This is a genomic window from Haloarcula sp. Atlit-47R, assembly GCF_003665985.1.
Classification (GTDB): Archaea; Halobacteriota; Halobacteria; order Halobacteriales; family Haloarculaceae; genus Haloarcula; species Haloarcula taiwanensis.
This window is the reverse complement of sequence record NZ_QPLQ01000001.1, coordinates 109,982-166,116: the sequence shown is the minus strand read 5'-3', so window position 1 is coordinate 166,116 and position 56,135 is coordinate 109,982. Positions and strand designations below refer to the sequence as shown.

The 56,135-nt window shown below is 63.3% G+C and carries 56 protein-coding genes and 2 tRNA genes (2 of these 58 running past the window's edge); 21 read left to right on the top strand and 37 right to left on the bottom strand.

What is annotated here, in order from left to right:
* The 3 genes from DVK00_RS00875 to DVK00_RS00870 form a co-directional block, all read left to right on the top strand.
* Positions 1-1,454 carry the 3' portion of a hypothetical protein gene (locus tag DVK00_RS00875; RefSeq protein ID WP_233560743.1) on the top strand. 7 nt of this gene lie to the left of the window's left edge, so the window shows 1,454 of its 1,461 coding nt (coding positions 8-1,461); its start codon lies off the left edge, out of view; its stop codon occupies positions 1,452-1,454.
* Between the two features lie 210 nt (positions 1,455-1,664).
* Entirely contained in the window at positions 1,665-1,799 is a 135-nt protein-coding gene (locus tag DVK00_RS22170; protein WP_023843340.1) for a hypothetical protein, read from the top strand.
* Between the two features lie 233 nt (positions 1,800-2,032).
* Positions 2,033-4,144: a glycoside hydrolase family 32 protein gene (locus DVK00_RS00870; protein WP_101350506.1), complete on the top strand. Its 2,112-nt coding sequence runs from the start codon at positions 2,033-2,035 to the stop codon at positions 4,142-4,144.
* A 30-nt stretch (positions 4,145-4,174) separates the two neighbouring features.
* Here DVK00_RS00870 and DVK00_RS00865 read toward each other — a convergent pair whose 3' ends face one another.
* Together DVK00_RS00865 and DVK00_RS00860 are read right to left on the bottom strand one after the other, a co-directional pair.
* Complete coding sequence (locus DVK00_RS00865; protein ID WP_121577101.1) at positions 4,175-5,506, bottom strand: glycoside hydrolase family 68 protein; 1,332 nt, start codon at positions 5,504-5,506, stop codon at positions 4,175-4,177.
* A gap of 144 nt (positions 5,507-5,650) precedes the next feature.
* A complete protein-coding gene (locus tag DVK00_RS00860; protein WP_232794466.1) occupies positions 5,651-5,878 on the bottom strand; it encodes a hypothetical protein in 228 nt (75 codons plus the stop codon).
* Positions 5,879-6,029: 151 nt separating this feature from the next.
* Here DVK00_RS00860 and DVK00_RS00855 point away from each other — a divergent pair, with 151 nt between their 5' ends.
* Complete coding sequence (locus DVK00_RS00855; RefSeq protein ID WP_053968971.1) at positions 6,030-7,076, top strand: phytoene/squalene synthase family protein; 1,047 nt, start codon at positions 6,030-6,032, stop codon at positions 7,074-7,076.
* A gap of 74 nt (positions 7,077-7,150) precedes the next feature.
* Here the strand turns inward: DVK00_RS00855 and DVK00_RS00850 are convergent, their stop codons facing one another.
* On the bottom strand, positions 7,151-7,609 hold the full coding sequence (locus tag DVK00_RS00850) for a DUF6653 family protein (protein WP_121535109.1): 459 nt from the start codon (positions 7,607-7,609) through the stop codon (positions 7,151-7,153).
* Positions 7,610-7,716: 107 nt separating this feature from the next.
* Here DVK00_RS00850 and DVK00_RS00845 point away from each other — a divergent pair, with 107 nt between their 5' ends.
* From DVK00_RS00845 to DVK00_RS00830, 4 genes are all read left to right on the top strand, one after another.
* Positions 7,717-8,958: a hypothetical protein gene (locus DVK00_RS00845; RefSeq protein ID WP_101350503.1), complete on the top strand. Its 1,242-nt coding sequence runs from the start codon at positions 7,717-7,719 to the stop codon at positions 8,956-8,958.
* A gap of 53 nt (positions 8,959-9,011) precedes the next feature.
* Positions 9,012-9,389, top strand: coding sequence for a hypothetical protein (locus DVK00_RS00840; protein ID WP_121577100.1), 378 nt, complete (start codon positions 9,012-9,014; stop codon positions 9,387-9,389).
* Between the two features lie 53 nt (positions 9,390-9,442).
* Positions 9,443-9,790, top strand: coding sequence for a TRAM domain-containing protein (locus DVK00_RS00835; RefSeq protein ID WP_101350501.1), 348 nt, complete (start codon positions 9,443-9,445; stop codon positions 9,788-9,790).
* Between the two features lie 103 nt (positions 9,791-9,893).
* The gene (locus tag DVK00_RS00830) at positions 9,894-10,508 is read left to right on the top strand and encodes a TetR/AcrR family transcriptional regulator (protein WP_101350500.1); all 615 of its coding nucleotides are present in this window, start codon (positions 9,894-9,896) and stop codon (positions 10,506-10,508) included.
* A 20-nt stretch (positions 10,509-10,528) separates the two neighbouring features.
* On the opposite strand, the gene DVK00_RS00825 is transcribed toward DVK00_RS00830, so the two are convergent.
* The 5 genes from DVK00_RS00825 to DVK00_RS00805 form a co-directional block, all read right to left on the bottom strand.
* The gene (locus tag DVK00_RS00825; RefSeq protein ID WP_101350499.1) at positions 10,529-10,942 is read right to left on the bottom strand and encodes a DoxX family protein; all 414 of its coding nucleotides are present in this window, start codon (positions 10,940-10,942) and stop codon (positions 10,529-10,531) included.
* Positions 10,943-11,036: 94 nt separating this feature from the next.
* Entirely contained in the window at positions 11,037-11,597 is a 561-nt protein-coding gene (locus DVK00_RS00820) for an NAD(P)/FAD-dependent oxidoreductase (protein WP_101350498.1), read from the bottom strand.
* Between the two features lie 109 nt (positions 11,598-11,706).
* A complete protein-coding gene (locus DVK00_RS00815) occupies positions 11,707-12,456 on the bottom strand; it encodes a pirin family protein (protein ID WP_121577099.1) in 750 nt (249 codons plus the stop codon).
* 182 nt (positions 12,457-12,638) lie between these two features.
* A tRNA-Val gene (locus tag DVK00_RS00810) sits at positions 12,639-12,713 on the bottom strand.
* Between the two features lie 48 nt (positions 12,714-12,761).
* Positions 12,762-13,031, bottom strand: a complete 270-nt coding sequence (locus DVK00_RS00805) for a hypothetical protein (protein ID WP_101350496.1) — start codon at positions 13,029-13,031, stop codon at positions 12,762-12,764.
* A gap of 148 nt (positions 13,032-13,179) precedes the next feature.
* On the opposite strand from DVK00_RS00805, the gene DVK00_RS00800 reads away from it, so the two are divergent.
* Positions 13,180-14,127: an MBL fold metallo-hydrolase gene (locus tag DVK00_RS00800; RefSeq protein WP_121577098.1), complete on the top strand. Its 948-nt coding sequence runs from the start codon at positions 13,180-13,182 to the stop codon at positions 14,125-14,127.
* Positions 14,128-14,147: 20 nt separating this feature from the next.
* Here the strand turns inward: DVK00_RS00800 and DVK00_RS00795 are convergent, their stop codons facing one another.
* The 14 genes from DVK00_RS00795 to DVK00_RS00730 form a co-directional block, all read right to left on the bottom strand.
* Positions 14,148-15,698 (bottom strand): NADH-quinone oxidoreductase subunit N, encoded by a 1,551-nt coding sequence (locus tag DVK00_RS00795; protein WP_101350494.1) that lies wholly within the window; start codon positions 15,696-15,698, stop codon positions 14,148-14,150.
* Positions 15,699-17,234, bottom strand: coding sequence for a NuoM family protein (locus DVK00_RS00790; protein ID WP_121577097.1), 1,536 nt, complete (start codon positions 17,232-17,234; stop codon positions 15,699-15,701).
* The gene (nuoL, locus tag DVK00_RS00785) at positions 17,235-19,331 is read right to left on the bottom strand and encodes an NADH-quinone oxidoreductase subunit L (RefSeq protein ID WP_121577096.1); all 2,097 of its coding nucleotides are present in this window, start codon (positions 19,329-19,331) and stop codon (positions 17,235-17,237) included.
* A 3-nt stretch (positions 19,332-19,334) separates the two neighbouring features.
* A complete protein-coding gene (nuoK, locus tag DVK00_RS00780) occupies positions 19,335-19,637 on the bottom strand; it encodes an NADH-quinone oxidoreductase subunit NuoK (protein WP_053968985.1) in 303 nt (100 codons plus the stop codon).
* The gene (locus DVK00_RS00775; RefSeq protein ID WP_101350491.1) at positions 19,634-20,032 is read right to left on the bottom strand and encodes a proton-conducting membrane transporter; all 399 of its coding nucleotides are present in this window, start codon (positions 20,030-20,032) and stop codon (positions 19,634-19,636) included. The genes nuoK and DVK00_RS00775 overlap by 4 nt, the downstream gene beginning before the upstream one ends.
* Positions 20,029-20,298, bottom strand: coding sequence for an NADH-quinone oxidoreductase subunit J (locus DVK00_RS00770; RefSeq protein WP_053968987.1), 270 nt, complete (start codon positions 20,296-20,298; stop codon positions 20,029-20,031). Before DVK00_RS00770 ends, DVK00_RS00775 begins: the two co-directional genes overlap by 4 nt.
* A gap of 281 nt (positions 20,299-20,579) precedes the next feature.
* Complete coding sequence (locus DVK00_RS00765) at positions 20,580-21,041, bottom strand: NADH-quinone oxidoreductase subunit I (RefSeq protein ID WP_004518194.1); 462 nt, start codon at positions 21,039-21,041, stop codon at positions 20,580-20,582.
* A gap of 46 nt (positions 21,042-21,087) precedes the next feature.
* Complete coding sequence (locus tag DVK00_RS00760; RefSeq protein WP_101350490.1) at positions 21,088-22,128, bottom strand: complex I subunit 1 family protein; 1,041 nt, start codon at positions 22,126-22,128, stop codon at positions 21,088-21,090.
* Complete coding sequence (locus DVK00_RS00755) at positions 22,128-23,810, bottom strand: NADH-quinone oxidoreductase subunit D (protein WP_101350489.1); 1,683 nt, start codon at positions 23,808-23,810, stop codon at positions 22,128-22,130. The genes DVK00_RS00760 and DVK00_RS00755 overlap by 1 nt, the downstream gene beginning before the upstream one ends.
* Before the next feature lie 6 nt (positions 23,811-23,816).
* On the bottom strand, positions 23,817-24,509 hold the full coding sequence (locus tag DVK00_RS00750) for an NADH-quinone oxidoreductase subunit B (RefSeq protein ID WP_004957101.1): 693 nt from the start codon (positions 24,507-24,509) through the stop codon (positions 23,817-23,819).
* Complete coding sequence (locus tag DVK00_RS00745) at positions 24,502-24,915, bottom strand: NADH-quinone oxidoreductase subunit A (RefSeq protein WP_101350488.1); 414 nt, start codon at positions 24,913-24,915, stop codon at positions 24,502-24,504. Before DVK00_RS00745 ends, DVK00_RS00750 begins: the two co-directional genes overlap by 8 nt.
* Before the next feature lie 153 nt (positions 24,916-25,068).
* Positions 25,069-25,719: an AIR carboxylase family protein gene (locus DVK00_RS00740; protein ID WP_101350487.1), complete on the bottom strand. Its 651-nt coding sequence runs from the start codon at positions 25,717-25,719 to the stop codon at positions 25,069-25,071.
* Between the two features lie 46 nt (positions 25,720-25,765).
* Entirely contained in the window at positions 25,766-26,188 is a 423-nt protein-coding gene (locus DVK00_RS00735) for a hypothetical protein (protein ID WP_101350486.1), read from the bottom strand.
* Positions 26,189-26,190: 2 nt separating this feature from the next.
* On the bottom strand, positions 26,191-27,813 hold the full coding sequence (locus DVK00_RS00730; RefSeq protein ID WP_121535105.1) for a uracil-xanthine permease family protein: 1,623 nt from the start codon (positions 27,811-27,813) through the stop codon (positions 26,191-26,193).
* Between the two features lie 124 nt (positions 27,814-27,937).
* Here DVK00_RS00730 and DVK00_RS00725 point away from each other — a divergent pair, with 124 nt between their 5' ends.
* Both DVK00_RS00725 and DVK00_RS00720 read left to right on the top strand, forming a co-directional pair.
* Positions 27,938-29,209 carry a HEAT repeat domain-containing protein gene (locus tag DVK00_RS00725; RefSeq protein ID WP_101350484.1) on the top strand — a complete coding sequence of 424 codons (1,272 nt, stop codon included), beginning with the start codon at positions 27,938-27,940 and terminating at the stop codon, positions 29,207-29,209.
* Positions 29,210-29,251: 42 nt separating this feature from the next.
* Complete coding sequence (locus tag DVK00_RS00720; RefSeq protein WP_121577095.1) at positions 29,252-30,874, top strand: phospholipase D-like domain-containing protein; 1,623 nt, start codon at positions 29,252-29,254, stop codon at positions 30,872-30,874.
* Between the two features lie 15 nt (positions 30,875-30,889).
* Here the strand turns inward: DVK00_RS00720 and DVK00_RS00715 are convergent, their stop codons facing one another.
* Complete coding sequence (locus tag DVK00_RS00715) at positions 30,890-32,803, bottom strand: DHH family phosphoesterase (protein WP_101350482.1); 1,914 nt, start codon at positions 32,801-32,803, stop codon at positions 30,890-30,892.
* A 94-nt stretch (positions 32,804-32,897) separates the two neighbouring features.
* On the opposite strand from DVK00_RS00715, the gene DVK00_RS00710 reads away from it, so the two are divergent.
* Both DVK00_RS00710 and DVK00_RS00705 read left to right on the top strand, forming a co-directional pair.
* Positions 32,898-33,395: a Mov34/MPN/PAD-1 family protein gene (locus DVK00_RS00710; protein WP_101350481.1), complete on the top strand. Its 498-nt coding sequence runs from the start codon at positions 32,898-32,900 to the stop codon at positions 33,393-33,395.
* Positions 33,392-33,823 carry an adenylyltransferase/cytidyltransferase family protein gene (locus DVK00_RS00705; RefSeq protein WP_101350480.1) on the top strand — a complete coding sequence of 144 codons (432 nt, stop codon included), beginning with the start codon at positions 33,392-33,394 and terminating at the stop codon, positions 33,821-33,823. The genes DVK00_RS00710 and DVK00_RS00705 overlap by 4 nt, the downstream gene beginning before the upstream one ends.
* Here DVK00_RS00705 and DVK00_RS00700 read toward each other — a convergent pair whose 3' ends face one another.
* Positions 33,824-34,249 (bottom strand): hypothetical protein, encoded by a 426-nt coding sequence (locus DVK00_RS00700; protein WP_101350479.1) that lies wholly within the window; start codon positions 34,247-34,249, stop codon positions 33,824-33,826.
* Between the two features lie 219 nt (positions 34,250-34,468).
* Here DVK00_RS00700 and DVK00_RS00695 point away from each other — a divergent pair, with 219 nt between their 5' ends.
* Complete coding sequence (locus DVK00_RS00695; RefSeq protein WP_101350478.1) at positions 34,469-34,735, top strand: ATP synthase subunit C; 267 nt, start codon at positions 34,469-34,471, stop codon at positions 34,733-34,735.
* A gap of 77 nt (positions 34,736-34,812) precedes the next feature.
* Here DVK00_RS00695 and DVK00_RS00690 read toward each other — a convergent pair whose 3' ends face one another.
* Positions 34,813-35,973: a pyridoxal phosphate-dependent aminotransferase gene (locus DVK00_RS00690; protein WP_121535102.1), complete on the bottom strand. Its 1,161-nt coding sequence runs from the start codon at positions 35,971-35,973 to the stop codon at positions 34,813-34,815.
* A complete protein-coding gene (gene ribH, locus DVK00_RS00685) occupies positions 35,970-36,383 on the bottom strand; it encodes a 6,7-dimethyl-8-ribityllumazine synthase (RefSeq protein ID WP_101350476.1) in 414 nt (137 codons plus the stop codon). Before ribH ends, DVK00_RS00690 begins: the two co-directional genes overlap by 4 nt.
* A gap of 134 nt (positions 36,384-36,517) precedes the next feature.
* Here ribH and DVK00_RS00680 point away from each other — a divergent pair, with 134 nt between their 5' ends.
* From DVK00_RS00680 to DVK00_RS22420, 3 genes are all read left to right on the top strand, one after another.
* Positions 36,518-38,491, top strand: a complete 1,974-nt coding sequence (locus DVK00_RS00680) for a flippase activity-associated protein Agl23 (protein WP_121577094.1) — start codon at positions 36,518-36,520, stop codon at positions 38,489-38,491.
* A 25-nt stretch (positions 38,492-38,516) separates the two neighbouring features.
* Positions 38,517-39,662 (top strand): 5-(carboxyamino)imidazole ribonucleotide synthase, encoded by a 1,146-nt coding sequence (locus DVK00_RS00675; protein ID WP_101350474.1) that lies wholly within the window; start codon positions 38,517-38,519, stop codon positions 39,660-39,662.
* 221 nt (positions 39,663-39,883) lie between these two features.
* Entirely contained in the window at positions 39,884-40,171 is a 288-nt protein-coding gene (locus tag DVK00_RS22420; RefSeq protein WP_394337657.1) for a plastocyanin/azurin family copper-binding protein, read from the top strand.
* Between the two features lie 186 nt (positions 40,172-40,357).
* Here the strand turns inward: DVK00_RS22420 and DVK00_RS00665 are convergent, their stop codons facing one another.
* From DVK00_RS00665 to DVK00_RS00650, 4 genes are read right to left on the bottom strand one after another with little or no spacing between them, the layout of a single operon-like run.
* Positions 40,358-40,999: a 30S ribosomal protein S3ae gene (locus DVK00_RS00665; RefSeq protein WP_053969003.1), complete on the bottom strand. Its 642-nt coding sequence runs from the start codon at positions 40,997-40,999 to the stop codon at positions 40,358-40,360.
* Positions 40,992-41,222, bottom strand: a complete 231-nt coding sequence (locus DVK00_RS00660) for a KEOPS complex subunit Pcc1 (protein WP_004518217.1) — start codon at positions 41,220-41,222, stop codon at positions 40,992-40,994. The genes DVK00_RS00665 and DVK00_RS00660 overlap by 8 nt, the downstream gene beginning before the upstream one ends.
* Positions 41,219-42,340 carry a hypothetical protein gene (locus DVK00_RS00655; protein WP_121577093.1) on the bottom strand — a complete coding sequence of 374 codons (1,122 nt, stop codon included), beginning with the start codon at positions 42,338-42,340 and terminating at the stop codon, positions 41,219-41,221. Before DVK00_RS00655 ends, DVK00_RS00660 begins: the two co-directional genes overlap by 4 nt.
* Positions 42,341-42,811 carry a 30S ribosomal protein S15 gene (locus tag DVK00_RS00650; protein WP_004957060.1) on the bottom strand — a complete coding sequence of 157 codons (471 nt, stop codon included), beginning with the start codon at positions 42,809-42,811 and terminating at the stop codon, positions 42,341-42,343. It lies immediately after the preceding gene.
* A 292-nt stretch (positions 42,812-43,103) separates the two neighbouring features.
* Between DVK00_RS00650 and DVK00_RS00645 the strand changes: the two genes are divergently transcribed.
* Together DVK00_RS00645 and DVK00_RS00640 are read left to right on the top strand one after the other, a co-directional pair.
* Positions 43,104-44,822, top strand: a complete 1,719-nt coding sequence (locus DVK00_RS00645) for a hypothetical protein (RefSeq protein ID WP_232794465.1) — start codon at positions 43,104-43,106, stop codon at positions 44,820-44,822.
* A gap of 147 nt (positions 44,823-44,969) precedes the next feature.
* Positions 44,970-46,694 carry a polymer-forming cytoskeletal protein gene (locus DVK00_RS00640; RefSeq protein ID WP_121577092.1) on the top strand — a complete coding sequence of 575 codons (1,725 nt, stop codon included), beginning with the start codon at positions 44,970-44,972 and terminating at the stop codon, positions 46,692-46,694.
* An 8-nt stretch (positions 46,695-46,702) separates the two neighbouring features.
* On the opposite strand, the gene DVK00_RS00635 is transcribed toward DVK00_RS00640, so the two are convergent.
* From DVK00_RS00635 to DVK00_RS00615, 5 genes are read right to left on the bottom strand one after another with little or no spacing between them, the layout of a single operon-like run.
* Entirely contained in the window at positions 46,703-47,443 is a 741-nt protein-coding gene (locus DVK00_RS00635; RefSeq protein ID WP_101350469.1) for a hypothetical protein, read from the bottom strand.
* Positions 47,436-47,879 (bottom strand): hypothetical protein, encoded by a 444-nt coding sequence (locus tag DVK00_RS00630; RefSeq protein WP_121577091.1) that lies wholly within the window; start codon positions 47,877-47,879, stop codon positions 47,436-47,438. The genes DVK00_RS00635 and DVK00_RS00630 overlap by 8 nt, the downstream gene beginning before the upstream one ends.
* Positions 47,869-48,852: a hypothetical protein gene (locus tag DVK00_RS00625; protein WP_101350467.1), complete on the bottom strand. Its 984-nt coding sequence runs from the start codon at positions 48,850-48,852 to the stop codon at positions 47,869-47,871. The genes DVK00_RS00630 and DVK00_RS00625 overlap by 11 nt, the downstream gene beginning before the upstream one ends.
* Positions 48,840-49,427 (bottom strand): hypothetical protein, encoded by a 588-nt coding sequence (locus DVK00_RS00620; protein WP_101350466.1) that lies wholly within the window; start codon positions 49,425-49,427, stop codon positions 48,840-48,842. Before DVK00_RS00620 ends, DVK00_RS00625 begins: the two co-directional genes overlap by 13 nt.
* A gap of 1 nt (position 49,428) precedes the next feature.
* Entirely contained in the window at positions 49,429-50,034 is a 606-nt protein-coding gene (locus DVK00_RS00615; protein WP_101350465.1) for a hypothetical protein, read from the bottom strand.
* Positions 50,035-50,244: 210 nt separating this feature from the next.
* Between DVK00_RS00615 and DVK00_RS00610 the strand changes: the two genes are divergently transcribed.
* Both DVK00_RS00610 and DVK00_RS00605 read left to right on the top strand, forming a co-directional pair.
* Positions 50,245-50,316, top strand: a tRNA-Ala gene (locus tag DVK00_RS00610).
* A gap of 518 nt (positions 50,317-50,834) precedes the next feature.
* Positions 50,835-54,638 (top strand): CARDB domain-containing protein, encoded by a 3,804-nt coding sequence (locus tag DVK00_RS00605; RefSeq protein ID WP_121577090.1) that lies wholly within the window; start codon positions 50,835-50,837, stop codon positions 54,636-54,638.
* A gap of 183 nt (positions 54,639-54,821) precedes the next feature.
* Here DVK00_RS00605 and rpl12p read toward each other — a convergent pair whose 3' ends face one another.
* Together rpl12p and DVK00_RS00595 are read right to left on the bottom strand one after the other, a co-directional pair.
* A complete protein-coding gene (gene rpl12p / locus DVK00_RS00600; protein WP_121577089.1) occupies positions 54,822-55,169 on the bottom strand; it encodes a 50S ribosomal protein P1 in 348 nt (115 codons plus the stop codon).
* Positions 55,170-55,186: 17 nt separating this feature from the next.
* On the bottom strand, positions 55,187-56,135 hold the 3' portion of the coding sequence (locus DVK00_RS00595) for a 50S ribosomal protein L10 (RefSeq protein WP_121513069.1). 101 nt of this gene lie beyond the right edge of the window; only the last 949 of its 1,050 coding nucleotides appear in the window; the start codon falls outside the window, past its right edge; it ends in the stop codon at positions 55,187-55,189.

Genomic DNA, 56,135 nt, shown 5'->3' with positions numbered 1-56,135 from the left:
ATCCACCTGATATCCTCACCCGCACCGGTCCGGGCGGGCTCTTCTCGACCGGCTATCTCCACGACGAGCCAGCACTGGCAGCCGTCGACGACGACGAGACCCCACGGTTCGCTCTCACCAGCCGCAAACACGGCGTCGAACTCGGTACGTCGAAGTCTGGCGAGACGGTGCAGCCGGGCAGCAACTACCGCATGATCGGCGTCGTGACGGACAGGCGACTCATCGTGCTAGTGGGAAACGACGACGGCGACAGGCGGTTCGCCGTCCCACACGTCGATATCGATCAGGTCGCGGGAGACCACTCGCTGGGCCACGGTCAGATCACGCTCCGGCGGTGTGGTGGGACGGAGTGGCGGGTTCACTGTGGCAAACAGGGAATCGTCGACCTGACCGCGTATCTTTCCCATGCGTCACAGGCGTGGGTTCGCGTCGAGAATATCTTGGACGAGGTCAAGCGGATGCTCGTGAGAGCAACAGAACAGCGCGATCAAGGGGACTACGAGCAGGCACTGGCGACGGTGCTGGAAGCCGGGGACCGCCTTGACGTGGCCGGTGAAACGGCCACGGAGTTCGGGCCGTCCGACGATGCGAACGCGCTCGAAGACCGCGTTACCACGGTGCGAGAACGCCACACTGCGACACTCGCGGAGGTCCGTCGCAGCCGCGCTCGACGGGCAGTCGACACCGGTGAGCAGCGCTGGCGAGGGCGCGAATTCGAGGCGGCGTACGACGCCTACGAGGTGGCGCGAGCGGAGTATGACGAGATTCTCTCACTTCCGACCGAGGGCGTTCCAGAACTTGCCGACATCCGTGCCGAGCGTGACCGACTCGAAACGGTCATCGATGACCTCGAACAGTCGCCGCTGCGCACTGCGGCTGCAGCCGACAACGAGGCTGTCGCGGCGCAGGACCCCGCTGTTGCCGCCAAACACTGGGCCGAGGCGCTCGAAGCCTACCGAAACGTCCTCGAGCTCGACTGGGGGGCGGATGAACGCCGGTTCGCTGGCGACCCTGAGCGGGTCCGGGACCGACTGGGGACCGTCGCGGAGCACCTCGTCACCGCGCGACGGGCGGTTGCGACGGACGCGATGGAGGCAGGGGACTGGTACGCCGACGCCAGCCAGCCCGACGCCGCGTTAGCGGAGTACAAGACGGCAAAAGCGGCGTTCGAAACTGCCCTCGCAGACGCCAGAGACTGTTATCCGGACGCCATCGACCACCTGGAAGCGGAACTCGATGCCGTGGAACAGCGGCTTTCGAGGGCGAAAGTCAGACTCGATGGCGACCCCGTCGACGTGGACGACCGCTTCGTCGGGACTGAGACGACGCCGGACCCGGACATAACGACCGCTGACGAGCGCTCGCTGTCGCCGACTGACACGACCGACCGCTCGGATATCGAGGACGGTAGCACCGACCCGAAAATCGACCCTACGGGACACGGCGGGTCGTAGTCCCAGCCAGCCACGCGCTCTCAGCTACCCGTCGATTGTCTGTTCGCTCTGGAGAACTGTGTCGCGGTGGCGCTGTCGACACAGACGGGAGCTTCTGATCCGATCCATGTGAGGAGATAGCACAATTCAGCCGTGTCAGGCCGTCTCCCGCCCGGGCCGACCATGTGCAGGAGAAAATTTATATCCCATAGTAGAATATATACAATTATAATGGATTGCACCAACTGTGGCACGCGGATGTCATACAACGATCAGACGACAAAGCTCACCGAGTTCGTCTGTCCCAGTTGTCATGAGACCGTCATCGACTGGAAGGCCGAGGCCCGCAACGCTCGCGTCCACTGACCGGCTCTGCTCGCTTTTTCATCGATAGTCCGCTGTCAGCTACTGCTCTGGCTGTTAGCCCTCCCTGACTGTCTCTGTACACTGTCGCTGAGCGGGGTGAGGCTACGCTGTAGGCAGCCAGTGGGCTGCCGGATGGGTGCTGCCCACAGCAACGCCGCAATACACAATATCGTGCACATTCACTCAAAAACGATTGCCGAATGTTTTTATATTTCAGGCAGGGATAACGGGCAATGGCAGATTCGCCACGCATCGGCTGTCTCTACGCCGACACCTGTACGGACGAGCAGGCGTCGGCCTACGACTGGTGTCAGGAGACACTCGACGATGCCGAGCGGTGCGCACTCTCCTCTGTCGAACCCACCGAGTACGATGTCCTCTGGTGGCACCGGGACGAACTGTTCGACGGGCGAGCCCTTGCGGACGCGCCAGCGCTAGCCGCGTACGTCCGCGACGGCGGCTCGCTCCTGCTGACGCTGAGCGCGCTCTCGGCCGTCGAACCACTGGGATTCGAGGCGGTTGCGCCAGATGCGACCGGCTGGGAGGAGATCCCCGAGCCGACCGGCCACCTCTGGCAGGCCCTGTATGCCGACCACCCGATCCACGCGGACTACGACACCCTGCGCGTCCACACCCGCGGCCCGGGCGTGACGATTCCGTACGCGCGATACGAGTCCATCGCGCCACAGTCCGGGGACGTCCTCGCCAGCACGGTCCGGGGCGACACCGACGTGGTCAAACAGATGGCGGCCATCTCTTGGGAGCCCGGCGACGGGCAGGTGCTCGGGGTGGGCTCTTCGGTGGCGTTCGCCCAGCCGACCCACGACGTGTGTCGGGGCAACCGCGAGACGCTCATCGAGAACGCGCTGAGATTTCTGGCGACCGACGACCGGCATCCGCTGACTGGCCGTCCGAAGGATGCCGACACGTTTGGGCAGTTACGCAAGCGCCTCGACGACGACCCGTGCCGGCCGTCCTATCACGTCACCCCGCCCGCGAACTGGCTCAACGACCCGAACGGCCTCATCCACTGGAACGGTCGCTACCACCTGTTCTACCAGTACAACCCCGTCGGCCCGTTCCACAACACCATCCACTGGGGCCACGCGGTCAGCGACGACCTCGTCCACTGGGAGGACCGTCCGGTCGCGCTCACGCCCTCGCCCGACGGGCCTGACCGGGACGGCTGCTGGTCGGGCTGTGCGGTCGACGACGGCGGCGTCCCGACCGTGCTGTACACCGGCGGTCGGGACAAGCGCCAGCTCCCCTGTATCGCCACCGCCGCGGACGACGACCTCACGGCCTGGGACAAGGACCCGGACAACCCCATCATCGAGGAGCTGCCGGCCGAGCCGGAGGTGCTCCGCACCGAGCACTGGGAAGGGGAGTTCCGGGACCACTGCGTCTGGCGCGAGGACGGGACCTGGTATCAGCTCATCGGGGCCGGCATGGAGGGCGGCGGCGGCGCGGCCCTGCTGTACGAGTCCGCTGACCTCCGGGACTGGGAGTATCAGGGCCCGATCCTCACCGGCGACCGCGACACCGCCGGCACCGTCTGGGAGTGCCCGGAACTGCTGGATTTCGGCGACCGCCAGCTCCTGCACATCTCGAACTACGAGGACGTGGTGTACTTCCTGGGCACCTACGCGGACGGCGAGTTCGAGGTCGACCGCCGGGACAAGCTCGACCACGGCGACTTCTACGCCCCGCAGTCGATGTGGACCGACGACGGCCGCATCCTGACCTGGGGGTGGCTCCCCGAGGCCCGGGACGTGAGCGGGCAGTGGGACGCCGGCTGGTCGGGCGCGATGTCGCTGCCCCGTGAGCTGTCCCTAGCCGACGACGGCGGCCTCTGCCAGCGGCCGGCCCCGGAACTCACCGAGCTACGGGGCGAGCACACCGGCTACGACGTGGTGCGGCTCGGCGACGATGATAGCAAGGAGTTGCCGGTCGAGAGCCGGTCGTTCGAGCTTCGCGCCACGGTCCGTCTGGAGGACGCCGAAGCCGTCGAGCTGTCCGTCCTCGAATCGCCGGACGGCGAGGAGCGGACGCCAATCCGGTACACCTACGAGAGCGAGATCGCCGTCGACCGGTCGGCCTCGAGCACCGACCCTCAAGCGACCGGCGACACACAGTCGATGCGAGTCCAGCCCTACGACGCGCCGCTGTCGCTGCGCGTCTTCGTCGACGGCTCTGTCGTCGAGGTGTTCGCCAACGAACGGCACTGCCTGACCAGCCGCGTGTACCCGACCCGCGAGGACGCGACCGGTATCTCGCTGTCTGCCGAGGGCGGGCGCGCGACCGTCGCGTCGCTGGACGTCTGGGAACTGGACTCTGTCTGGTAAGCGGTATCCGCGAAAACGCCGCTGTGTCGGTTACTCTGACCCCGTCCGCGCGCCGTAGCTCCCGGTGCCGGCGTCGGCCCGTTGCCCGCGCCGAATCAGTTCCCGGTCTGTCGGCGGCAGTCCCTCGCCGTCCAGCGGGATGTGCCAGTGCCCGAGCGTTCCGATGATGCGCGTTCGGCTCCCCTCGACATCGAGCCGGAGCGTCGGGCCGAGCGAGCCGCCGAACCGGCGCATCTGCTCGGATTCGGACAGATGGGCGATTTCGTCCAGCGTCTCGCCGTCGAAGTCGTAGTAGTTGAAGAAGCTCTGGACAAGCACCTCGCCGTCGTGGGGAAACGCCATCCACGAGTAGGACTGGAACGGCGCGTTTTCGGGGTTCGTGGCGACGAGCCCCGACTCGTTCAGCGGGACGTACTCGCCCCGTAGCTCCTCAGCGACGAAGCCGTACAGCGCGTCGAACCCTTCGAGGCCCGGCGCGAAGGTGTGGAGGTGGCTGGAGACGAACAGGTAGTACAGGCCGTCCCGATACACGATGTGTGGCCGTTCGAGTTCCTGATTGACGCCCACAGCGTCCAGCAGTGGGTCTTCAAGCTCCCACGCCAGCGGGTCGCCGGTCGGCGAGCGAGCGATGCCCACGCTTCCGTTGAACTCCTGTAACGCGTCGTCGCCACCACAGATGTCGCTCCGCTCCAGAACCGGCGTGTTCGCCTCGAACAGGAGCCACGTCTCGCCCGTCTCCGGGTCCTCGAAGAACCACGGGTCGCGGAAGGTGTATATCATCCCGCGGGACTGGTCTTCGCGCTCGTAGCGTTCGCCGTCGGGCTGTAGCAGTTCGTGGTGGGTCCACGGACCCGAGAGTTCGAACCCGTCTGTCGTGTCGATGCTGCCGCCACCTGCACCGACAATACGCTGGGTGTATGTCAGGTCTTCGGCCCTCTCCTCGCCGGCCGCAGTGTAGAACAGATAGACGCTGCCGTCGTCGTCATACAGGGCGGACCCGGCCCACTGGCGCTGCCCCAGTGCGTCCTCGAACACCGGGCCAGCGTTGTGCCAGTTGCGACCGTCGTCAGAGTAGAAACAGCGGATGGTCGCCACGTCGTGGCGCTTGCCGGGTAGCAAGTCGGACGGAGCCGTCAGGGAAAAACAGACCCGGTAGCCGTCGACTGTCGCCAGCGTGCCGTCGCGGTTGCGGAGGAACCAGGTGTCCCAGATATGAACCTCGGGAATCTGTTCGGTTTCCGGCGGATAGACGATGGGGGCAACGGTGTCGTCGGTGCGCGCGATCCGACTCGCCTGCTCGCGTGTCCACCCGGCGCGTCCCCTCGTTCCGGGACGGCTCTCGCCGAGTGCCTCGTTTGTCATACCTCACGTTGGGCCGACCACGGCTATAAATGTTGTCAGGCGGGTACCACGGGTGTTGTATGAGAATTTTCCAATACGTGTGTTTCCGGGAGCAGACATGGCGAAAAAAACTGCTAGTGTGTAGTCAGGGAGCCGAACAGCACGTCACTCGCTTGAGTCCTCACTCCCGCTAACGCCCTCTGGGCCGGTGATATCGAGCGGCCGGACCCACTCGTACCAGATGAAGACGACGCCGAGGCCGTACCCCAGCGCCCAGACAGCGCTCCCGACCCAGGGGTAGCCAAGTGTGCTGAAGCCCCAGTTTGCGAGTCCCGGGAGGATGATCGCAGCAACGACCGTCAGCACCAACACTGCTGTATCCCGATTGTTCACGGTCGCAGCCCCCACGTTGCTGTGCCGTTCATACGTCGAGTTAGGCTCGGACACTCCTGAGTCTGTCGGAACACCGACCCGTGACCGGGTCGAGACTGACACCGTAGCCGTCCCATTTTTATCATCGTATGCCCTACCCCGGATGTCGGGAATGTCTCAGAACCACACAGACCGGTCGTCTTCGGAAGACATCGAGTGGTGCTACGATGCCGTCCATCGTGTGTCGCGGACGTTTAGTCTCACAATTTCGGAACTCAACGAACCGATGGCCCGGGACATCTGTCTGGGCTACCTCCTCTGTCGTGTGGCTGACACTATCGAGGACGCCGGTCATCTCCCTCCAGCGGTACAGACTGAACTCCTGCAGACGTACAGCCGCTCGCTCGAACCATCGAGCGGGACGACCGTGTCGTCGTTCCACGACGCTGTCGAAGAGTGGATCCCCACGACGACGAACGCCGACTGGGAAGTCGTCGAGAACGCGGGCCGCATCGTCGACGTGTTTCACACGCTCGACGACCACTCCACGCGGACGATCCGCGGGCCGGTCCGGGAACTCGTCGACGGGATGGCGATGTTCGTCGACCGCTACGCCGAGGCCGGCGGGCTTCGAATCAAGACGCTCGACGAACTCGAAGAGTACTGCTGGTACGCCGCGGGCACCGTCGGCACGCTGGTGACCGGACTGGTTTCCCACGAAGCCACCGACGAGCAGATCGCCCAGATGGAGGAAAACGCCCGGTCGTTCGCCCTGCTACTCCAGCTCGTCAACGTCGCCAAGGACGCCGCGACGGACATGGAAGAGGAGAACAACGTCTACCTCCCGCTGGAGTTGCTCCACGAGCAAGGACTCGATCACAGCGACGTGAGCAACACGGACAACGTCGACTCGCTGGTCCCCGTCATCGAGCAGGTAACCGAGCGAGCGGAGGGCTACCTCGACGACGCACAGGCGTGGCTCGAGGCCATGCCCGAAACCCGCGGCAACACGCTCTCTGCGTGGGCCATTCCGTTCCTGCTCGCGGTCGGCACGATTCGTGAGCTCCGTGAGCGACCTGCCGACGTTATCGAGCAGGGCAACGTCAAGATCTCCCGCGAGGAGGTCCACTCGGTGACACAGCAGTTCGGCGGCGACGGCGATCCCTCTATTGGGGAGTTGCGAGCCAAGATCCGCCAGCAGCCGCTCCACCAGTACTGACGACCAACAGAGACATTCCTCTTTTGCGGTCGCATCCGCAGGCCCCTGTCGGACGCGAACAGGCAGCCACTACCCTACCTATGTCCGTTTGTCTCTCCCTCACGCGCGTCGTACTTCTGGACGAGTTCGCGGAGCCACCAGAGCTTCAATCCCCCCATCGCAACCGTTGCGACTGCAGCGCTGACCGGCCGACGACGCCAGGCAGCGTACAGGGCGATAATCGACGCCAGCGCGCCGGCAGTGTTACAGACGTTCGGATAATCGAGGCCCATCGTTCCGCTGTCCTGCTCCCTGAGCCACCACCGCTCTGCCAGCACAGCACGGGTCATCCAGGCGTCCTCAGTCTCGGGCGGCGCGAATAGGACTGGGTTGACCAGCGTCCACAGGAAGGCCGCAGCCAGGAGACGCCAGTCCCGCTGATACACGGCGTACACGATGACAGCGCCGGTCGGCACACGCGACCAGCCGCTCTTGGGATTCGAATGCCGCGCCCAGAACCGGTCCTGTACGCTGTCTGGAAGTGGGACAGTCATATCATCCCCTTATCGTATCAGATAATAACAATACTGCCGGTGAGACCCAGAACAGGGGCTTCGAACGGGGACAGAACACTCATGTCCGCCCTGTGCGAACGCCGTCTATGGCCACAGCGGCGTCGGGACTCTCCGAGCCACAGGTACTCGCCCGGACGAAAGAGAGGCTATTTACCGACCGCGAGGACGCCTACGTCGTCGCGGACACGCAGTTCGCACAGCAGCGTTGGCTGGACGACACACCTATCGAGGCGTCCGTACAGGCGACGCTCGCGCCGTTCAACCACGTCCGGGTCGGGACCGGCTATCCCGACCTCGTTGGCGTACAGACGCTCTCGACGGACCTGCTGTCCGTCGACCGACTCGGTGACCGGCCGCCGCTCATCGCCGTCGAGGCGAAGGGCTACACCGGTGACGGTGCCATCGACACCGAGCGCGGGGTTGTGCAGGCACACGACCGGCTCAACGAGGCCAACGTGGCCTTCTTGGCTGCGCCTCAGAGCGGTATCTCAACCGCCGCCCGGACGATGGCCCGCGAGCTAAACGTCGGTGTGCTGGGCGTCAAATCCGGCGGCTCAGTCGCGGTTCTGGAACGGCCACGCGTGGTCGGCCACGGGTCGATGGATGCCGCTTCGGCGGTCCGGTTTCAGGCCAGTGCCCAGGGTGTCGCCGATCAGAACTTCGGACTCAACCATCCGAAGAACTACATCGCAGTGCCGTTGACGGTCTACCACGACGATGACGCACGGGACCTGCTTGCGTCCCACGTCGTCGGTGCCGTCGACGGGGCTATCGCCGGAGCGGCGTTTCTGAATCTGATCGAGACCGGTCAGGGCACACCCACGCTGACACCGCTGGGGCGGGAGGTGGTCAGGTTCGCGCTCCGGACGGTCGGCGACCTCGACGCCGCTCTGCAGCGGTTCGAGGACTGGCAGCGGTCCCGCCGGCGCTTCATCGATATCGCCCCACAGTGGGGGCAGCTTGTTCGCCGCGTCGTCTCCGACTACCCCGCCACGGAACTCCTGGTTGACGGGCTCTATGCCTGCCATCGAGATGGTTACGAGGCCCCGACGCTCGTCGAGTTCGTCGAGTACCTCCACGCGCTCCACCCGGAGTTCACCGTCGAACTGTTCCTCCGCGGCGACGAGGCGGTCCGCCAGCGGGTGCTGACCGGCGACGGGGACCTCCGCCGCGCAGAGCTGACCGACGGCAGCGTCTATCACTCACCCACCGTGTTCCAACTGAAGGCGATGTACTACCACGCTGGCATCGTGACAGCCCGCGGCGCGGAACCATCGAACCTCGACCCAGAGGCGGACGAGTGGGCGCTGTGCGACCCGATCACGTAGCGGTGTTGGTTCGCGCACAACGCTGAAACGTCGGTAGCTCCTATGTGTGCGTGATGGCCCGGACCCTGGAGCTCCCCAACGGCGACGTCGTCTCGGCGGACGACGTGTTCTGCTACAATGACTACCCCTACCGGCTCGTCTGGCTGGAGGACGATACCCACGAGTTCGCGCTCTCCCCGCTATACTGGGGCGACAGCGGCATGGACATCCCGTTCCGTGACCGGGAGGCGCTGGTCGACCAGTGGGAGGTCGATTCACAGGGGCAGATGACGGCTGAGGAGTGGGCGGACTGGCTCGACGACGCGACGGCGGACCCACGATTCAGCGACGACGAGGTCGCCTCGCTCGCGGCAGAGCTACCAACAGAGTGGGACTCAGGGAGCAGGGACTCGGATTCCAGCGGCGGAATCCTGGACCGTCTCGGACTGTAACGCTGTCGCCGGAGTCTGAAAGGTATTAATCCGTCCGTCCTGCAACGCTTGGCATGGAACCGACCTGGCTCGTCGCCGGTGGGGTGGCCCTCGCTGTGGGCCTCGTGCTGGCGTTCGCGATCACCCGTCGCTCAGAGAGCAGCGCATCGAAACGCGCTCACGAGGCCGCAAAGGAACGAGAACCACCTGTAGAGATCGGTGAGACCTACGAGTTTGGCATCAGCGAATTCAGCGACCACCACTCCGGCGACCGCGTCGCCGTCGGGAAAGTCGAGGGATTCGTCCTGTTCACGGAGGACGTGCCGTCGTCGGTGTCTGCTGGGGACGTGATCCGGGCGAAGGTGCTGTCGTTCAACCGGGGCCACACCTCCGCCGACGCTCGGTTCGTCGAACGTGCGTGAGCAGCGGCGGACACTCCCGGTGGAGCACGCGTCGGTCTGACGCTGGCTCAGCAATCCCGCCGGATGGAGAAACCGATATGTGCCTACCACGATAAAACAGGGCATGAGCGAATCGGACGGGCAGAGCACGCCACAGGACACCCGAGAGGTCATCATGGAGGCAACCTTTCGGGCGCTGAGCAAGCACGGCTACAAAGACTTGCGGGTCCGGGATATCGGCGAGGAAATGGAGATGTCCCGGCAGGTGATCCACTACCATTTCGACGGCAAGTACGACCTGATTTCGTCGTTTTTGGAGTATATTATCGACCAGTACGAGGGCAGCGTCGAGGTTGACGACGAAACCGACCCCCGGACGGAGCTTGATGTCCGCATCGATCGATGTCTGTTCGGTCCGGAGTTCGAGGACTTCTCGCACTGGGACCGGATGAAGGTGTACCACGAACTGTACGCCTACGCGCAAAACGACGCGGAGCACCGAGCGCTGTTCAACGAGCACTACGACCGCCTTCGAGAAAGCATCTCGACTGTCATCGAAGACGGAGTTGAGCAGGGCGCGTTTCGCGATGTCGATGCTGACTTGATGGGCCAGCTCATCACGGACGTGATTCACGCGGCCCGCGGCCGACGGATCGCGCTCGGCCACGAGGACGCACCCGACGAAGCCAAGCGGGCCGTCAACGACTTCATTCTCGACTCACTGTACCCGTCTCAGTAGATTGGGCCGAACAGCCAGCGTCAGAGGGGGCTGATGCCGACGCTGAGCGCCCATGTACCAGTTGCTGACGCGGCGACGACGAGTGCCCCGCCCGCGAGTGTCACGTTCTTCAGGAAACTGTTCAGTTCGTCCTGTCGGTCCTCGTCGGGCACGGCCCAGAAGTCGTGCATCGCGACCGCCGAGACGATGAGGAACGCGGCGAGACAGACCGCCGCGACGACTGGGAAGACGCCCACGGTTACACCGAGCCCACCGAGGATGAGGAGCCCACCTGACGCGAGGACGGAGAGTCGCGGCGCTGGGAGCCCCTTGTACTCGGCGTAACCGGCCATCTGTTCGGTCTGCGTGAAGTGACTCAGGCCAGTAAAGGCGAGGACGCCGCCGAAGAGGACACGACCGACAACGAGCAACACGACGTTGAGTTCGGGTGTCATCAGGCGCTCACCACCGACGGCACGCGAGCGTTTCCAACAGTGCGATTTGGGATAGTAGCGGCATTCATTGTGGGAGCCGAATCTGACTGCATCATTAGAGTTCCGGCACGTCTGACGGCATGTCGAAGTCGTGGTAGTACTCGCCTTTCTCTTTCGAGAGAATGTCGAGGACGGCGGCCGCGCCGTCACCGGCTGCGATGACCGCTTGCCACTTCTCCGCTCGGCCCATCGCACCGGTCGCGTAGACGTTCTCGACGGACGTTTCCATGTCGACAGTCACGTCGACGACGTCCTCGTCGGTGAACGCACAGCCGAGGTCCTCGGCGAGGCTCCGGTCGCCGCCGGTCGCCAGGACAACGTACTCCGCGGTGTACTCGTCCTCGTCCGTCGTCAGGACGAACCCGTCGTCGGTCTGCCCGATGCCGGTGACCTCCGTCTCGTGGAGCGTCGCACCTCGGTCGCGGGCCTGCCCGCGGGCGATGGTGAGGAACTCCTCGCCGCTAATGGACCGGACGGCGGGGTAATTGAACAGGTGCGCTTTGTGCATCCACGACTCGTCCGTATCGAAGGCGATCGTTTCGAGGTCGTTTTTCGCAGCGTACTGTGCCGCACTCAGACCGGCGGGACCACCGCCGACAACTGCAACATCTGCCATATGTCACGGCAGGGGTCGCCCGCAAAAGAGTCTTACCATTTGGTAAAAAAAATGTCCAGCCTCGAACGGACACCCGCTCTCGGCCGTCAGCGAGTCACCACGGCAGCTCTCACAGGACGAACGGACCACGCTGTCGAATCGGCTCCCCGTGCGGGCGGCCCGAGACGGCGACGGCCCGGAGCGACTCGTCGCTCCGCAGCGTCACCGACCGCGCGTCAGTGACCGGCAGGATGTCACCGGCGGCGAGGGGCCGTCCCTCGACCGTCCCGCTGCCGCCGACGCCGTAGACGAACCCGGCCCACTCGTCGGGCACCGACCACGTCCACGCGCCGGCGACGGTCACGTCCAGGTACTCCATCGGCGTCTGGAGGCCGATGGGCGAGCCGTCGCCGACGACCGTCGTGACCGTCGCGCCGTCCCGCTGGGCCGTCGGCAGCTCCTCGGCCCTCGCGTCGACGTAGTCCGGGTCGACCTCCTTCTGCGCCCACGGCAGGTTCACCCAGAGCTGGAGGCCCGTACAGGCCCGCCCGTCGGCGGGGAACTCGGAGTGGCGTATCCCACTGCCAGTGGTGATTCGCATCGCGTCGTTCTCGTAGGCCGTGTTCGTGACCCCGAGGGAGTCCTCGTGTTCCATGCCGCCCTCAATCATGTACGAGACTATCTCGAAGCCGCGGTGTGGGTGCATCGGGAACCCCTCGTCGTGGTCGATGTAGAACTGCTCGAACAGGACGAACGGGTCGAGGTTGTGCGGATACCCCTCCGTCGGGAACGCGCGGTTCGAATTCACGCCCGTCCCGTGGCGAACCGTCTCCCCGGCGACGGGGCCGTCGGCCAACGCGTGGGACTCGCTGCTGGTCATACCCTCTATAGTTTACCGAGCGGTAAAAGCGGTCGGGTACGCTCCGCTCGTCCGTGTGAGTTACTATCGCCGGCGGATATCCGACAGTCTGTGCGGCGGCAGGTCGGGATTCACGTGGACGTCGCTGTGGCAGGACCTGCTTCGAGAGGACTGGTCTCGGTCAAAAGTGTGAAGCGAACGGATGGGTTGGGGCGGATTCGAACCGCCGACTTCCTCCGTGTGAAGGAGGTATCATAACCGAACTAGATCACCAACCCGACGCACTCAACTCTATTCGAGCGCATCCCTTAAGAATTGCTTTCCGACTACGCTTCGGTCTCTTCGGCACCGCGATACTCGCCGATTTTCTTGCGGGCGTCGGCGATGGCGTCCTCGGCCTCACCTTCGGCTTTCTCCTGTAGCTCCTTCAGGTCCGCTTTGACCGCCTCCAGTCGGCTGGGTTCGGGCTCTTCCTCCTTCCCGGTGAGTTCGCGGAACCGCTCCTCGACCGGTTCGAGCTCTTCTTTGACGCCTTTGGTAGCGGTCTCCCCGGCGCGTTTCAGGTAGTACCGTGCGTCTTCGAAGTGCTTGTTCATATCTGTCCCTACGCGAAGGACGAATATATCTCTTGTGCCCGGAAAACAGTGCAGAACTACGGCTAACCGAGGGACAGCGAGCGCCCACGATAGTAAACGTGTCGTGCGGGTACGAACTGTTTTGCGCCGCCACCTGCAACGAGGCGATATGTTCACACGGGTGTCGATTCCGACGCCGTTTCAGGTCGGGCCAGTCAATGCATACATCGCGCGTCGAACGATTGTTGATCCGGGACCCGACAGTGAGGAAGCGTGGTCGCGTCTGATCGAGGCGCTCGAAGCGCGCGAACTGTCACCGGGTGACATCGAGCAGGTGCTAGTCACACATCCGCACCCGGACCATTTCGGTATGGCAAACCGGTTCGCTGAGCGGGGGGCGCGTGTCCTCGCCAGCGAACCGGGGGCAGCGATCATGCGTGATTTCGCGGCGCAACTACACACCGAACAGTCCTACTTTGCGGATTTCTTCGAGCGGTGCGGTGTCTCACGCGAGACTGCCGAAACGGTCACACAGTTACCGGAAGCCTTCCTGCCATATGCCCAGAGTGTCGACACCGACCGCGCGCTCACAGCCGGTGACACCGTCACCGTCGACGACACAGAACTAATCATCGACACCGTGCAGGGCCACTCCGCGGGCGAAATCATCTTCTCGTACGATTTGCAGGGTCGTCGTGAAGCGATTGTCGGCGACAACGTGCTGGGCGACATCACGCCCAATCCGTTCCTGCAGGTGCCCGACGAGAGCGGGACGCGGCCGCGGGTGTTGCCGGCGTTCAACGACTCGCTCCGGTGGCTCCGCGAGCAGGGCCACGACCGCTTTCTCACTGGCCATCGCGAGCCAGTCGAATCACCGCGGGAACGCATCGATGACATCCTCGCGGAACACGACCAGCGTACCGCAGAGGTCGCAGACATCGTCTCCGGCGGCGCGACGACGCCCAGCGACGTGATGACGGCGCTGTTCGGCGATCTCCCAGCTACGGAGTACTTCGCCGGGATGAGCGAGGCTGTCGGTCACTTGGACGTACTCGAAGTCACTGGCCGCGTCGAGAAACGCGAGAGCGGCGGGGTGTTCGTCTACGAGTCGGCGTAAGAAGACGCGTCGAACCGCGCTTACAGCAACTGCGCGGCCTGGAACGCGATTTCAGAAACGCGGTTGAAGCCGGGGACGAGCAGGACAGTCACGACCGCGGCACCAACCACGGCGGTGTACAGTCCCATCGGATAGGACTCGATGGTCCGGCTGCCGTTCGGTTCTTCGATCCACATCGCCTTGACGACGCGGGAGTAGTAGAACAGGCTGAGTGCGCTGTTGATGATAAGCGCGGCGGCCAGCGACCACGCGCCCACGTTGAGGGTCGCCGAGAACAGGTAGAACTTCGAGAAGAACCCGCCGCCGATAGGCAGGCCGGCGAGGCTAAAGAGGAACACCGTCATCGCCGCGCAGGCGACTGGCGCTTCCTTGCCGAGGCCGTTGTAGTCCTCGAAGCGTCGGCCGACGCCCCAGTACTCGGCCAGCGCGATGAACAGGAACGCGCCCGTGTTCATGAAGCCGTAGACGAGCAGGTGAGACATCCCGGCGCTCAGGCTGAGGCTCAGTCCCTCGCCGGAGCCAGAGACGGCGGCGAGGCCGATGAGGACGTAGCCGGCGTGGCCGACGCTGGAGTAGGCCAGCATCCGCTTGACTGTCTCCTGAGTCGCGGCGGCGAAGTTCCCGATGAACATCGTCGCGATGGCGAGGATCTGGAACGCCATCACCCAGTTGATCGCTCCACCAGCGGCGAGCAGGTCGCCAATGGGGAAGGCGACAGCGAAGACACGGAACGCCAGCACGAAACCGGCGGCCTTCGACGCCGAGGAGAGGAACGCCGAGATCGGTGCTGGTGCGCCTTCGTACGCCTCTGGTGCCCAGAAGTGGAACGGCACGGAGGCGGTCTTGAACGCGACGCCACCGATGATCATCAGGATACCGACGCCGAGGATAGCCATCGGGACGGCTGGCTCACCGGACTGGGCCTGTATCGACCCCTCGGATATGGTCTGGATCGTGCCACTGGAAATAGCTGTTGCGACGCCGTCGAATCGAAGCACGCCCGTCGCAGCGTACACCAGCGAGATGCCGTAGGCCAGCACTGCCGAGGACACCGCGCCGATGAGGAAGTACTTCAGTCCTGCCTCGACGCTGCCCTTGTTTTCCTTGAGGAAGGCGACGAGTGCGTAGGACGGCAGCGACACAAGCTCGAGTGCGACGAAGGCCGTTGCCAGGCTGTTGGCCGCACTGAGGATACTCATCCCGGTCGCAGACAGCAGAACCAGTGCGAAGAACTCGGCCTGGTAGCTGTGCTCAGCGACGTAGTCGTAGCTCGCGAGCACGACTAGGGTCGTGACGCTACCGACGATGGCCATGAAGAACAGGGCCATCTGGTCGACGACGAGCTGGTCATTGAACAGCGCGACGCCGGTGCCGTTTGCCATCCCGGTGCCGGCGGTAATAAACCAGCCGGCGAAGCCGAAGGAGACCAGTGATCCAAGCGCCGAGATACCAGCCAGCAGCCCCGTGTTCGTCGTGTCTGGGTTGACTGAGTCCGACAGCAGCAACACCAGGGAGGCGAAGGCCAGCGAGAGTGCCGGGGCGAGCGCCATCCAGTCAGGGAGTGCGACCATCTATGCACCACCTCCGATTTCGAGAACCGGTGATATCGAGTCCTGTATCATAGCAAAGGAGAGGTCCGGCGCGACACCGAGTGCGATGACCAGCAGGAGCAACACGGCCAGCGGCGCGACGTCGTGGAACGCGGCCGGGCTGACCTCGTAGTCGGTCTCCAGGCTGAAGGCACCGAACAGCGTGCGCTGCATGGCCCACAGCAGGTAGCCGGCGACGATGACGATGCCGAACATCGCCAGCGAAGTCAACACCGGCGCGGCTCCGCCGAGCGTCGGCGCGTTGAACGAGCCCTGGAAGATGAAGTACTCCCCGGCGAAGCCGGCCATCAGCGGCAGGCCCATGTAGCCGAAGGCGGCGGCGACGAAGATGCCGACCGTCCAGGGCATCCTGTCCGCGAGGCCGGACATGTCGCCGACCATCCGCGTGTGGGTCGTGTTGTAGATGACCCCGACGGCCATGAACATCAGCCCTGAGATGAGGCCGTGGGCAATCATCTGGAAGGTCGCCCCGCCCATGCCGTAGGGCGTGAACGCGACCAGCCCAAGGATGACATAGCCCATCGACGAAATCGATGAGTAGGCGACGATTCGCTTGAGGTCGCGCTGTGCCAGCGCGAGCATCGCGCCGTAGATGACGCTGACGACGCCGGTGATTGCAAGCGGAACCGCAAGCGCCCGTGCTGTGTCCGCAAGCATCGTGAAGTTGAACCGCAGCAGTGCGTAGGTCCCCATCTTCAGGAGGACCCCGGCCAGCATAACCGACACCGGTGTCGGGGCCTCGACGTGAGCGTCAGGGAGCCACGTGTGTAGCGGGAAGACGGGCACCTTCACCGCGAACCCGAAGAACATCATGATGAAGGAGATGGTCATCAGGTTGACGCCGGCGATGGTCGGGAGTCCGCTCGCGGTGCGGAACGCCTCAGCCATCGCGGGCAGAGACAGCGACGTGAGACCAGTACTGAACACGAGCGCGAACAGGCCCGCGAACATGATCAGCGACGCCACGTTCGTGTAGACGAAGAACTTGATGGCGGCGTACTTCCGGCGCGGACCGCCCCAGACTCCGATGAGCAGGTACATCGGGATGAGGACGCCCTCCCAGAAGACGAACCAGAGGAAGAAATCGAGCGCGGAGAACACGCCGATGAGGCTCACCTCCATGAACAGCATCAGTCCGTAGAACTGGGACTGACGCTCGTCGATGGGCGTCCACGCCGAGACGATGGCGAGTGTCGTCAGGACCGTCGTCAGCGCGAGCAGCGGCATGCTGATGCCGTCGAGGCCAACGTAGTACGACACTTCCAGTTCACCCAGCGTGATCCACGGGATCTGCTGGCCGAATGCGATGTCGGCGGGCGACAGCAGGGCGTTCCCCGTGCCGCCGTACTGCGTGAGGTACACCCAGTACATGTAGAGGCTGCCAAGCGCTGGCACCGCACTGACGGCAGCGGCGAGCTTTCCGGCGTACCGGTCAGGCGAGAGGAACACGAGACCGGTTCCCAGCAGGGTCACGAGCAGAAGCGCAGCGACCCACATCTAGAACCACCCTCCCATGACGCCGAAGGCAGCAAGCAAGAGCACGAGTCCAAGCGTCAGCAGCGTCGCGTAGTTGCTGACGACGCCGGACTGGATGCGTCGGATGCGGCTGCCGCCGAACAGGCTCACGCTGGAGATGCCGTTGACGACACCGTCGACGACACCCTGGTCGAACTTGTTCATCACACGGGCGAGCGGGTAGGTGACACCCGTCGCGAGCCACACCTGATATTCGTCCTGGTAGTAGTTGTGCATGAGTAGCGTCTTCAGACTGCCAAGCTTGTCGGTATGCTCAACCGGGTCGGCACCAGCATAGAGACTCCGAGCAACGAGCACGCCGGTGAGTGCCAGCCCGAGTGAGAGGGCTGCTGAAACCAGCAGCGTCCCGGTCTCACCACCTAGCGGATACGCTGGGTCGACGTGGGGCACATTGTGGAGCAGTTCCTCGTAGTGGTGTAGGTCCGTCGAGAGAAGGGCTGGCCAGCCGCCCTCTTCGGGCCCGGTCAGCCACTTGTGGAGGAAGTCGATTTCCGCGCCGGTGAGCTTCTTGACCGGGGCCATGTTAATGAACCCGATGGTTGTGGCGAGGATGCCAAGGACCGTCAGCGGGCCCTTGACGTTCCAGCGGACGGGCTCGGGGTCGCGTGCAGTGTCCGAGCGGGCGTCGCCGTGGAAGGTCAGGTACACCATCCGGAAGGTGTAGAAGCCGGTGAAGAACACGGCCAGCAGCCCCATCGCGTACGCGACGAGGTAGGCCGTTCCGAGGCCGCCCTCAGTACCGAAGCCGTGGATGAGTGCCTCGTACAGCACCTCGTCCTTGGACCAGAAGCCGGCGAACGGAACGATACCGGCCAGTGCGAGCGAGCCGGCGAGGAACGTCCAGTAGGTCACTGGCATCCGGTCTTTCAGACCGCCCATGTCCCACATGTTCTCGTTGTGGTGCATGGCGATGATGACCGACCCCGCGCCGAGGAACAGGAGCGCCTTGAACACGGCGTGGGTGGTCAGGTGGAAGACAGCGGCGATGTAGCCACCCGACCCCAGCGCGAGCATCATGTACCCGTACTGGGAGATGGTGGAGTACGCGAGTACTTGTTTGATTTCCTGTTTGACCAGGCCCATCGTTGCCGCAAACAGTGCGGTGAAGCCGCCGATAAGGGCGATGACGGCCAACGCCGTCGGCGAGAGCGCGTAGAAGCCGTACATCCGTGCGACGAGGTACACACCGGCTGCAACCATCGTCGCTGCGTGAATCAGCGCCGAGACCGGCGTCGGACCTTCCATCGCGTCAGGCAGCCACGTGTGCAGCGGGAACTGCGCGGACTTACCGACCACACCGCCCAGCACGAGGAGGCCAAGCACAGTGAACCAGGCCTGTGGTCCCATGCCGACCGTCTCCAGCATCGCGATACCTTCGACCTCGCCGTCGACGATAGCGTGTTCGGCTAGCATCGGGAAACTCTCGGCAACTACTTCGCCGCCCTGCGTAATGGGGGCGAAGAGGCCGGTCCCAAAGGTGGCGAAGATGCCGACGACGCCGATGAGGAAGAAGTAGTCACCGAAGCGGGTGACGAGGAACGCCTTCTTCGCGGCGCTCGGCGGGCCGTCCTGACGGAACCAGAAGCCGATGAGCAGATACGAACACAGGCCCACCAGCTCGAAGAACATGAACGCCATCAGGAGATTGTTGGCGACGACGAACCCGAGCATGCTCGCCGTGAACAGGCCGAGCCCGGCGTAATAGCGCGGGAGACCGGTCTCGCCCTCGTCGTTCATGTAGCCGAGCGAGAAGATGTGGACGAGGAAGGATATGAGACAGACGATAAGCAGCATGAGCGCAGACAGCGGGTCGAGCAGCAGGCCGAAGTTCAGCCGGAGCGACTCGACGCTTGCGGTCCACGTGTACAGTATCTCGTTGTGAACCTCACCGCCAGCCACCGTCAGCGCGACCCAGATCGATAGCAGGAGCGACCCGCCCGTCGCGGTGATGCCAGCTAACGCGCCGCCTTTCGGCATGCGGTCGCCGGCGAACAGCGCGACGAGGAACGATACGAACGGCAGCAGGACAATCGCCGGAGCGTATGTGAATGCAGCCATCTGTTACCACCTCATCGTCGTCGCCTTCGTCACGTCCACGTCTGTGAAGTTGCGGTACAGGACCAGGACGATACCGATGCCGATGGCGACCTCCGCGGCGGCGAGTGCCATCGTGAACAGGGTGAACACCTGGCCGGTGAGGTTCCCGTGTTGCAGCGAGAACGCGACGAGGTTGATATTCGCAGCGTTCAGCATCAACTCGACGGACATCAGGAAGATGAGCGCGTTCCGTCGGGTGAGGATGCCGAACAGACCGATACAGAATATGGCCGCCGACAGGAGGAGGTACGTCTCAGCCGGAATCACGAGTCGTCACCCCCCGGGCCACCGTCAGCGGCAACAGCCATGTCGTCGTCATCCGTGGTTTCGACACCGAGTGTTACTGACTCGCCAGCACCCTCTCGTCGGGCAAGCATGACGGCCCCAACGAGTGCGGCTACCAGCACGATGTCGATAGTCTCGAAGGCAACGAGGAACCCTTCACCGGGAACAGCCGTCTCACCCTCGCCCATAATCGCGCTCGGAGCGATGTCGAACATCGCCGCGCCGAGGCTCTTAGTTATTGCTGCTCCCTCGCCAAAGCCCGCTGGCGCGGGAAACGAGACGCCCATGAACACTGCACCGAGGACGACGAACAGGGCGATTGCGGCCAGTCCAGCGACGAAACTCCCCTCCGTCTGTAGTTCGGGCTTTGTGGTCATGGTGTCACCTCGATCACCGACTCGTCCTCGCGGGTCAGCATCACCGCGAAGGTGATGAGAACGAGGACGCCGCCGACGTACACCAGGATCTGCATCGTTGCGACGAACGCCGCCTGGTTCATTACGTAGAACACTGCGACGCTGACGAGTGAAACGCCCAGTAACAGCGCCGAGTGCCAGACGTCCCGGACTAACACGACGCCCGCAGCGCTGCTCACCGTTACGATAGCGAACAGCGCGAACGCAATTGACTCTGCCAGTGCCATCTTACTTGGAGACTCTTTGCGGCGTCCCTTTGAAGATTCCTCTTTCGTCTCGCCAGTAGAGCCACTGTTTGCCGGTATGGCCCCCATATTTCGGGGCACTTCTGTCCTTCTGGAGAATACGCATCAGTATCTAGATGGGTTCGGGCGATTGAGACAGTCTACTCTGGGAGTACTACTGGAAAGCCAGCCTCGCTGAGCAGCACGTCACCTCGGCACGTACGGACGAAGGAGCCGCGAGGCTTGTCCTAAGAGAAGCCCGATAAAATCCGCCGCAAAAGGGATTACTGGTAATCCACTTCGCCGTCGCCCTCGCCGATCCACGCGCCCCGGTCGGGTTCGCGGGACTCCAGCGGGTCGATATCCTTGTACCACGGCACGTTCTTGAGTTGCTCCTTGTCGTAGGCGAACTCGTCTTTCGTGTCCGCGGTGAACTCGAAGTTCTGGGTCAGCAGAATCGCGTCAGTCGGGCAGACCTCCTCACACAGCCGGCAGTAGATACACTGGCCGATGTGGAGGTTGTACTGCTCGCCGTTGCGCTGCTCGTCCATCACGATCTGGATGGTGTTGTTCGGGCAGACGTTCTCACACTGCCGACACCAGATACACCGCTCCTGGCTCCACTTGTGGACGCCGCGGAAGCGGGGACTCACCTCGGGGGCGACGTCCGGGTACTCCACCGTGAACGTCTCCCCGTCGAGGGCGTGTTTCATCGTCGTCGCCATTGATTTCAGGATTCCAATCATGACAGGTCACCTCCGGTCGCTCGCGGGTCGGTTCGTGTGGCCGTCATCAGACGGTCACCCCGACAATAACGGCAGTCAGCAGCAGGTTCGCCAGCGAGAGCACCAGCATTCCCTTCCAGCCGATTTCGATGAGCTGGTCGATCCGGACGCGGGGCACCGCCGAGCGGGCCCACTGCGTGAACAGGAAGACGCCCCAGATCTTGATGAGGAACCAGACGATGCCCGGGAGAACCGGACCGGCCGGTCCACCGAGGAAGATCGTGGCGATGATCGCCCCACCGAGGAAGATGTGGATGAACTCCCCGAGGTAGATCAGGACGAAGTACACTGAGGAGTACTCGGTCTGGTAGCCGGCGACAATCTCGGTCGGCGCTTCCGGGATGTCGAACGGGTTCCGGCCAACTTCCGCGAGGTTCGCGATCATGAACAGCACGAACGCGAATGGGTTCACGAACGCGTACCACGACGGCAGCGGGCCGATCAGCGACTGCTGCTGGGCCGCGACGATTTCGCTCATCTGGAGCGAGCCGGCGAAGATGACGACCGACGCGCCCGTCAGAATGAGCGGGATCTCGTAGGCGAGGTTCTGCGCGACCGCGCGCAGCCCGCCGAGGAACGAGTACTTGTTGTTCGATGCGTAGCCGGCCATCACGAGACCGATCGACGTGGTCGAGGCCACGGCGAACACGTACGCCAGCCCGACTTCGGGGTCGGCGAGGTGGATGCCGTTCCCCATCGGAATCACGGCGAAGCCAAGCAGCGCGGTACTGGCGATAATCAGCGGCGCGAGGTCCCACGCCGGTCGGTCGACGCCTTCTGGAACGATGAGTTCCTTCGACAGCAGGCGAACGGCGTCAGCCACGATAATGAACAGCCCGTACGGGCCGATCCGGTCGACGGCGATACGGTCAGTGAACGCGGCCGTAATCTTTCGCTTCGCCCACGGGCCGGCAAGCGCCGTGTTCGTCATCATGAGTGTCCCGATGAGCCCCGCGCCGACGAGGCTCAGCACGATCATCACGGCCGTGCTGTTGGGATCCAGCCCCAGCAGGTTCGCGAGCGTTTCCGGTAACGGCGCCGACTGCATTACCGGTCCACCTCCCCGAGCACGATGTCGAGGCTCCCGAGCGAGGCGATCATGTCAGGGATGTACTCGCCCTGGGACATCTCCGGCAGCGTCTGCAGGTTCGAGAAACACGGGCTGCGAATCTTGAACCGGGCCGGCTTGTCCGTCCCGTCCGAGCGGATGTAGATGCCGAGTTCGCCCTTCGCACCCTCGACGGAGCGGTAGATCTCCTTGTCGGGGTCCGGGCGGAGCGTCCGCGGGACGTTGGCCTGAATCTCGCGGTCGTCTTCCGGCCACTGCTCCAGCAGGTCGACACACTGCTCGATGATGCGGGCGGACTCTTCGACCTCGCGGAGGCGGACGAGAACGCGACTGAAGTTGTCGCCGCCTTGCTCGGTGACGACGTTCCAGTCGAGTTCGTCGTAGTAGCCGTACGGGTCATCGCGCCGGATGTCGTAGTCGACGCCGGAGCCGCGTGCCACGGGGCCGGTCGCGCCGTACTGCTTGACCTGCTCCGGGGAGAGGACGCCGGTGTCGACACACCGCATCTGGAAAATCTCGTTCCCGGTGACGAGGTCGTGGATTTCTTCGAGCTTGTGCGGGAGGTCATCGAGGAAGTCACGGATCTTCTCGAAGTACTCCTCGCGGGGCTCGGGCAGGTCCCAGGCGACCCCGCCCAGCCGGAGGTAATTGAACATCAGCCGCTGGCCGGTCAGATCTTCGAGCAGGTTCTGGACGATTTCGCGGTCGCGGATGCCGTACTGGAAGACGGCGGTGAAGTCGCCGAACACGTCCAGCGCGAACGTCGCCAGCGCGAGTTCGTGGGAGGCGATGCGGCACATCTCCGCGGCCATCGTCCGGATGACCTGCGCGTACTCGGGGACCTCGATATCCGCGAGGTCTTCGGCGGCGCGCGCGTACGCCCACTCGTTGAGTATACCAGCGGAAATGTAGTCCCACCGGTCCGGGTACGGCATGATCTGGTGACGGTAGGTGCCCTGCTGACACATCTGCTCCTCACAGCGGTGCAGGTAGCCGATGTCGGGTTCGAGGTCGGCGATCTGCTCGCCGTCAAGCACCGTCTCGACGTGGAGCACGCCGTGAGTCGCCGGGTGGTGCGGCCCGATGTTGACGAACATCGTGTCCGGGTCGTCCTCGCTGCGCTTGTCGTCTTTCAACGGGTTCGCGTGCTCGCGCAGTGAGACGATCTGTGGCTGGTCCTGATTGTAGTCTTGGCTCAGGGGATGGCCCTGCCAGGTCTCAGGCAGCAGGATGCGCCGGAGGTCTGGATGGTCGTCGTAGTCGATGCCGACCAGGTCATAGGCCTCCCGCTCGTGCCAGTCCGCGGTGTCGTAGACGCGAGCGGCCGACTCGTTGTGCGGGTCGTCCTTCGGCGACGGGACGACAATCGACAGTTCCTGTGTCGGGTCGTTGTACTTCCGCAGGTGGTAGATGGATTCGTACCGGTCGTCGTACTCCTGTGCCGTGACACAGGCGCAGTGGTCGAATCCAGCTTCCTCTTTCAGCGTCGAGAGGACTTCCTGGACCTCGTCGGGACGGATGACGAACCCCTCGGCGTTGACGTGCTCCTCGCGGTCGAGGACATGGCCCCCGAGCAAGTCCGCGAGCGCGTCGTAATCGAGGCCGTCCTCCGTAACGCCGACATCGAGCGCCGTATCGCGTGATGGTTTTTCTAAACTCATGGCAAGTTATGGAGAGTCGTTCCAGTTGTACCGCATGACGAGGTCTTCCTCGTCGATTTCGCTGGCGAGTTTGTCCACGAGCTCGTCCTGTTCGAGATCACCGAACTGCTCCAGTTCGTAGGGCTTGACCGTCACTGGCGAGGACTCACCCTCGGCGATGCGCTCTTGCAGCTTGGCGACGCCGTAGATGAGTGCCTCGGGGCGTGGCGGACAGCCCGGCACGTGGATGTCGACCGGAATGACCTCTTCCGCGCCCTTGATGACGTTGTACCCTTCCTGGAACGGGCCGCCGGAAATGGTACAGGATCCCATCGAGACGACGAACTTCGGCTCGGGCATCTGATCGTAGACACGCTTCATCCGCGGGGCGAACTTCGAGACGATGGTCCCCGGGACGATGATAACGTCCGCTTGGCGCGGGGACGCGCGTGGCACCCCCGAACCGAAGCGGTCGAGGTCGTGCTTGATCGCGTAGGTGTGGATCATCTCGATGCTACAGCAGGCGATCCCGAACTGCAGCATGAACATCGAGGAGCCCCGGACCCAGTTCATGAACTTGTCGAACTTGGTCAGGATGAACGGCGTCGACCCGAACGCCTCGCGTAGCGTCGAGTTGAAGCGGTCGTCGGCCCCGTCACCCATGCGGGCTTCCTGTGTCGATACGTCTTCGACGGCCGGTGGTGTCTGGTCACTACTCATATGTGTCTGCCCCCTTCGTGGCGCGCGGACTGCGCACCCACTGAACTGCACCGTTACGCCAGGCCCAACCGAGTCCAACGGCGAGAATTCCGATGAATACGACCATCGGTAGCAGTGCCTGGGTCATCCCGACCGCAGCGACGGCGTCGCTGTAGATGACCGTCCACGGGAAAATGAAGACGGTCTCGATGTCGAAGACGACGAACAGCAGCGCGACCATGTAGTACTGGATATTAAACTTGATCTGTCGACTGCTGCCAGTCGGCACTTCACCGGACTCGTAGGTGGTGCGTTTGCCTTGTTCCGGCACGCTGGGCCGCAAGAGGCTCGAAACTGCCATCATCGTCAGTGGGATGGCCAGTGCCACGACCGCGAGCGCGCCGATGGCGATCCATGGATTACTCATTCCGGTATCTCCTATCGTCTGTCGGTTAGAAGTACTCGCATATAAGGGTTCATTGTTCGGTTTTTCGGCCCTGTGGGTCTTTAAGAGCCGACGCGCTCTCAGACCGAAAGTGCCCTGCATCCGCCACACCACCCAGGTGTGTCCCCCCGCTGTTCACTCGTCCCAGTACTCGCGTTTGAATCCGGGCGTCCCGAGTTCGTGGAGATCACGTGACGCCTCGCCGACGTCAGTCTGCAGACCCTCGTGATATGAGACGAGGCGGTCGCGGAGTTCGTCGTACTGTCGTGCGAGAATCTGTACCGCGGAGAGCGCGGCGTTGAAGGACTTGCCGGCGTCGACCGCGGTGATGGGCGCGCCCTGTGGCATCCCGATGACCGAGTCGACGGACTTCTCCTGCACTGGGACACCGATGACAGGCAGCGGATAGGCGATGCTGGCGGTCATGTTCGGCAGGTCCGCGGATTTGCCGCCAGCACCGGCGATAATAACGTCGACACCGCGGTCGGCGGCCGTCTCCGCGTACGCGTACATCAGATCTGGCGTCCGGTGGGCCGAGCAGACGAACGTCTCGAAGGTGAAGCGGCTCTCGGGCGCGTCGGTGTAGTCCGTCTGTTCCTCGAAGCCGAGTTCGTCCGCGAGCGCGGCGTAAGCTCCCGGCCGCTTGCCCTGCCCGCCGGCCATCGTCGGCAGGTCCGAGTCAGATCCCATGATGATGCCGACGTCGGGCGTCAGGTCGTTCGGCCGGTCCATCTCGGCTTCGTCGTGTAACTGGTCGATGAGCGACTGGACGCTGTCTGCGGACATACGACCCACTGTGACGGGGACCGGCGTAAGTGTGGGCGGTTTCCGGTCAGTCGGTCAGCACCTGCTCTAATTCGGCACGCAACGTCTGTGGGTCCGCGGGGAAGCACCTGAGCGGGTCGGCACGGCCGGCGACCCGTATCCTGAGTGCGTACCGTTTGCGGTAGGTGAGTGCGAGGCTGACGGCACCAGCGACAGCGAAGGCCCCGCCGAGGAGGACGGACCGGCCGAGCGACAGCAGGCCGAACCCGACCAGCGCGGCGCTCATCACCGCGAGAAACCAGTCGATGTCCTGCAGACTCACCTCGACCACGTCGTCGAGGTCGACGACCACCGGCTCGTCATCGCGGTCGACCACAAGGCGGTCAGCACCGAGGACGATAGTCCCGCCGGTTCGGAGTGTGCCCGTGTACTGCTCGGTGTCGACGGGTAGTTCGGTGCCTGCGGTCGTGCCGTCGCCGTCCTCGCCCACGGTCAGTCGTCGCTCACCGCGGACGGACGATCGCCGCCGCGGCCGCGGATCCGGTCTGCTGCTGAGACGTATTCACTGTCGTCTTCTGTGAGCGCGGCCCAGGCCGCGAGGCCGCGTTCCTCGCGGGACCCGGGCACGGTGTTGTCGAGGATGAAGGCGACAATGCCACCGACGACCATCCCGGTCCCGCCCATGACGAACAGCGTTGTCGCAACCACATCGGTTCCGAGGACGCTCCCCAGCACCGGCACGGCCGCGAGGCCCTGCTGGAGGGCCGTTGCACCGCCGACGTCCATCCCCTGGCCGACCTGGCTCATGTACTCAGGGACTGCGAGACCGGCAAAGAGCGCGAAGCCGACGATGAAGACGTTTCGGTTGGCATCGAGGTCAACGTACTTGAGCTGTGAAAGGCCCACAGCGGCGATCTGTCCGAACATGACGATGTAGAGGCCGCCGATGATTGGCGACGGAATGGTCGCGAACAACTGGCCCGCTGGTCCGAAGTAGCCGACCAGAATCATCACCGCAGCGCCAATCTGTACGACGTAGCGGGACGCGACGCCGGTGATGGCGATTGCGCCGACGTTCTCAGTGTAGGAGGTGCAGCCGTTGCCGGTGCCCATGATGCCAGCGAACACGTTTCCGACTCCCTCCATGCCGATACCGTCGTTGATCCGATGGCTGTTCGGCGCGCCGCGGCCGGCGATGCGGGCGACGGAGTGGTAGTCGCCGAAGCTCTCGACGACGGAGGCGAGCATTCCAGCGAACATCCCGACGATGAAACCCGGCGTGAACTGCGGGAGCCCCCACTGGAACGGGTAGATGGGCTGGACAAGCGGTGCGCTCGCGACCGAACCGAGCGAGACGTAGCTGACCGAACCCGATGTAAAGACGCCGGTGACCGAGAGGAGGGCTGCGACAGTCCACGCAAACAGAATACCCAAGAGTACGGGAAAGAGCTTGAACGCCCGGTGGCGTCGGTCGAGGTACTGTGAACACGCGATAATCGAGAGCATTGTCAGCCCGAGCAGCCACCAGTTCTGACCGGTCCCCGGGTCGCCGAAGTTCGGGTTCGCTATCTGTGGGACGTTAAACAGCGAGAGGCCGATGAGCGCGATGACCGGCGCGATGACGACCGGACCGACGTACCGCTTCAGCTTTCCCATGAGACCGCTGTAGCCGATTACCATCTCGACGATACCAGCGACGATGACGGCCCCCTGTAGCTCTACAAGCATGGTCTGCCAGCCTGCGCCCTGCTGGGCCAGCACGCCGATAATGGCCAGCCCGGGTGCAAGCATTGAGAACGTTCCGCCCTGAACGATCGGGTACCTGTTTCCGAGCGTCGTCTGGGCGAGCGTCGCAATGCCGGAGACGACGAAGAACGTCCCGATGAGACGGCCGACCTGCTCCGGCGCGGCCTCGAACATGCCCATCGCGCCCGCGAGTCCGAGCGGAATCGCCACGGACGCGCCGATCATCGTCAGGTAGTGCTGGACGCCGAGCAGTATCGCCTGCTTTCGCGGCGGCTTGTCGTCGATGCCGTACTCGACGAAGCCGGCGGTTTCCGGTTCCTCCGGTGTGGTCGGGTTTTGTCCGTCGTCCGGTGGTGTCGCGTCAGTCATGCTCGCTACCCATGGCACTGCAACTCCCGATACATATTCTTTGCTCGTTGGCCCGGCAGCGACGGGACGCAACCGCCGCCGCGAAAGGAAAACGCTCTTGGCCCGCTCCGACACAGTCTTGGACATGAGCAACGGGGACGACGAGGCCGACGCGTCGGACGACGCCGAGGCAGATGGGAGCGACGTGACCGCCGAAGAACTGGAATCGCGTCTCACAGAGGCCGGCGACGCGTTAGAGGCCGCAGAGACGGAAGCCGACCTCGACGACGTTGAGTCGTCCCTCGACGACATCGAGAGCGACCTCGAAGCCGCTGACCTGCCCGAACCCGACGAGGACGACGATGACGCCGATGACCCCCGGGAGGAACTGGAGTCACAGCTCTCCGACCTCCGCGACGATCTCGGTGCACAGCGCGGCCCCTACGCCGAGGATGTCGTCGCCATCGTTTCCGACGCCGCCGACACTGTCACCGACAGCGAGTGGACCGACGACGGAGAGGCCGAGGCTCAGGACGCCGTCGAGACGTTCCTCGACGAAAGCGCGGAGTTCGTCGACCACGACGCCGACACGGGCGGCGATTTCGTCGCTGCCGGGGACGCACTGAGTACAGTCGCCGACGCCATCGACTCGGCAAACCTCGACCCCGACGAGGACGCTGAGACTATCGAGGGCCTTCTCGAAGCGGCCGAGACGCTAGAAACGGGGCTCGAAGATGCCGAAGTCTGGGACGACCTCACAGTGCAGGAGCAACTCGACGCGCGTGGGTTCTACGACATCCTGACGAACGAGAACCGAAAAGACTTCCCGCCGGAGTGGAACGCCGCAAAGCTCCACGCCGAAGAAGGGGACTTCGAGCAGGTGCTGTTCGCCTACGACAAGCTCGGGTCGGAGTTCTTCGACGGCTACATCGTCGACCTCCTGTACAACCTCGGGAGCGACGCCGAGCCGGCCTTTGACGCGATGCACCAGCGCGCACAGAAACGCGACAAGGGGCCCATCGAGGTACTGGGGAAAATCGGCGACGAGCGCGCCACCGAGACGCTGCACGACTATATCGACGGCGACGGCGATCCCGCGCTCCAGAAGGTCACGCTCCGCGCGCTGGGCGCTATCGGCAGTGCGGAGTCGGTCCAGCCGGTCGCCAATCGGCTCGACGCTGACAGTGAGGAGGTCCGCTCGGTCGCGGCTCGGGCCCTCGGCCTACTTGGGGATACTCGCGCTATCGAGCCGCTGAGCGACGTCCTCAAATCCGACGACAGCGACTCAGTTCGCGCCTCCGCCGCGTGGGCGCTCCGACAGATAGGGACCGAAGCGGCCCTCGACGAGGCCGCCCGCTATACGGACGACCGCGCGTATCTGGTCCAGGCCGAGGCGGAGAAAGCGGCGAGCGCCTGAGCCCGGGAACCTTTTTATGCGAAAGGGCGGCCAGACGCCCCGATGCGGTCGCTCACACTCGTCTGTTGCGTGCTCGTCCTCGTAGCCACGGCCCCACAGACCGCCACCGGACAGGCCGCTTCGACCGCGACGACGGCCGGCGGTCCCGACGAGCCGTCGATTCACGCGGTGTACCCGGACCCCGTCGCCGGCGGCGACGAGGGGGAGTTCGTCGTCCTCAGCATTCCTGACGAGACCAACATCGGGGAGTACGCCGTCACCGACGGCGACAGCACCGCCCCCGTTCCGAACACGACCGCCAGCGGGCGCGTCGTCCTCTCGACGGTACCGAACCGGACCCGGACGCTCACCGACTGGCCGGTCGTGGGCCTCGGTGGACACCTCGGGCTGGCAAACAGCGGCGAGCGTATCCGACTCCAGCGCGGTAACCGGACCGTCGACGCCGTCCGGTACGCCGACCCGGCGGAGGGCGAACTCGGCGTCGTGCACGGCTCGGTCGTCCGCTGGCGACCGCTTGGCGCGACCGACCGCCCCGTCGTCAGGGCCGCCGGTGGCGAGGTCCGTGCGTTCACGCTGCCGGATACACCCGCTGCTCCGATTCGGCCGATCCGAAACGCCGACGAGCGGGTGTACCTGGCCGGGTACACACTCTCCTCGGCCAGGGTCGCCGACGCCCTCATCGCCGCCCAGCGCCGCGGCGCGACAGTCCGCGTCCTTCTCGAAGGTGAACCGGTCGGTAGCCGCACCGCCGCGGAAGCCCGCACCCTCGACCGGCTGACCGAGGCCGGCGTCCCGGTTCGGGTATTGACAGGCTCGCGCGCCAGATACCGCTACCACCACGCCAAGTACGCCGTCGCCGACGAGCAGGCCGTCGTGCTGACGGAAAACTGGAAGCCCGCTGGTACCGGCGGCAACAGCAGTCGGGGCTGGGGCGTGGTGACGGCACAGCCGCGGGTCGTCGCGGGGCTGAACCGGACGTTCCGTTCCGACGCCGGCTGGCAGGACAGCAAGTCGTGGGGGCAGTACCGTCGGGGCCGGCAGTTCGAGCGCGGAGAGCCGGCAACTGGGGAGTATCAGACCCGCTTTTCCGCAGAGTCGGTGACGGTCCGGCGGACGGACCTCCTAGTCACCCCGGACAACGCGCAGGGAGAGCTCGTCGCGACGATAGACAGCGCGGACGACTCCGTCGACGTCGTCCAGCCGACAGTCGGGGACTGGGACAGCCCGCTACTCCGGGCGCTCCGTCGAGCGGCATCCCGCGGCGTCGAGGTCCGCCTGCTCCTCAGTGACGCGTGGTACGTCCGCGAGGAGAACGCACGGACGGCAAAGCGGTTCCGGGAGTGGGCCAAGCGCAACGACGCGGCGCTGGCGGCCAAGGTGGCCGACCCCGACGGCCGCTACGAAAAGATACACGCGAAAGGCGCAGTCGTCGACGACGAGCGCGTCGTCGTCGGCAGCCTCAACTGGAACGAGCAGGCGGCGACGGAGAATCGGGAGGTCGTGGTGGTACTCCACGGGAGCGACGCGGCGGCCTACTTCGGCGCGGTCTTCGACGCGGACTGGGCAGCCGGCGGGTTCGACACGCCGGTCGGGGTCCTCGCCGCGGTGGTCAGTCTCCTCGTGGTCGCCGGACTCGCCGCTCGCCGCGTGTCCTTCGAGGCGTAAAAACGAGCGCTGACCCTATACTTCTTCGGGCAGCGCCGTCGAGCTTCCGAGGTCCTCGTCGATCTCGGCTTCGGCCATCTTCTCGACGAGAGCGTCGATGACCGACTCGCGGCGGCCCTTGACGAACTTGATGGAGCCGACAACGAGGTGGCCGCCCCCAGAGACGCCGCCACCGTCGACTTCCTCGGTTAGTTCGGTGACCATCCGCGGGATGTCCAGACGAACACCGTCCGAGCGCAGGACAGCGAAGTCCGGGCCGTAGCCGATGGTGATGACGGGGTCACCGGTCTCCGCGACCTTCCGGTCGTGGATTTCGCCGGTGGTCTTGCCGGGGGCGGGGTACGTGAATCGGTGGGCGTGGTTCTCCACGTCGATGGTGTAGAGGTGTGCGCCGTTGTCGAGGCGCTCGTGTTCGACGTGGCTCATGGCGGCGTCGAGCTGGTCCTCGACGTCGCGTTCGGCCCGCTCGGCCAGGAAGTCGACGACTTCTCCGTGGCGGTCCCGGTCGTCACAGTCGACGTTTAGCACGTCGGTGATGAGCTGTTCGCCGGAGTTGTAGCGCAGCCAGTGGGTCGCGTAGTCGAGTGCCTCGCCGATGTCCCGCAGGTCGGTCTCGTCGTAGCCCTGCTCGCTCGCCAGGTCGATGTAGTCGCGCATCGCCTCGGCCTCCGAGCGGTCCGAGAGGCCGGCGACGGCGGGAACGTGCGCGAGGTCCTCAGTGAGGTCGGGGTCTATCATCCGGGCGAGTTCGACACAGAGCATGCCCGTCGTGATGCGGTAGTCCTCGTCGTGGAGGTAGGGATTGACGTGTTGTTCGATGAGCGGTTCGACGGCCTCCGGGTCCGGGTGATGGTGGTCGACAACGACAACCGGGATGTCGTAGTGCCGGAGGTTGCGGTAGGCCGGCGTGTCCTCTTCGGTCGAGCCGTTGTCGAGCATCAGCAGCATCGGGAGCTTCTGGCCGTGGCGGGTGCGGTCCTCTAGCGCGAAGTTGAGGTCTCGGGTCACGTCCTCCATCTCGTAGTAGGGGGCCTTGCTCGGCAGGCGCTTGAGGAGGTGCTGGGGCGCGCTGGCGTCCTCGTACTGGGAGGCGATGAACGATTCCAGCGCGACCTGTAGCGGGACGCTTGCACAGAGTCCGTCGCCGTCGGCGTGGTGGCGCATCCGGATCGGACGGCCCGAGAGCACCGTCTTTCGGAGTTCCGTCGCGACTTCACGAAGGTCGTCCCACAGCTTCTCGAAAGCGGGCCACTCGACGAGCGGCTCCACGTCGGCTGGTTCGGCGGCCTCGGCCAGCGCGGCGTCGAGGTCGCTCTCCACGTCGGCAGCCGCGTCGCCGTCGAGGACAGTCAACGACTCGGCCTCGACCTGCAGGCCGTCGTCGCGCTCTTCGGCCCGGCCCGAGACGCGGACGATGTCGTCGATCTCCACGTCGGGATGGGCGCGGACGCCAGCTTCTTCGAAGGCAGCACACGGGACGATGCCGGTTTCGTCACGGACCTGGAACACTGTGGGACCGCCGGTCTGTTTGATTTGGACGACCTGGCCCTCGATGATGACCGTCTCGCCGGTCGCGTCGGCGAGGTCGGCGACGGTGGTCGCGTCGCCGTGGACGACGCGCTCGTCCTCGTAGTCGGCGACCCGTACTTCCTCGAAGCTCAGGTCGCCGTCGGGGCGGATCTCGCCGAGTTCGACGATGAGGTCGTCGCCCACGTCGTACTGGCCCAAGAGATTAGAGTCGTGGACGAGCCCGGAGACAGCATCGGAGAGATCGACAAACACGCCGTATTCGACGGTGCCGTTGACAGTTGCGTGATACAGTGCGCCTTCTTCGAGATCATCGGACGTACATTGGTCCGCGAGATCGTAGACGATGGTCCCGCCGTCGGGGACCGTCGCACCGTCACCGGTGCCAGTTGGCGAAGACATTTGTCAATCCTTCGGTGCTCCCCCGTTTGTACTCTTCGGAATCCGCGGAGGGCCGAACACAACGCGTAAAAAGCGTCCGACCCGACTGCGTGATATGGGGTTGTTCCGAACGGGCGGGATACTCGGGATCGCAGAGTCCGCACTCGAGTTCGCGCTCGCAGCCTCCGAGGAGGCCCATCCCAACGAATATATGGGCTTTCTCCGGGGCGATGACGCCAGCAAGCTCGGGCTCGACGACGACGGCACGGTGCTGACCGACGTACTAGTCATTCCGGGAACGGAGTCGAACCCGGTCAGCGCGACCGTCAAGACGAGCATGGTGCCAAACGACATGCGAGCGGCGGGATCGATTCACTCCCACCCGAACGGCGTCCTCCAGCCCAGCGACGCCGACCTGGCCACGTTCGGCCGCGGCGACGTCCACATCATTGTCGGCTACCCGTACGGCCGCGACGACTGGCAGGCCTTCGACAGCGACGGGAGCGAGGTCGACCTCCCGGTGCTGGACGTCGAGCCGCCCGAGGAGTCCTTCTTCGATTTCGACCAGGCCGACATCGACGCCGAACTGCGCGAGGAGGAGTTCGACAAGTGACCCGCGTCGTCGCACAGGGCACGTTCGATATCCTGCACCCAGGCCACGCCCACTACCTCGCAGACGCCGCCGACATGGGCGACGAACTGCACGTCATCGTGGCCCGGTCGGTCAACGTCACGCACAAGGAGCCGCCGGTCGTCCCGGACGAGCAACGGCGAGAGATGGTCAGCGCACTCAAACCCGTCGATAAAGCACATCTCGGCCACTCGGAAGATATCTTTGTCCCGATCGAACGCATCGAACCGGACATCATCGCGCTTGGGTACGACCAGCACCACGACGACGACCAACTCGAAGCAGCGCTGTCCGCCCGGGGTATCGACTGTGAGGTCCGCCGGGCCAGCCCGCTGGAGGCCCACGCGTCCGACCGACTGCTCTCGACGGGGGACATCATCGACCGGATTCTCGACGAGCGGAGCGAGTGATTACGCTTCGACAGTGACTGTCGCCTCCGAGACGGCGCGCTCGTCTGCGGTGGCCGTCCCGGCCTCGACCGCAAGCACGTACTCGCCGGGTGTCGCTCCGTTCGGGACGGCGACTGCCAAGCTGCCTGTCACTGACTCGGCGACGGGATCCCAGACTAGCTCGGGCGGATAGGACTCCCGCACGGCGGTCGGCTGCGGCTCGAAGTTCTCGTGTGCCACCTGCCAGCGCTCGGGAATCTCGGCCAACTGCCAGGTCAGGACGCCGACCGACGAGGCCTGTACCGCGATTCTCGCTGTCTCGCCTGGCGCGGCGGTCGCATCTGCCACTTCGATAGTGAGACCGCCGTTCGAGCCGCCGGGAGCCCCACAGCCGGCGAGACAGAGTGTCCCGGCAGAGAGGGCAAGCATTGTTCTCCGAGTTCGCATACCGGCTGTTCCAACGGTCGAGTCAAAACGGTTCGCACGGACCTGTGCCGAGTTCGAGAGGTGAGTTGTCCAGAGTGGCGACAATCAAGCGCTCCTCAGCCGGTAAAAGTGTACATTCGTGTTCCTTCACCACCGATAACCCTAAAAGGCGACCATGAGCACCAGAGTTTGGAATGTATCAGCCAGATGATTGTCCCTCCCCTCGGATACTAAGCCGCCATGTCAGGCACCGTAACTGCGGCTATGTTACAGACGGGTAGTCCTGCGATATCCGCCGAGGCAGCCAGCTATCTCGCCGGGGGACTTGCGGCCCTCGCCGTCGGGTTAGCGGCGCTTGGCTCCGGATTCGCCGAGCGCGGTATCGGTGCGGCGGCCGTTGGGGCCATCGCCGAGGACCCTGATATGTTCGGCCGGGGACTCATCCTCACGGTCCTGCCCGAGACGCTCGTCATCCTCACGCTGGTGACGGTGTTCGTCGTCACGTAACAAAACAGCCCGTTTCCGGGCCTCTCCCGGTTTTCGCCGTGGTTCGAGCGACTAGAGAGGGCTGTGTGAGCCGACGGTTAGATGAGGTCGGCCTCGGCCAGCCGGTCGACAGCTTCCTCCAGTCGTTCCTTGCTGTTGGCGTAGGAGATGCGGGCGTAGCCGGGCGTCCCGAACGCGGTCCCGGGGACGGTGGCGACCTGCGCCTCGGAGATGGCCTGGTCACACCACTCGGTGTCGTCGCCGTCCGGAGCGATTTCGGGCATCATGTAGAACGCGCCCTGGGGTTCGGGGACGTGGACACCGTGGTCCTCGAACAGACCCATGAGGAACTCGCGGCGCTCGGCGAAGGCCTGGCGCATCTCCTCGACGGCGTCGTCGGTGTTCGTGATGGCCTCGACGCCGGCGTGCTGGACGAAGTTCACGGCACACGAGACCGAGTGGGAGTGGACCTTGCCAGCCTGTGAGACCAGTTCTTCCGGGGCCGCGAAGTAGCCCAGCCGCCAGCCGGTCATCGAGTAGGCCTTCGAGAAGCCGTTGAGGGTGATAGTCCGGTCTTCCATACCCTCAAGCGTGCCCAGCGAGGCGGCTTCGACGCCGTCGTAGGTAATCTCCTTGTAAATCTCGTCGGAGATGACCGTGATGTCGTGCTCGACGGCGAGGTCGCGAACGCCCTCGAGCGCTTCACGGGAGTACACGGCACCGTGAGGGTTGCCCGGCGAGTTCACGACGAGAAGTTCCGTCTCGTCGGAGACGGCGTCGGCGAGGTCGTCGAGTGCGCCCTCCAGTTGGAAGTCGTGGGCGGCGGTGTCGACGCGGGTCAGCGTGCCGCCGGCGAGTTTCGCCATCGCCTCGTAAGACACCCAAGCCGGGTCGAGCAGGGCGACTTCGTCGCCGTCGTCGATGATGGTCTGGAAGATTTCGTACAAGGCCTGCTTGCCACCCGGCGTGACGATGAGGTTCTCCGGGCCGTACTGGGTGAGGCCGTCGTCGTGGAGCTTGTCGGCGATAGCCTCTTTCAGTTCGGGGATGCCGTTGGAGGACGTGTAGCCGGTGTGCCCGGCGTCGAGTGCGTCCTTGGCGGCCTGTTTGATATTCTCCGGCGTGTCGAAGTCGGGTTCGCCGACGCTCAGGTCGACGACATCCTTGCCCTCGGCCTCCAGTTCGGCGGCCTTGTTGCTGATTGCGAGGGTCGCGCTCGGTTCTACACGTTCGACGCGGGAAGCGAAGTCCATAGTCATTGTTCGAGTTCGGTGGCGAGTTCGATTGCGCTCCGGACGGCCGAGGCCCCCTTGTCGGTTCGGGCCTCAGCCTCGTCCTGGCTCATGCCCGGGCCGATGATGCCCAGCGTGACTGGGGTGTCGCGGTCGAGGGACACGTCGGTCAGCCCCTGCGCAGCGGCGTTGCCGATGACCTGGTCGTGGTCGGTGTCGCCGCTGATGATCGCGCCGAGGACGGCGACAGCGTCGACATCTGATCGGCGCGCGAGCCGGTCAGCGGCCAGCGGCGTGTCGTAGGACCCGGGGACATCAATCGACGCGATAATTTCGGCGTCGCTGTCGGCAGCGGCCTCGTAAGCCCCGTGCTCCATCTCCTCGATAACGGCCCCGTGTTTGTCGTACTGGGCGACAACCAGCCCGAGCTGCACCATACCTGACACCCGGGGAGGGCCGAATAAAGTACTACCGTTCCGTAGCTGGGGCCGGTCGCCGTGCCGAACGGCTGGATTAAAATCCTGTTATAGAAACCAGAAGGATTCTAATGCCCCATGTGCTTGAGCCAGGTATGGCTGAGCCGTCCCTGCCGTCCGCCCTCCGCGATGTCCGGGACCGGAGCCGGTCCTGGTTCGCGGACGACCCCCGCGCGACCGTGAAGGTCGTCGTCGTCGCGACGCTTCTCGGTCTCGTCCTCAGAGTCGCAGCACTCGGGAGCCGCGTCGCCCATTTCGACGAAGGCCGCGTGGCCTACTGGGCGCTCCATCTCCGCGATTCCGGGTCGTTCGCCTACCGATACATCATCCACGGTCCGTTCATCCAGCACGTCGATAGCTGGGTGTTCACCCTCGCCGCGCCGACCGATTTCACGATGCGGCTCCCAGTCGCGATTGTCGGTGGCCTGCTTCCGCTGACAGCGCTGCTCTTTCGCCGACACCTCCGGTCCGACGAGACAGTCTTCATGGCCGCCTTTCTCGCACTCAATCCAGTTCTCCTGTACTTCTCGCGGTTTATGCGTAGCGACGTGCTGGTCGCGGCGTTCATGTTCACCGCCTTCGGCCTGCTCGTCCGGTTTGTCGACACCCGGAAGGCGCGCTATCTCTACGGCTCCGGGGCGTTCATGGCATTCGGATTCGCCTCGAAGGAGAACGCTATCGTCTACGTACTGACGTGGCTCGGCGCGACCGGCCTCCTGCTGGCGAAGGTACTCGTGCTCCCGAACGGCTACCGCGACGCCGCCGCCTTCCTCCGAACCGTCCCGAGTATCGGTGCCATCTGGGGCCGCGTCGCTGGTCGCGTTCGGGCGGACGTCGGGCTTGTCGCCACCACCGTCCGCTCGTTCCGCGACCGCCACGACAGCGCCGCCTCCGTCCTCGCGGCGTACGCGAGTCATATCGTCCTCGCCGCGCTGGTGTTCGGCCTCATCTCGCTGTTCTTCTATGCGCCCCGCGGCGCTGGTGTCGCCGGTATCGAACATCCGCCAGCACCGGCCGCCAGCGGCGACATAAACTTCTGGTCCGGCGTGACGAACCCATCGCTGTTCCCGGAGCTCGTCCAGACCACCTGGGAGCGCGTCGCTGACCAGTACAGCGAGTGGTTCTCGCCGGCCTCGGAGAAAGCCACGACCACTGAAACGGGCCTCGTCGCGTCTATCGAGACGTTCTACGAGAGTGTCGACGGTCACTACGAGGTACTGCTGAAAGCGCTGGGCTACACTGCGGCACCGCTGCTCCTGTTCTCGGTCTTCGGGTACGCGGTCGACCGACTGGGAATCGTCGAGCCGCGTCACCTCATCCCGTTCGCGGCCTACGGCGGCTACGTCTCGATTCTGGGCTACCCCATCGGGACCGACATCGGCGCGCCGTGGCTCGCCGTCCACGTCGTCGTCCCGCTGTCGATTCCAGCCGCCGTCGGGTTCGCCGCCGTTGTCCGATGGGGGAACGAATCGCTGTCGGCTGACGACGTGACCGGCGCTGTCATCGCCGCCGCCATCGTTCTGCTCGTCACTGTACTCGTCGTCAACACGAGCGCAACGCGGGTGTATACAAACGAGCATCTGGAGGAGAACTCGCTGGTCCAGTACGCTCAGCCACAGGAGTCGCTCCGTGCGGATCTGGCCGAGATGGACCGGATCGCGACGGCCAACGGGAACGGCACCGATGTAGTGATGTATCACGGGGAGCGCGGCGATGCATACGACGGCGACGACGCGTACGTCAAGGAAGACCGCGGTGAGTGGAACGACTCGTGGTGGAACACCAGACCGACCTGCCTGCAGTGGCACAACTCGCTGCCGCTGCCGTGGTACTACGCGGCCGACGACGTGAACGTCTCGTGTGAGAACCGGCCCGACATGCTCGTCGAGCAGGCGGAGAGTGACCAGCCGCCGATAATCATCACCCAGCGGATTGACAGCACGGTCCCTGACGAACAGCTCGAAGCCGCCGGGTACGCGCCCAAGACCCACCGGATGCGAACGAAATACAGCTCGAACGACATGACAGTGTGGGTCCACGAGTCCTACGGCCGAGAACCGAACCGTTAACCCTGCTGCTGTGGAAGCGCGCGGTATGACGCTCACGTCACCAGGGCCGACCGTCGGCGTGGTCGGCGGTGGCCAGCTCGGCCGGATGCTGGGCGAGGCGGCCGCGCCGCTTGGCCTCGAACTGCTCGTGACCGACCCGACGCCGGACTGCCCGGCCGCGTCGGTCGTCCGCGACCAGCTCGTCGGGGATTTCGACGAGGCGGCGACCCTGCGGGAACTCGCTGAGCGCGCCGATTACCTCACCTTCGAGATTGAACTCGCCGACCCGGACGTGCTCGAACGGGTCGCTGAGGAGACAGGGACGCCGGTACATCCCGCTCCCGAGACGCTCCGGACGATTCAGGACAAACTCGTCCAGAAGCGCCGGCTCTCGGAGGCCGGCGTTCCAGTCCCCGAGTTCCGCGCCGTCGACACCGCTGACGACCTCCGGGAGGCCTGTGCGGAACTGGGCTACCCTGCGATGCTCAAGGCCCGGACCGGCGGCTACGACGGTCGCGGAAACATCCGCGTCGAGGGGCCGGAGACTGTTGAGGACGCTATCGACGACATCGCCGGTCCCGCGATGGTCGAGGAGATGGTCGACTTCGAGCGGGAACTGGCGGTCATGGGCTGTCGCGGCGTGGACGAGCGGGACACGTTCCCGGTCACCGAGACTATCCACCGCGAGGAAATACTCCGGGAGTCGGTCGCGCCGGCACGGGCGTCGGACGCTGTTCGTGAGCGCGCGCGTGGAGTGGCTCACGACGTGCTCGACGTGATGGACGGCCGCGGCGTGTTCGGCATCGAACTGTTCGAGACGACCGACGGCGAGATTTTGCTCAACGAAATCGCGCCCCGGCCCCACAACTCCGGGCACTGGACCATCGAGGGGTGTCACACCTCGCAGTTCGAGCAACACCTGCGGGCCGTCACCGGCCAGCCGCTGGGGTCGACCGACCAGCGGTTCCCGACCGTCTCGACGAACATCCTCGGCGACGTTGCGGAACGGCAGCCGGCAGAGTTGGAGGGGGAAGACGGCGTGCTGGCGACGCCCCGAGCACATCTGCACTGGTACGGCAAGCGCGAGGTGTACGCCCTCCGGAAGATGGGCCACGTGACGCTGACCGCCGACGACCGCGACGGCCTGCTCGACGATGCCCGCGAACTCCGTGACGGATTGACCTTCGAGTGACCGCCGCCGGCTGATTCGTGGTCCAAAACCGAGCGGTCTTTGACTCTGCGGTCCTGAGTCGCGGTATGGAGCGACGGGATTTTCTCCGTGCGGCCGGCCCGGCGGCAGTCGCAGGGCTCGCCGGTTGCCTCGGCGGTGGGAGCGCTGACACCGACTACGACGTGGGGATGTCCGCGAAGGCGTTTCGCCCGGTTCGCATCGCTGTCGAACCAGGAACGACTGTGCGGTGGCTCAACACGAGCAAACAGGGCCACTCGGTCACGGCCTACGAAGACGAGATCCCAGACGAGGCGGACTACTTCGCCTCCGGCGGCTTCGACACTGAACAGGCCGCCCGCGACAACTGGGGGAGTTCCTCTGGCGGGACGATGTACGAGGGCCAGGATTTCACCCACACCTTCGAGGTACTCGGCGAGTACGCCTACTTCTGCATCCCGCACGAGCGGGCCGGGATGGTCGGAACCGTCGTTGTAACCGAAAATCCAGAAACGGCGACGACCGGCGAGTAGCATCGCTGTCGCTTTTTCGGAGCTTCTCTCGTCTGTGCTGGGTGTGTCGTCTGTGCGCTGTTTTGCGGTAGCGGTCGCTAACTCCGACCGTCGGCAACAGCGTCACAGGAGAGGGGCAGGTCCGCTGCGTCGCTGTGAATCGGTCTCTTACTGCGGCAGAAAAATCGACCGTTGGTGCTGGAACGTCTAGGCTTCGACGTCGACGTCCTCTTCGTCCACGTCGACGGCCGTCTCCTCTTCCGCGGCGACTTCTTCGGGGCGCGCTTCGAGCGTTGTCTTCTTGATTTCGACGCGTCGGAGCGGGTAGATGTCCTTGGCCTCGCCGTAGATGGCCGAGGAGAGACGCCCTTCGACGACGCTGTCGACGAGCTCCTCGAAGGTTCGGTCTTCGGCCGTCTCGCGAACGAGGTCGATCATCGTCCGGCGGATGGCCTTCTCCTGGGAGGCATCGGCCTTCTTCGTCGTCACGGCGACCGGCTGGACCTGGACGCGGTAGTCGTCTGTGGTCAGCACGGTGATGTAGGCCTCGACCTTCGAGGAGCCGCGGCGGACGAGCGAGCGGAGGTAGTCCCGCGTGAGTTCGTGGCGGATGAACTCCGTGTACGCCGAGTCTGAGGCGACCTCGTTGATCTTGAAGGTTAGCTTCGTGTTGTTCTCGCTGGCGTCGTTGGTCAGTTCGCCGAGCGTTGTTTCGATGGTGCGTCCGAGCACCTTGTCCGGTTCGTCTGCCGGTGTCTTACCGAGAACCTCCCGGTCGAACTGCTCGGGAGCCTGCACGGTGTACCACCGTTTCTGTTCTGTGCGCTTGGAAACGCTTCGTTCACTCATGGTTGGATTGTGTGTGTTGGTCTGCGAGCTGTGCTGCAACCCGGATGTTGACGACGTAGTCGTCGACGGTCGCCTGCAGGCCGCCGGTCGAATCGCGCTCGACGGTCGTGACCACGGCGTCGCCCTCGACGCGTGTGGTCATCTCGTCGGTGTTGTCCGGCCGCACCGCGCGTGCGACGCGTTCGGGCGAGTCGTGTGTCGTCCGAATCTCGGCCCGTCTCATACTGCCTCCCGAAACGCTTCGATGAAGTCGGCCGTCGAGGCGTCGAACCGGGCGCGTGCCCGGTCGCCCGTCCCGACGGCGTCGCCGCCGACAGCGTCGGCGGCCGCGCGCATCGTTTCTGTCACGTCCTGCCCGTCCGTGGCGCGGGCTGCGGCCCGGCCGTCGGTAACAACGAGCGTCACCGGTTCTGGTGCGCGATAGTCCGCGAACAGACGGGCGACGGTGCCGGTCGGCATCGCGTCGCCGCGGGCGACGAACAGGCCGTCGTACCGGCCTGTGGCCGCCTCGGACACTGCTTCATGGGCGCGCGCGGCGTGTGTCCGCCACGCGGCCAGCGCGTCATCGTGGACAGCCTCGTGGCCGAGCGCGAGCGCGACGCCGGTGCCCGGCTGTTCGCGGGCGACGGCGTCGAGCACGTCGGCGTAGCCGCCGACCGTCTCGAAGGGGCCGCCCGTCGTCGGGCGGAGCGCGCGCTGGACCGTCTCAGCGGCCCGGGGCGGTGCATCTTCGGTGACAGCTAACGCGACCAGCGACGCGAGGCGTCGGTGGTCGTCTGTCGAGAGATCACCGGCTTGCACCGAATCCGAGCCGAGGCCCAGTTCGGTGAGTTCGGCCCGCACTGTGTCGGCGTCGCCCGAGAAAGGCGCGACGAACAGCGTCGAGTAGGCCAGCCCGTCCGCGAGGTCCGCTGTCGGAACGGCGACGCCGGGTCGGCGTTCCAGTCCGGCCTGCTCGGCGGCTTCGGCAACAGTCCCGTCAACGTCCCCGGCGGCAATCGTGCCAGCCAGGGCGAGCGCGGCGTCGGCCGTGCCGAGTTCGCGAGCGGTCTCGAAGGCAGTCGCGGCGGCGCGGTCGGTCAGCGTCACGTCGGCGGTCGGCTGCGTGCGACCGATGGCGACAGTGATGTCGGTCTCGGTGGTCCGGTCGGGGTCCTCGAACGGGCGGACGACGCTCGCCTGGAACGGCGTGTCATCGAGCGCCCGCGCCAGCAGGCCGGTCGAAGCCAGCGCCTCGCCGGTCGCATCGCTGACGAGGCGAACGAACGTGGCCTCACGTAGCGACCCGGCGAGGTCACTGGGCGACGTGGCTGGCGTCGGTTCCCGACCGGTCGCCGACATCTATTCGAGACCCAGCGCTTCGACGGCGTTGTCGTAGCTGTAGGTGAAGTCCTCGTCGACCTCGTCGCCGCGGTAGTAGTCGATGAGGCGTCGGATCTTCGACTGCGTGTTCTGGAGCGCACGCTTGTTCTGGTAGTCACCGGGGTTCTCGTCCATGTGGTCGCGAAGGCGGACGGCCCGTTCGAGCAGGTTCCGAAGGTCCTCCGGCAGGTCCGGTTCGGCTTCGTTCTCCTCGAGAATCTCGGTGACTTTCTTGCCGGTCGCGAGCGAGACGTCAGGGATCGGCGTGCCCTGAACGCCCTCGTCGCGCAGCTTCAGGCCGATCTCGCTGGGCGAGTGGCCCTGTTCGGCCAGTTCGACGACGCGCGCTTCGATGGCGTCCTCGTCGACGTCACTCCACTCCGGGGGTTCGTCTGCCGCCGGTTTGTCCGAGTCGGACGAACCGCGACGGCGTGTATGCATTCGTGCCATTGTAATCTGGTTGGAACCGCACGAACCGCTCTCGTTACGAGGCGTATTGGCACTGTACAGTGCCGAACACGGCCGCAATCCCGAGCTGTGAAAGGCCACAGCGAGTCAGATTTGCGGTCGTGCTGTTCCCATCTCCCTGTCTGAGAGGGCGCGACTAAACCGTTCCGCTTCCCGGTCGCGCCTCGAAGCAGCGATGCCGCTCACGAGTCGACACTGCAACGACCCGCACAGTATTACAATTGATAACTTGCCCCGCTGTTTTAAATCATTTGCTGCGGTAATTGTGCGTAGTATGGGTAGCGCTGGGCTGAGCCTCGGGACTCGCGGCCAGAGTGCTCCGCTCGGGCTAGCACTGGTTTTTGCGGTGATGATTGTGTCGACGACGGCGGTCGTCGCGCTGGGTGCGGACGCGATCACGAGCACACAAACGCAACTCGATGTGGAGCGAACCGAAAAGTCACTGACGGAACTCAATTCCAAAACCGCGCTCGTAGCACTGGGACAGACGGATGTCCAGCAAGTCACCCTTCCCGCGAGTGGTTCGAGTACCTATTACATCGACGGGAGCGCCGGGTGGATGAACGTCTCCTATCGGAACACAACGTCCGGGAACCGGACGACTGTAGTCAACGAGTCGATGGGCGAGGTGGCCTACCGCGGCAACGGTGCGACGCGACTCGCGTATCAGGGCGGTGGCGTCTGGCGGTCGACCGGCGACGGTCGATCAGTGATGGTGTCACCGCCCGAGTTCCACTACCGGGACGCGACGCTGACGCTCCCGCTCGTGACGGTGAGTGGGTCCGGGGCACTCAGAGACAGCGCATCTATCTCACATAACGCTTCGAAACAGTACTGGCCCAACAAATCAGCGGGGGCAGTGAATCCGCTCGAGTCGGGAAAAGTCGAGGTTCGGGTACAGAGTGAGTACTACCGGGCGTGGGGACAGTATTTCGAGACGCGGACCGACGGCTCGGTCGATTACAACCACAGCAGTAACATTGTCACCCTCGAGTTGCTCGTCCCTGCGACCAATCCGCCAGTACAGGGCGGGATCGTCGCTGGGACACCCGGGACATCAATGACAATCAAAAACAATGCCGAGGCAGATAGCTACAACTCCTCGGTGGGTCCGTACAGTGGGTTCCCCGACAGCTCGAATTCGCGAATCATCTCTGCTGGCGATGTCGATGTGGAGAACAATGCCATCATTGAGGGAGACCTCGAATCCGGTGGCGACGTACAAATAAGCAATAACGGGGAAATCCGTGGCAACCTTTCTTACGGGGGGACAGCTAGCGGTGGCGGTTACCCTGGCGGTGTCAGTGGCTGGAGCGCACAGAACGCCTCAGTCACCGCACCCGACTCTGTTGAGCGCCTCATCGATACACGTCGGTCGAGTATCTCGTCGTCGAACGACAACGCCGACCCGAGTGTCGACATCGACAATAGCTCGAACAGGCTTGAGAACTGCGCGTCGACATGCGAACTGACGGCCGGTGACTACTTCCTCTCGGAAATCACACTCAACAGTGGTGAAAACGCTCGTATCGACACCTCCAGCGGCGATGTCAACATCGTCGTCAACGGAACGATCACGATACAGAACGACCAGCAAATAGCGGTCGTTGGCGGGAACAGAGTGAATGTCTACGTTGAAGGCGACTACTATCAACGGAACGGAGCACTCGTCACTGTCGAAGATGATAAAGCCCCGAACTTCTGGGTGTATACGAATCCCGACGCAGATGTCGAGTTCGATAACAACGCCGAGTTCACCGGCGTTATCTACGGTCCGAACGGACCGGACAACGATGGGGCGGACATAACACTCGATCAGAACGCCCACGTCTACGGCGGTGTTGTGGGTGACGTGACGTTTGTGTCGAACAACTACGGGATCCACTACGACGAGGCACTTCAGCGGACAGAGACAACGACGATTCCACAGGCAATCCCGTCTGTTACGTACGTCCACATCTCGACGAACGACGTCAACATCACATCCGGCTGATAGCCAACACGGTCGCCCACCGGATATCAGAATGGGTAGTATCCAAACTCGGACGATATTCAGTGCAGCCGACAGAGTCAGCCGCTGCGCGGTGGCTGCGATAATTCGGCCAGCAATCTTATCAGCTATGATAACTACTGTCGGATAATGCACTCCCCCAGGGGTCAGGAACGCGCACAATCCGCCCCGCTCGGGCTGATACTGGTCCTCAGTCTCGTCATCGTCGGTTCCAGCATCGTTGTCAGTCTAGGAGCGACAGCGCTGGTCGATACTGAGGCTGGGCTCGATGTCTCCCGGGCGGAGACGGGGATGACCCAACTGGACTCACAGGCGGCGCTGGTGGCACTTGGGAACGCTGACAGCCAGCAGGTATCGCTCGTCGGGACGGACAGATCCACGTACCGAACCAACAACACAGCGGGTCGGATGACAGTCAGTATCACCAACCACTCGGCTTCGCCCCCGACAACTGTCACGCTGATGGAGGAGGAACTCGGCGCGGTCGTCTACGAGAACGGGAACCAGAAAGTCGCCTATCAGGGCGGTGGCGTGTGGCGGCGCTCTGGCAGCGGCAGTGTCATGGTCTCACCGCCGGAGTTCTACTATCGCGACGCGACGCTGACGCTCCCGCTTATCACCGTCCGCGGTGACCGCTCGCTTGGCTCACAAGCCAGCATCTCAAAGAACGGCACGACGCAGGTGTACCCCGACCAGGCGGCCGGAAACGTCAATCCGCTAGATACCGGAACGGTCAATATCACCGTCGAGAGCGACTACTACCGGTCATGGGGGCGCTACTTCGAAGAGCGGACAGATGGCGACGCGTACTACGATCACGAAAACGACAGCGTGACCACGACACTAGTCGTGCCGACAGGGCCGCGAGAAGTGACGAGTGCCGTCGCGGCTACGTCCGCTGGCGGGCAGATTACGCTCTCCGGTAGTGGCACCGACCCCGCTCGAACGGACAGCTACAACTCGTCTGTCGGCGACTACTCGACATCACGAGGGTCGTTCGGAACGATCACCACAGCCGGTGACGTGTACGTGAAAGGGAACAGCGAGGTAGACGGCACTGTTCAGTCCGGTGACCGGGTCGAGGTCAAGGGTAGCGGCGTCGTTACCCGTGACGTGGAATACTCGACCACGAAGCACATCAAGGGCACTGTCAACGGCGATGTCAGACAGATTTCAGGCGTTGAGGGAGCCGGCGCTATCGACGGCCTGGTGACCCGGCGAGTCGCCAACGCAAGTGCCACCAATGACAACGGTGCGACCAGCAGCATTTCGGGCGACCAGCTCGCCGCCGGTGACCAGACGCTGGACGCGGGCACGTACTACTTGGAAGACCTGACGTTGGACAGTGAGACGCTGACGATTAACACAGGCGGTGACGACGTGACCATCGCCGTCCGAGACTACGTCTACATCGAGAACGGCGGACGGATCAAGGTGAACGGTGCCGGGAAAGTGCGTCTCTACGTCAAAGGCGAAGCTACGTCCGCCAGCGGCCACCACTTCCACATCTATCGTACCGGCAAGGTCGATGTCGATACCGCGCAGAACTCGACGCAGTTCTGGGTGTACGGCCAGTCGGACTTCGACGCCGTCATCGAAGGGGATACCGATACCCCGCAGTTCGAGGGCGTGATTTACGCACCCGCCGGCGGTGTCGGTGCCAGCAGTGTTTCGCTCAAAAAGGCAGAGCTGTACGGCGGCCTCGTCGCTGGGTCAGTCACGGTGGATAACGGCGGACTGGTCCATTACGACCGGGCGCTCAGAAACGAGCGAGCCGTCCCGAAGAACACGAACATCATCCGGCTGACGTACCTCCACGTCTCGGAGAACCGGATTAACGTGACCAGCGGATAGGCGATCCATTACTGGTCGATGTCAACCGCAATATCGTGGTAGACGACGTACGTCCGCTGGATGCCGCCGGACGACGTGAAGTTACACCAGCCGTTGGCCCCGCAGCTGAACCCTTCACTCTCGAAGTACGACTGCCAGAGTGCCTCACGCTGTGGGGTTGAGTCGACACTGACGTTGACGTGTTCGATGTTTCCACCGGTATCGGCGAACGACACGTTGCTGTCGCGGTGGGTTGTCCGGACGAGCACCGTCGAGCCGCCCAGGCTCTGCTGTTCACTGGCGGTCGTACCGACCACAGTGATGAGTGCGCGGTCGTCCGAGACGAGTATCGGCGGCGTTCGTTTCTGTACCCCACCGTCCCGGTTCGTCCGATACACTGCCCCGGCTTCGTATACGAGCGCTCGTTCCTGATTGCCGGCGTATATGATTGGGCGGATCTTCCATGTTCCGACGTCTTTGGGAGTGGTCCCGTCGTGGACTTGGACCGATATTGTCGTGTTTTCACCCGTCCTGAGCGATGCCTCACCGAGACTGACCTCCGTGGCACGGCTCGGTGCGCCCTGTTTGTGGAGGTCTGCGATGTTGTCCGAGAGCACGTCAAACGCCCGCTCAGCGTTCTCTATCTGCTCCGCATCCCGGGCGTTCTGTAACGCCCCCAGACCGCTCACCGAGACAAGAATTATCGAAGCTACAATGAGACTGAACACCAGAGCGAAGCTCAACACCTCGCTGACGGCGCGGTCAGCCATTTCGGACCTCCAGTTGCCCGCTCGATTCGTCGTAGAACACGGCTATTACACCGCCGTCAGCGGTGGAGTCTCCCAGGTCTGTCCAGGTTGTGAGTGACACAGTCACCGACACCTCCGGCGATGTCGATTCGAGCGTTAGTTCATCGGCGGCGGGGGCAATCGAGACCCGGTAGCCGGACCCACTCACCCGCGCCGGGAACGTGTGATTCAGCCGCGCAGTCGGGTCGGTGTCGGCAGCGACCACCAGCCGATCAATACGCCCGATGTCGGCGGCGACCTGCTGTCCGATGACTTCGAGCTCGTCTCTGATAACCTGCTCCTGCCGGTCCTCGACGAAGTTCCCGCCGGCAATGAGGAGGCCAGACACCAGAATCGAGGCGATGGCCAGGCTCAGCGTGTAGCTCAGCGTCGTCGAGACGGCGCGGTTACGACGCATCCGGCTCACCCGGGGCCACCCGTATCTTTGCCTCGTACCGTAAGTTCGAGGTGTCGTAGCGGTAGCGGACGGTCGTATTATAAATCGCGGTCGTGCTGAACGGCGACGCAGGTGCTGTATCGAGCGTGCTTGCTGGCGTGCTATCGCGGACGACCAGCGAGTAGTTCCCCCTGATCTGGTCGCCCGATTCGTACGTGATGTTGTACTCGTCACCGACACCGTGGGCGAACCGTCCGTCGAAACTCCCGCCCTGCAGCGCGAGGCACGGTTTGCTCTGCACTGTTCCGTCAGTCACGTCAATGTGGGCATACGGCTCCTCGATAGGGACGGTACACGTCTGTGTGCCGCTCGGTGTGTCGACTTCCACGTTTACGGTCCCACCGGGTCCGACATCCCCCCAGACCTGCATCGTCCATTTCGGGTTGCCACCGGTACCGTTCGCTGTGACAGCAAACGCGTCCGCAGAGTCCGTCGGGATGTCCGTCGCGTTGATGACGAACCCTCTGGTCGCGTTCGTGCCGTCACCCGGGCGAGTGACCCGCTCTCTGACCATCCAATCGGCACTCGGGGTCGCCTCACCGGATTCGAACAGTGACGTATCGTTCTGTGCGATCCGTGTGCCGTATGTCGGCGAACCGGTGAGTGTCGCGTTCACCAGTGCCCCGCTCGTGACCCGCTGTCGCTCCGTCTGTGTACTGACGGTCCGAACACTCTCACGCACACTGGCTTCGAGCGTCGTCTGCGTCGAGTAGTTGTACCTGTTCGCCGCGATAATGCCCCGCTCGACGTTCGCCTCTACAATTGCCCGCATCTCCAGTGCGTCGTTGCTCCCGGCGACCTCGCCCCGGCTGGCAAGGTTCTGCGTGTAAATCGCGGAGTTGACGACCAGCGCCAGCCCGATGAACGTCACCGCCAGGGCCAGGGCGGCGATGAGAATTATCTGTCCGCGGTCGTCGTCGTTCAGATGCGCCACGCGACCACCTCCACGCTGACCGTGTTGTAGACGTTCGTCCCGGTGTCCGAAACCGTATAATCGGTCGCCGGGTCACCAAGCCGTGTGCTGTTTCGCGTCCCATCCGCGTCTCGCAGATGGTCGTCGTCCATGAGCGTGATTGTGTGGCTGGCACGCACTGCGTTGTCGCTCGGCTCACCGCTGTAGATGTATCGAGTCGTGACGGTTCGCCCCTGCATATTCTGGAACCTGAGGTAGACGTTGTAAGCGATTCCTCGCTGGTCGAACGCACGCTCCAGCAACTCTCCGAACCGATTGTCCGGTGGCCCGTTCGTGTAATATTCCCGACCACCGGCCGTGTTATGGAACTGCGCCGTGCTGTTGTCCCAGTAGAGCACAGCCGGTTTTAACGCGTCCTCTGCCGCCGCCGAGGCGAGGACTCCGTGGCCGATTGCCTGCTGCTGGTTCTCGATGTGCTGGCTCGACGTACTCGCAGACAGCGGCGTCACCGCTGTCATCTGGAGGGCAAACACCAGGCTTGCCAGTAACAGCATTCCGCTGACGATGGCTTCGAGCGTGTGCGCCTGCGCACGCATGCTACCACATCACCACGCGTACTGTGACGTCCTGCCCGTTCAGCGATACCACTCGCAGCGCAGTGACCGACGCGTCGTTGTTTGTCGGCGGATTCCCGCCAGTCGTGAGTATCGTTCCGCAGCCACCACTGGCCGCAACGAGCTCCTCATCTGTTCCATCCCAACAGAGCGTTTCGTCGGTGGCTGCCGTTGCCGTCGCATTCCCCCGAATTGTGACGTTCACGTTCTCCAAAGCCGGATCAAGCCCAACCCGTTCTTCTGTACTCCCACCGGAGTCGTAGCCACATCCTGACGGTGGTGCGTTTCCAGCGAAGAACTCTCGCGTACAGTGTTCGTCCAGAACGTACGGCTGCTGTGGCGAACCAAGCATCCCCATTGTGAGGCCGTCGGCAACTCTGTCAGTCGTGACCGTCTCCTCCTGAACCCCTGCCGAAAACGGCGACAAAAGTCCCGGAATGAACAGGAAAATGAATATCAGGACGCTCAAAAACAAGCTCATACCGATTGCGAAGTCCAGTGTCGTCTGCCCGCGCTGGGGCCTTCCGATCCAGAGTGCCCGGGCGACACGACGGTTGGTAGACTGCGTCTCATTTTTCCTACGGTTCATAAGCCTGATTCACTGAACTGAGATTACTGTAGGGATGGTATCAGGCGTTATAACCATTGTGGCCGTACTGTAACTCCAATTACCAGATCTCCACGCACCCCTGGAAGTCGATGCAATACTGATCTGTTTGCGACCATGAGGCCGGTTCCCTATGTCCCGGTGCTTCGATGGGTTTAAGCAATCCCATCGGGAAGCAGATAATGCACACAAGGGCTCGTAGATCAGGGGTAGATCACTCCCTTGGCATGGGAGAGGCCCCGGGTTCAAATCCCGGCGAGTCCATCCTTATTGTGCTACTGTGGTTGAGGAGTTACCATGACTCTCAACGGGTCAACTGTGCAGCCAGGCAGATTTGATACCGGCCCAGATAAGCGAATTTACAACGCTGTTCGTAACAGTAAAGAACACGTACGGTCACCCACAAGGGCAGACCAGTAATCACACGTCTTTCTCCAATTAGAAGTTGCGTTTGCAGTCCTGGCTTCGCAGGTAGCGTCTAGTCCCCTCGGATGCAGGTACTGAGCAAACCAGAGTCTGTGTTGTTTGTGAAATTGTTATTGTCCACCACTTACGCTATCATGAGTGAAAATGGCACAGACAATAGCATATTGTCTTGGCTGATTGCCGAATAGTTGCTGTACATATTGTAATGCAAAGCAGGAGCGCCAGTCGTGTAGCGTGGGATTTGTGGTGGGTTGAGACTGTATGTGTGATAGTCATGCTTGGATGTCCGTGATAAATCTTCATTAATTTATATTGAAACAGTACATTTATGTGCAATAGTTGGTATGTATTTGAGTATGTTCGAGTGGGGCAGCCGGGGGGCTGGAGACCGGGGTGTATCGCACGTTCTGGGTGTGGTGTTGTTGGCGAGTGCAGTCATCATTGGTGCCATACTGATCGTTCAGGCGGGCCAGCAGACAATCGGAGATATCAACGACGACGCGAATGTCGAGCTCGCTGAGGAGGTGCTGCTGTCGGTCGATCAGAGCTTCCAGCGGTCAGATACCAGTGAGTCAGTTAAGCTTCCGGACCGGGTTCGGTCTGATGTCGCTGTGACGGACGACGCGACATACAGCCTGACGCTGAACCGTAACTCGACCTGTTCGACGGGGAATCGGACGTTGCAGACGCTTCAGTATCAGGAAAACGGCCAACAAGTTGGCTATCAAGGCGGAGGTGTATGGCGGATGACCGAGTCGGGCGCGACGATGTCGTCGCCCCCGGCCGTGAACTACGATAAAGGGGCGCTGTCAGTCTCGTTCGCGAATATCTCTGGGCACCAGATGGGGGGGAGTTCGGTCGCGATTCAATCGAACACGACGGCGAACCGATCACACGAAGCAGCACTTCAAACGGCGCTATTCACTGAGGCGACATACGAAGGCGTACGGAACGGCTCGTGGGACTCTTCTTCGCCGAGCACCACCTGTGCCCCGTCACAGGTCACCAACGCTACGTTGACAATCGAGAACAGCAGTTACGCTCGCGCGTGGGCGGACTGGGCACAGGACGCATACGACGACAAGTACGTCACGGTGACTCCGAATTCAGCGGAGCCGGGTGAGACCATCTATATTAACTTTGCACTTGGCAACGTGAGCGACCCGGTGTTCGAAGTACGGAACATGTCGGTGCAAGAAGACCCATCAGACGGTCAGAAAGCACTTGTGAATGCCACGATACGGAACTCTGGTGGTTTGCAAGACACCCAAGTGATCAGACTGAATCGGTCCGGGGCGGCAGATAATGCGACAGCCACGGTCACGCTTACTGGTGGCGATTCAGCTAGCGTGAGCAAGTCGATAGATGCCGACAGCGGTGTACACAACTTCACTGTGGCATCTGAGCAAGACGAAGCCTACGAGCTGGTCAACTACACGGCTGTGCCCGGATCACCGTCACTGAATATAACTAGTGTCTCGATCCCCGCAACAGCACGGCTCAATCAGGTCCCAGAAGCGAATGTCACAGTCGAAAACAACGGCAGTATGACAGCCGAACAGAGCGTCACGCTGCTGGTTAATGGCTCGGTGACCGCTACGCGGCACGTGACAGTCCATCCGGGCAACAGCCGGACAGTTGATTTTGGATCGGCGATGCCGACCGACGAGAACGGGACCTACGATATCGAGGTCACGACGGACGACGACACGTATTCGCAGTACAGCGACGACGGCCACTACTTCGTTGTCGGTGACGTCGGTGTCTTTGAGGTGACATCGGTTTCGCCACCGGGTGGGGTAAAGAGCGGTGACACAGTCACGATCGCGGCGACAGTCAAAAATACCGGCAATATCCGTAAGTCCGACGCCGTCAAAATACTCATCAAAAACGAGTCGAACACAAAGGTTGAATCGAAGGAGAAAACGCTCACGCTCAATGGAACCAACAGCGGTTCAGAAAAAGAGACGGTAACTCTCACTGGCGGTCCGCTCACTGCACCGTCATACAGTAATTACACCTACGTCGTCGAGACGCCGGACGACCGCAGTTATGGGACCTTCACTGTCGGCGGGTCGGCCCCACCAGTGTTCGATATCACTGGCCTCGGCGTCGACAACCCGGTCGAGCCAGAGAACAAGACCGAAGTCAGCTTCAATGTCACGAACACTGGGGGCAGAGAAGGCTCCCAGACGCTTCGCATCGGCAGAGACTGGGGAGCTGACAAGTCAACGGACGAACAGCTTGGCCCGGGAGAGAGTACGACGGTCACACAGACCGTTACAGCGCCGTCCGAAGATGGACTCTATCGAGTGAACTTTACCACTGAAAACCAGACTGCCTGGCGACTCCTAAACGTGCGGTCGAATACTGCGGTCGAGCGTGACGAGGGAGGGATGACAACCAACGAGCGGGTCAACGCAACAATCGAACTCAAGGGAGCTGAGCTTGAGGGTAGTAACGGCTATCAGATTACGCACACGAAAGTAGACATGGATCTGGTCGTCAACAATCAGTCCGGCGACCACGAGATTCCACTGTGGCGCGACGTGGGATACAGCTTCGAAGACGGCGATGTGAACGGCCCCTATGCCGAACGGCGGCTGATCAACGACGACTATTCGGACCCATATGAGTTCACCAAGACTTTCGAAGCGAATTCAAGCTTCTCCGTCACCGCCACATCCTACTATTGTTATGAAACGACGTATACGGACATTCGGTTCAAGATAGACGGCACGAACTACTACACCAAGAGATGCAGCAATCCAGGTGGGGTCCGAATTTCTACCGACGAAAGCAGCTCGAACGCAGACATATTGGCCGATGGAGAGGTGATTCCCGGCTACGGGCAGGCCGGCAAGGCACAGCGGAAACTCCGGGATATGCTTGGTGAGCAACGGCTCACCGCACTTGCGAACGGATCAGCGAGGCTAAACCTCGCTGACGGTGAATTTGTGTACCTGTATGAACTCTCACAAGATAACGCAAACCCCGAAAACGCATACGGTTACGGCGACCCCGACTACAACGACGCAGTGGTTATATTCAGAACCAACTCCATCGAGAATGAGGTTTTGGAGCCGAGATTCAGCTTCGTTGATGTTGATGTCCCCGCCCGTACCCCGAAGACAGATGACACGGAGGCAACGGTGACGGTCAAAAACGTCGGTACCGCCGCCGGTACCGCAGAGCTTACGCCTACCTTCGATGGAAGCACAGCCGAGACGCAGGATACGGAGATCGGGGTAAACGAAACGGCGCAGTTCAGCGTTGAGCTAGCGACTGCAAGTAAGACACCGGGGCAATCGTACCAGTACAGATTCAATCTCACGAACCCCAACCGCTCCGAGTCCGCTACTGGGAAGCAGTGGGGCGGAAATATCTACGTCGGCGACATTGACGAACAGTTCATGCAAGTCGACTCTGTGCGCGCCACGAGCGCAATCGACAACGACGAGTCTGCAAACGCTACGGTCAACGTCACGAACGTCGGAGGAGAAGGCGGAACCGCCGAAATCAAACTCTATGCAAAGAACACCGACGACGCGAGCCCGACGTTCGCAGTGTCTGACGCCGCGACAACCAACGTTCTCACAAGCAAAGAGACGAAGCAGGTGAACCTCAGCCTCCCGTCTGACCGCGGTAACTACACGTACTACGTCCAGACACGGAACAGCACCTCAGCAAAGCAGTCGTTTTTCGTTGGTCGGTCGAACGTCGTGGTAAACGACACACAGGGCATCAATATCGGCACACAGACATACAATACCGCCACACTCATTGAACGGAACGGCGGTGCAGAACGGGTCACCGTCGAAGTCCGCAATGAGGGGACCGTTGGCGACAAACGCGAGGTGAGCCTCACTGTCAAGAACAAGAGTGACGGCAGTACAGTGTACACAGGCACTGAGAACGTCACCGTGGGTAGCGGTGACCTTACCGGGACCGATGCGTATCCGGCGTGGGCTGGCTACGATACCGACCTCGATGCCGGATACTACACGTACGAAGTCACAGTGTACAACGACACGGCCAGTGGGTCGGTTGACGATACTGCGACGGGTGAAATCTACCTGAAGGAAGTCGACGAGAGTGGCGCAACCACGAACGACTCACCCATCTCGATTGACTCCGATACGATTAGGATCGGTAGCTAAGGCCGCAGCAGACCCGTTTTCGGTGTAATCAGACTCGTATGTCAGGCAGTACACGCTGGATTACAGCTCGGTCGTGGCTCAGCATACTTGTCCAATAGAGATACGGCTATCGGCGGGGTCAGTATTGACTCCTCTCACCGGTCGAGCGCACGCAAAGAAAAAACTGAGCTGTGTTGAACCGAGTTAGCCGAAGAGTTCGCCGAGGCCCTCACCGCTTGCCTCGTCGTCCTCGTCGTCATCGTCGTCGCCGCCGTCGTCGGCAGCCTCTTCTTCGGCTTCCTCGTCGGCCTCGTCGGCCTCGTCAGCGTCACCCTCGGCGGGTGCGGCCGCGCCACCGCTTGCCGGCACCGGTGCCGCTGCGGCCTGGTCGACGGCCTCCTCGATGTCGACGTCCTCGAGGGCGGCGACGAGGGCCTTGACGCGGGACTCCTCGACGTCGACGCCAGCGGCGTTGAGCACGTCGGTGAGGTTGTCTTCGTTGATTTCTTCGCCCGATTCGTTCAGGATGAGTGCAGCGTATACGTATTCCATTGTTGTAGTGTGAGTTGTTAGAACATCGCTCCGAGCGCGTCGCCGGCGTCTTCATCGTCGTCATCGTCGCCGTCGTCGGCCTCCTCGGCCGCGTCGTCGGCGTCGGCGTCGTCCTCGGATGCGGTGTCGTCGTCTTGATCGTCAGTCGGTTCCTCTGTCGCCACGTCGGCCTCGACGCCCTGGAGCTCCTCCGGGAGTGCCTCCTCGTCGTCGATCTGCGAGGCGAGCGCACGGACCTGTGCGTCGGCCTTGCTCACGAGGTCAGGCACGACCTCGGGGTCCTCGATGGCCGCCTGGAGCGCGAGGCTCTTGGCGTTGCCACGAGCGGACTGGAGCATCGTCGGGGCCGTCGTCGCGGTCGGGTAGTCGGCGTTGACCGAGAGATTGAACGCTCGGCCGGCAGCCGCCTGGATGTCGCTCCGGTACTCGTCGATGTCGAGTTCCAGTTCCTCGGGCTCGAACAGCACACCGTCGGCGAAGACGGCGCGGAGGTCGAGACCGACCTCCTTCGGTTCGATGCCGAGTTCGTTCAGCACATTCGCGAGTTCTTGGGAGACTTCCTCGCCGGTGTCAAGCACCGTCGAGTCGGAGAGGACCTGAATGGAGCCCTCCTGAATGCGTGCGTCGGCACCCACGCTCTGGAGTTCGCCGACGAACGGACCGGGGTCGACGCCCGTGTCGCCTTCCGGAATCACGATGTCGTTCGGGGCCACCTCGCCGGCACCGATGGGTGCGGGCGTTTTGGAGGCCTCGAGTTCCTGAAACAGCGAGAACGGGTTGTCGTCGGTTCCGATGAGCCCGACCTGCCCGGTGATGTAGCTGTTGAGGTCTTCGAGTCCGTCGTCGACTTCGTCGAGTGCACGCTCAAGCAGCGTGTTCCGGGAGACGCGGAGCTCGGCGGTCCCGTGCAGGTCACGTCGCATGTCCTGTAGCTGTCGGGACGGGATCCCGGCGATGTTGACGACG

Excerpts from the sequence above, each read along its gene's own strand:
- DVK00_RS00695 (WP_101350478.1), top strand. The coding sequence starts at position 34,469 with ATGTCAGGCACCGTAACTGCGGCTATGTTACAGACGGGTAGTCCTGCG.
- DVK00_RS00700 (WP_101350479.1), bottom strand. The coding sequence starts at position 34,249 with ATGCGAACTCGGAGAACAATGCTTGCCCTCTCTGCCGGGACACTCTGT.
- nuoL (WP_121577096.1), bottom strand. The coding sequence starts at position 19,331 with ATGGCTGCATTCACATACGCTCCGGCGATTGTCCTGCTGCCGTTCGTA.
- DVK00_RS00740 (WP_101350487.1), bottom strand. The coding sequence starts at position 25,719 with ATGTCCGCAGACAGCGTCCAGTCGCTCATCGACCAGTTACACGACGAA.
- DVK00_RS00770 (WP_053968987.1), bottom strand. The coding sequence starts at position 20,298 with ATGGCACTGGCAGAGTCAATTGCGTTCGCGCTGTTCGCTATCGTAACG.
- DVK00_RS00790 (WP_121577097.1), bottom strand. The coding sequence starts at position 17,234 with ATGTGGGTCGCTGCGCTTCTGCTCGTGACCCTGCTGGGAACCGGTCTC.
- DVK00_RS00665 (WP_053969003.1), bottom strand. The coding sequence starts at position 40,999 with ATGAGTGAACGAAGCGTTTCCAAGCGCACAGAACAGAAACGGTGGTAC.
- DVK00_RS00775 (WP_101350491.1), bottom strand. The coding sequence starts at position 20,032 with ATGACCACAAAGCCCGAACTACAGACGGAGGGGAGTTTCGTCGCTGGA.
- DVK00_RS00615 (WP_101350465.1), bottom strand. The coding sequence starts at position 50,034 with ATGAACCGTAGGAAAAATGAGACGCAGTCTACCAACCGTCGTGTCGCC.
- ribH (WP_101350476.1), bottom strand. The coding sequence starts at position 36,383 with ATGGTGCAGCTCGGGCTGGTTGTCGCCCAGTACGACAAACACGGGGCC.
- DVK00_RS00655 (WP_121577093.1), bottom strand. The coding sequence starts at position 42,340 with ATGTCGGCGACCGGTCGGGAACCGACGCCAGCCACGTCGCCCAGTGAC.
- DVK00_RS00815 (WP_121577099.1), bottom strand. The coding sequence starts at position 12,456 with ATGACCAGCAGCGAGTCCCACGCGTTGGCCGACGGCCCCGTCGCCGGG.
- DVK00_RS00645 (WP_232794465.1), top strand. The coding sequence starts at position 43,104 with ATGGGTAGCGCTGGGCTGAGCCTCGGGACTCGCGGCCAGAGTGCTCCG.
- DVK00_RS00820 (WP_101350498.1), bottom strand. The coding sequence starts at position 11,597 with ATGGCAGATGTTGCAGTTGTCGGCGGTGGTCCCGCCGGTCTGAGTGCG.
- DVK00_RS00850 (WP_121535109.1), bottom strand. The coding sequence starts at position 7,609 with ATGACTGTCCCACTTCCAGACAGCGTACAGGACCGGTTCTGGGCGCGG.
- DVK00_RS00660 (WP_004518217.1), bottom strand. The coding sequence starts at position 41,222 with ATGAGACGGGCCGAGATTCGGACGACACACGACTCGCCCGAACGCGTC.
- DVK00_RS00710 (WP_101350481.1), top strand. The coding sequence starts at position 32,898 with ATGGGGTTGTTCCGAACGGGCGGGATACTCGGGATCGCAGAGTCCGCA.
- rpl12p (WP_121577089.1), bottom strand. The coding sequence starts at position 55,169 with ATGGAATACGTATACGCTGCACTCATCCTGAACGAATCGGGCGAAGAA.
- DVK00_RS00755 (WP_101350489.1), bottom strand. The coding sequence starts at position 23,810 with ATGAGTTTAGAAAAACCATCACGCGATACGGCGCTCGATGTCGGCGTT.
- DVK00_RS00805 (WP_101350496.1), bottom strand. The coding sequence starts at position 13,031 with ATGAACAAGCACTTCGAAGACGCACGGTACTACCTGAAACGCGCCGGG.
- DVK00_RS00725 (WP_101350484.1), top strand. The coding sequence starts at position 27,938 with ATGAGCAACGGGGACGACGAGGCCGACGCGTCGGACGACGCCGAGGCA.
- DVK00_RS00765 (WP_004518194.1), bottom strand. The coding sequence starts at position 21,041 with ATGATTGGAATCCTGAAATCAATGGCGACGACGATGAAACACGCCCTC.
- DVK00_RS00845 (WP_101350503.1), top strand. The coding sequence starts at position 7,717 with ATGGCCACAGCGGCGTCGGGACTCTCCGAGCCACAGGTACTCGCCCGG.
- DVK00_RS00680 (WP_121577094.1), top strand. The coding sequence starts at position 36,518 with ATGGCTGAGCCGTCCCTGCCGTCCGCCCTCCGCGATGTCCGGGACCGG.
- DVK00_RS00865 (WP_121577101.1), bottom strand. The coding sequence starts at position 5,506 with ATGACAAACGAGGCACTCGGCGAGAGCCGTCCCGGAACGAGGGGACGC.
- DVK00_RS00730 (WP_121535105.1), bottom strand. The coding sequence starts at position 27,813 with ATGACTGACGCGACACCACCGGACGACGGACAAAACCCGACCACACCG.
- DVK00_RS00620 (WP_101350466.1), bottom strand. The coding sequence starts at position 49,427 with ATGCGTGCGCAGGCGCACACGCTCGAAGCCATCGTCAGCGGAATGCTG.
- DVK00_RS00750 (WP_004957101.1), bottom strand. The coding sequence starts at position 24,509 with ATGAGTAGTGACCAGACACCACCGGCCGTCGAAGACGTATCGACACAG.
- DVK00_RS22170 (WP_023843340.1), top strand. The coding sequence starts at position 1,665 with ATGGATTGCACCAACTGTGGCACGCGGATGTCATACAACGATCAGACG.
- DVK00_RS00745 (WP_101350488.1), bottom strand. The coding sequence starts at position 24,915 with ATGAGTAATCCATGGATCGCCATCGGCGCGCTCGCGGTCGTGGCACTG.
- DVK00_RS00715 (WP_101350482.1), bottom strand. The coding sequence starts at position 32,803 with ATGTCTTCGCCAACTGGCACCGGTGACGGTGCGACGGTCCCCGACGGC.
- DVK00_RS00690 (WP_121535102.1), bottom strand. The coding sequence starts at position 35,973 with ATGACTATGGACTTCGCTTCCCGCGTCGAACGTGTAGAACCGAGCGCG.
- DVK00_RS00825 (WP_101350499.1), bottom strand. The coding sequence starts at position 10,942 with ATGACACCCGAACTCAACGTCGTGTTGCTCGTTGTCGGTCGTGTCCTC.
- DVK00_RS00605 (WP_121577090.1), top strand. The coding sequence starts at position 50,835 with ATGTTCGAGTGGGGCAGCCGGGGGGCTGGAGACCGGGGTGTATCGCAC.
- DVK00_RS00630 (WP_121577091.1), bottom strand. The coding sequence starts at position 47,879 with ATGCGTCGTAACCGCGCCGTCTCGACGACGCTGAGCTACACGCTGAGC.
- DVK00_RS00855 (WP_053968971.1), top strand. The coding sequence starts at position 6,030 with ATGTCTCAGAACCACACAGACCGGTCGTCTTCGGAAGACATCGAGTGG.
- DVK00_RS00840 (WP_121577100.1), top strand. The coding sequence starts at position 9,012 with ATGGCCCGGACCCTGGAGCTCCCCAACGGCGACGTCGTCTCGGCGGAC.
- DVK00_RS00760 (WP_101350490.1), bottom strand. The coding sequence starts at position 22,128 with ATGCAGTCGGCGCCGTTACCGGAAACGCTCGCGAACCTGCTGGGGCTG.
- DVK00_RS00650 (WP_004957060.1), bottom strand. The coding sequence starts at position 42,811 with ATGGCACGAATGCATACACGCCGTCGCGGTTCGTCCGACTCGGACAAA.
- DVK00_RS00720 (WP_121577095.1), top strand. The coding sequence starts at position 29,252 with ATGCGGTCGCTCACACTCGTCTGTTGCGTGCTCGTCCTCGTAGCCACG.
- DVK00_RS00635 (WP_101350469.1), bottom strand. The coding sequence starts at position 47,443 with ATGGCTGACCGCGCCGTCAGCGAGGTGTTGAGCTTCGCTCTGGTGTTC.
- DVK00_RS00830 (WP_101350500.1), top strand. The coding sequence starts at position 9,894 with ATGAGCGAATCGGACGGGCAGAGCACGCCACAGGACACCCGAGAGGTC.
- DVK00_RS00835 (WP_101350501.1), top strand. The coding sequence starts at position 9,443 with ATGGAACCGACCTGGCTCGTCGCCGGTGGGGTGGCCCTCGCTGTGGGC.
- DVK00_RS00800 (WP_121577098.1), top strand. The coding sequence starts at position 13,180 with ATGTTCACACGGGTGTCGATTCCGACGCCGTTTCAGGTCGGGCCAGTC.
- DVK00_RS00870 (WP_101350506.1), top strand. The coding sequence starts at position 2,033 with ATGGCAGATTCGCCACGCATCGGCTGTCTCTACGCCGACACCTGTACG.
- DVK00_RS00795 (WP_101350494.1), bottom strand. The coding sequence starts at position 15,698 with ATGGTCGCACTCCCTGACTGGATGGCGCTCGCCCCGGCACTCTCGCTG.
- DVK00_RS00675 (WP_101350474.1), top strand. The coding sequence starts at position 38,517 with ATGACGCTCACGTCACCAGGGCCGACCGTCGGCGTGGTCGGCGGTGGC.
- DVK00_RS00640 (WP_121577092.1), top strand. The coding sequence starts at position 44,970 with ATGCACTCCCCCAGGGGTCAGGAACGCGCACAATCCGCCCCGCTCGGG.